This window comes from Kitasatospora sp. DSM 101779 (assembly GCF_025655475.1).
Taxonomy (GTDB): Bacteria; Actinomycetota; Actinomycetes; order Streptomycetales; family Streptomycetaceae; genus Kitasatospora.
Genome location: NZ_JAHTIK010000001.1, coordinates 6353447 through 6409254, shown reverse-complemented (window position 1 = coordinate 6409254; position 55808 = coordinate 6353447). Strand labels below are relative to the sequence as shown.

The 55808-nt window shown below is 74.4% G+C and carries 49 protein-coding genes and 1 pseudogene (1 of these 50 cut by a window edge); 32 read left to right on the top strand and 18 right to left on the bottom strand.

The window, feature by feature from the left end:
* From KSNIM_RS29145 to KSNIM_RS29135, 3 genes are all read left to right on the top strand, one after another.
* Positions 1-1194, top strand: partial view of a dihydrolipoyl dehydrogenase family protein gene (locus tag KSNIM_RS29145; protein WP_411543790.1) — the 3' portion only. Its footprint begins 213 nt before the window's first position; only the last 1194 of its 1407 coding nucleotides appear in the window; its start codon lies off the left edge, out of view; its stop codon occupies positions 1192-1194.
* Positions 1195-1317: 123 nt separating this feature from the next.
* Positions 1318-2406, top strand: a complete 1089-nt coding sequence (locus tag KSNIM_RS29140) for a WD40/YVTN/BNR-like repeat-containing protein (RefSeq protein ID WP_263106106.1) — start codon at positions 1318-1320, stop codon at positions 2404-2406.
* Between the two features lie 62 nt (positions 2407-2468).
* Positions 2469-2891, top strand: a complete 423-nt coding sequence (locus KSNIM_RS29135; protein ID WP_263106105.1) for a molybdopterin-binding protein — start codon at positions 2469-2471, stop codon at positions 2889-2891.
* A 303-nt stretch (positions 2892-3194) separates the two neighbouring features.
* Here the strand turns inward: KSNIM_RS29135 and KSNIM_RS29130 are convergent, their stop codons facing one another.
* Complete coding sequence (locus KSNIM_RS29130; protein WP_263106104.1) at positions 3195-3659, bottom strand: MarR family winged helix-turn-helix transcriptional regulator; 465 nt, start codon at positions 3657-3659, stop codon at positions 3195-3197.
* Between the two features lie 104 nt (positions 3660-3763).
* On the opposite strand from KSNIM_RS29130, the gene KSNIM_RS29125 reads away from it, so the two are divergent.
* A complete protein-coding gene (locus KSNIM_RS29125) occupies positions 3764-4546 on the top strand; it encodes a dioxygenase (RefSeq protein ID WP_263106103.1) in 783 nt (260 codons plus the stop codon).
* Between the two features lie 38 nt (positions 4547-4584).
* Here the strand turns inward: KSNIM_RS29125 and KSNIM_RS29120 are convergent, their stop codons facing one another.
* Positions 4585-5229: an NAD(P)-dependent oxidoreductase gene (locus KSNIM_RS29120; protein WP_263106102.1), complete on the bottom strand. Its 645-nt coding sequence runs from the start codon at positions 5227-5229 to the stop codon at positions 4585-4587.
* A 183-nt stretch (positions 5230-5412) separates the two neighbouring features.
* Here KSNIM_RS29120 and KSNIM_RS29115 point away from each other — a divergent pair, with 183 nt between their 5' ends.
* Entirely contained in the window at positions 5413-6945 is a 1533-nt protein-coding gene (locus KSNIM_RS29115; protein ID WP_263106101.1) for an AMP-binding protein, read from the top strand.
* Between the two features lie 21 nt (positions 6946-6966).
* Here KSNIM_RS29115 and KSNIM_RS29110 read toward each other — a convergent pair whose 3' ends face one another.
* Entirely contained in the window at positions 6967-7701 is a 735-nt protein-coding gene (locus KSNIM_RS29110) for a helix-turn-helix transcriptional regulator (RefSeq protein WP_263106100.1), read from the bottom strand.
* Positions 7702-7797: 96 nt separating this feature from the next.
* Here KSNIM_RS29110 and KSNIM_RS29105 point away from each other — a divergent pair, with 96 nt between their 5' ends.
* Both KSNIM_RS29105 and KSNIM_RS29100 read left to right on the top strand, forming a co-directional pair.
* Positions 7798-8583, top strand: a complete 786-nt coding sequence (locus KSNIM_RS29105; RefSeq protein ID WP_263106099.1) for a TIGR03084 family metal-binding protein — start codon at positions 7798-7800, stop codon at positions 8581-8583.
* Positions 8584-8766: 183 nt separating this feature from the next.
* A complete protein-coding gene (locus tag KSNIM_RS29100) occupies positions 8767-10464 on the top strand; it encodes a purine-cytosine permease family protein (RefSeq protein WP_263106098.1) in 1698 nt (565 codons plus the stop codon).
* 4 nt (positions 10465-10468) lie between these two features.
* Here KSNIM_RS29100 and KSNIM_RS29095 read toward each other — a convergent pair whose 3' ends face one another.
* A complete protein-coding gene (locus KSNIM_RS29095; RefSeq protein WP_263106097.1) occupies positions 10469-11050 on the bottom strand; it encodes a GNAT family N-acetyltransferase in 582 nt (193 codons plus the stop codon).
* 70 nt (positions 11051-11120) lie between these two features.
* On the opposite strand from KSNIM_RS29095, the gene KSNIM_RS29090 reads away from it, so the two are divergent.
* On the top strand, positions 11121-11918 hold the full coding sequence (locus KSNIM_RS29090; protein WP_263106096.1) for a YwqG family protein: 798 nt from the start codon (positions 11121-11123) through the stop codon (positions 11916-11918).
* A gap of 43 nt (positions 11919-11961) precedes the next feature.
* On the top strand, positions 11962-12651 hold the full coding sequence (locus KSNIM_RS29085) for an aspartate/glutamate racemase family protein (protein WP_263106095.1): 690 nt from the start codon (positions 11962-11964) through the stop codon (positions 12649-12651).
* 18 nt (positions 12652-12669) lie between these two features.
* Here the strand turns inward: KSNIM_RS29085 and KSNIM_RS29080 are convergent, their stop codons facing one another.
* The 3 genes from KSNIM_RS29080 to KSNIM_RS29070 form a co-directional block, all read right to left on the bottom strand.
* Positions 12670-15888 (bottom strand): error-prone DNA polymerase, encoded by a 3219-nt coding sequence (locus KSNIM_RS29080; protein ID WP_263106094.1) that lies wholly within the window; start codon positions 15886-15888, stop codon positions 12670-12672.
* Between the two features lie 157 nt (positions 15889-16045).
* Positions 16046-17857, bottom strand: coding sequence for a hypothetical protein (locus tag KSNIM_RS29075; protein WP_263106093.1), 1812 nt, complete (start codon positions 17855-17857; stop codon positions 16046-16048).
* A gap of 1 nt (position 17858) precedes the next feature.
* The gene (locus KSNIM_RS29070; protein ID WP_263106092.1) at positions 17859-18683 is read right to left on the bottom strand and encodes a hypothetical protein; all 825 of its coding nucleotides are present in this window, start codon (positions 18681-18683) and stop codon (positions 17859-17861) included.
* 205 nt (positions 18684-18888) lie between these two features.
* Between KSNIM_RS29070 and KSNIM_RS29065 the strand changes: the two genes are divergently transcribed.
* Positions 18889-19293 carry a VOC family protein gene (locus tag KSNIM_RS29065; RefSeq protein ID WP_263106091.1) on the top strand — a complete coding sequence of 135 codons (405 nt, stop codon included), beginning with the start codon at positions 18889-18891 and terminating at the stop codon, positions 19291-19293.
* A 77-nt stretch (positions 19294-19370) separates the two neighbouring features.
* Here KSNIM_RS29065 and KSNIM_RS29060 read toward each other — a convergent pair whose 3' ends face one another.
* The gene (locus KSNIM_RS29060; RefSeq protein WP_263106090.1) at positions 19371-20474 is read right to left on the bottom strand and encodes a PP2C family protein-serine/threonine phosphatase; all 1104 of its coding nucleotides are present in this window, start codon (positions 20472-20474) and stop codon (positions 19371-19373) included.
* Positions 20475-20717: 243 nt separating this feature from the next.
* On the opposite strand from KSNIM_RS29060, the gene KSNIM_RS29055 reads away from it, so the two are divergent.
* Positions 20718-21638: an oxygenase MpaB family protein gene (locus KSNIM_RS29055; protein WP_263108154.1), complete on the top strand. Its 921-nt coding sequence runs from the start codon at positions 20718-20720 to the stop codon at positions 21636-21638.
* Between the two features lie 47 nt (positions 21639-21685).
* Positions 21686-22282 carry a DinB family protein gene (locus KSNIM_RS29050; RefSeq protein WP_263106089.1) on the top strand — a complete coding sequence of 199 codons (597 nt, stop codon included), beginning with the start codon at positions 21686-21688 and terminating at the stop codon, positions 22280-22282.
* On the opposite strand, the gene KSNIM_RS29045 is transcribed toward KSNIM_RS29050, so the two are convergent.
* A complete protein-coding gene (locus tag KSNIM_RS29045; RefSeq protein ID WP_263106088.1) occupies positions 22276-24564 on the bottom strand; it encodes a transglycosylase domain-containing protein in 2289 nt (762 codons plus the stop codon). The genes KSNIM_RS29050 and KSNIM_RS29045 overlap by 7 nt on opposite strands.
* Before the next feature lie 218 nt (positions 24565-24782).
* On the opposite strand from KSNIM_RS29045, the gene KSNIM_RS29040 reads away from it, so the two are divergent.
* The 5 genes from KSNIM_RS29040 (at position 24783) to KSNIM_RS29020 (ending at position 30563) form a co-directional block, all read left to right on the top strand.
* On the top strand, positions 24783-26378 hold the full coding sequence (locus tag KSNIM_RS29040; protein WP_263106087.1) for an AMP-binding protein: 1596 nt from the start codon (positions 24783-24785) through the stop codon (positions 26376-26378).
* Positions 26379-26664: 286 nt separating this feature from the next.
* The gene (locus tag KSNIM_RS29035) at positions 26665-27735 is read left to right on the top strand and encodes an isopenicillin N synthase family dioxygenase (RefSeq protein WP_263106085.1); all 1071 of its coding nucleotides are present in this window, start codon (positions 26665-26667) and stop codon (positions 27733-27735) included.
* A gap of 176 nt (positions 27736-27911) precedes the next feature.
* On the top strand, positions 27912-28916 hold the full coding sequence (locus KSNIM_RS29030; protein ID WP_263106084.1) for a hypothetical protein: 1005 nt from the start codon (positions 27912-27914) through the stop codon (positions 28914-28916).
* The gene (locus tag KSNIM_RS29025) at positions 28901-29260 is read left to right on the top strand and encodes a GntR family transcriptional regulator (protein WP_263106083.1); all 360 of its coding nucleotides are present in this window, start codon (positions 28901-28903) and stop codon (positions 29258-29260) included. The genes KSNIM_RS29030 and KSNIM_RS29025 overlap by 16 nt, the downstream gene beginning before the upstream one ends.
* Positions 29261-29393: 133 nt before the next feature.
* Positions 29394-30563: an ALF repeat-containing protein gene (locus tag KSNIM_RS29020; protein ID WP_263106082.1), complete on the top strand. Its 1170-nt coding sequence runs from the start codon at positions 29394-29396 to the stop codon at positions 30561-30563.
* 92 nt (positions 30564-30655) lie between these two features.
* Here KSNIM_RS29020 and KSNIM_RS29015 read toward each other — a convergent pair whose 3' ends face one another.
* Entirely contained in the window at positions 30656-31126 is a 471-nt protein-coding gene (locus tag KSNIM_RS29015) for a PPOX class F420-dependent oxidoreductase (RefSeq protein ID WP_263106081.1), read from the bottom strand.
* Positions 31127-31393: 267 nt separating this feature from the next.
* Between KSNIM_RS29015 and KSNIM_RS29010 the strand changes: the two genes are divergently transcribed.
* Together KSNIM_RS29010 and KSNIM_RS29005 are read left to right on the top strand one after the other, a co-directional pair.
* Positions 31394-32110, top strand: coding sequence for a MerR family transcriptional regulator (locus tag KSNIM_RS29010; protein WP_263106080.1), 717 nt, complete (start codon positions 31394-31396; stop codon positions 32108-32110).
* A gap of 56 nt (positions 32111-32166) precedes the next feature.
* Entirely contained in the window at positions 32167-32715 is a 549-nt protein-coding gene (locus tag KSNIM_RS29005) for a GNAT family N-acetyltransferase (RefSeq protein ID WP_263106079.1), read from the top strand.
* Positions 32716-32772: 57 nt separating this feature from the next.
* Here the strand turns inward: KSNIM_RS29005 and KSNIM_RS29000 are convergent, their stop codons facing one another.
* From KSNIM_RS29000 to KSNIM_RS28975, 6 genes are all read right to left on the bottom strand, one after another.
* Positions 32773-33912, bottom strand: coding sequence for an ADP-ribosylglycohydrolase family protein (locus KSNIM_RS29000; RefSeq protein ID WP_263106078.1), 1140 nt, complete (start codon positions 33910-33912; stop codon positions 32773-32775).
* A 95-nt stretch (positions 33913-34007) separates the two neighbouring features.
* Positions 34008-34469, bottom strand: a complete 462-nt coding sequence (locus KSNIM_RS28995) for a GNAT family N-acetyltransferase (RefSeq protein ID WP_263108153.1) — start codon at positions 34467-34469, stop codon at positions 34008-34010.
* Positions 34470-34599: 130 nt separating this feature from the next.
* Positions 34600-36765, bottom strand: coding sequence for a 3-hydroxyacyl-CoA dehydrogenase NAD-binding domain-containing protein (locus tag KSNIM_RS28990; protein WP_263106077.1), 2166 nt, complete (start codon positions 36763-36765; stop codon positions 34600-34602).
* Between the two features lie 28 nt (positions 36766-36793).
* Entirely contained in the window at positions 36794-38008 is a 1215-nt protein-coding gene (locus KSNIM_RS28985; protein ID WP_263106076.1) for an acetyl-CoA C-acetyltransferase, read from the bottom strand.
* Between the two features lie 34 nt (positions 38009-38042).
* The gene (locus KSNIM_RS28980; protein WP_263106075.1) at positions 38043-39185 is read right to left on the bottom strand and encodes an acyl-CoA dehydrogenase family protein; all 1143 of its coding nucleotides are present in this window, start codon (positions 39183-39185) and stop codon (positions 38043-38045) included.
* Positions 39186-39196: 11 nt separating this feature from the next.
* Positions 39197-40387, bottom strand: a complete 1191-nt coding sequence (locus KSNIM_RS28975) for a CaiB/BaiF CoA transferase family protein (RefSeq protein WP_263106074.1) — start codon at positions 40385-40387, stop codon at positions 39197-39199.
* 174 nt (positions 40388-40561) lie between these two features.
* On the opposite strand from KSNIM_RS28975, the gene KSNIM_RS28970 reads away from it, so the two are divergent.
* The 4 genes and pseudogenes from KSNIM_RS28970 to KSNIM_RS28960 all read left to right on the top strand — a co-directional run bounded on the left by KSNIM_RS28970 (position 40562) and on the right by KSNIM_RS28960 (position 43102).
* Entirely contained in the window at positions 40562-40825 is a 264-nt protein-coding gene (locus KSNIM_RS28970; protein ID WP_263106073.1) for a DUF1876 domain-containing protein, read from the top strand.
* 78 nt (positions 40826-40903) lie between these two features.
* Positions 40904-41398 (top strand): annotated as a pseudogene (locus KSNIM_RS39180) (endo-1,4-beta-xylanase); the annotation flags it as partial.
* A 67-nt stretch (positions 41399-41465) separates the two neighbouring features.
* Positions 41466-42185 carry a cellulose binding domain-containing protein gene (locus KSNIM_RS39175; RefSeq protein WP_317634068.1) on the top strand — a complete coding sequence of 240 codons (720 nt, stop codon included), beginning with the start codon at positions 41466-41468 and terminating at the stop codon, positions 42183-42185.
* A gap of 191 nt (positions 42186-42376) precedes the next feature.
* Positions 42377-43102: a Pr6Pr family membrane protein gene (locus KSNIM_RS28960; RefSeq protein WP_263106072.1), complete on the top strand. Its 726-nt coding sequence runs from the start codon at positions 42377-42379 to the stop codon at positions 43100-43102.
* A 109-nt stretch (positions 43103-43211) separates the two neighbouring features.
* Here KSNIM_RS28960 and KSNIM_RS28955 read toward each other — a convergent pair whose 3' ends face one another.
* Complete coding sequence (locus tag KSNIM_RS28955) at positions 43212-44849, bottom strand: ABC-F family ATP-binding cassette domain-containing protein (RefSeq protein WP_263106071.1); 1638 nt, start codon at positions 44847-44849, stop codon at positions 43212-43214.
* 418 nt (positions 44850-45267) lie between these two features.
* On the opposite strand from KSNIM_RS28955, the gene KSNIM_RS28950 reads away from it, so the two are divergent.
* The 4 genes from KSNIM_RS28950 (at position 45268) to KSNIM_RS28935 (ending at position 48904) form a co-directional block, all read left to right on the top strand.
* The gene (locus KSNIM_RS28950; protein WP_263106070.1) at positions 45268-45765 is read left to right on the top strand and encodes a DUF4232 domain-containing protein; all 498 of its coding nucleotides are present in this window, start codon (positions 45268-45270) and stop codon (positions 45763-45765) included.
* A 67-nt stretch (positions 45766-45832) separates the two neighbouring features.
* Entirely contained in the window at positions 45833-47470 is a 1638-nt protein-coding gene (locus tag KSNIM_RS28945; protein ID WP_263106069.1) for an ABC-F family ATP-binding cassette domain-containing protein, read from the top strand.
* A gap of 56 nt (positions 47471-47526) precedes the next feature.
* Positions 47527-48204 carry a nitroreductase family protein gene (locus tag KSNIM_RS28940; RefSeq protein ID WP_263106068.1) on the top strand — a complete coding sequence of 226 codons (678 nt, stop codon included), beginning with the start codon at positions 47527-47529 and terminating at the stop codon, positions 48202-48204.
* 100 nt (positions 48205-48304) lie between these two features.
* Positions 48305-48904 (top strand): GNAT family N-acetyltransferase, encoded by a 600-nt coding sequence (locus tag KSNIM_RS28935; RefSeq protein WP_263106067.1) that lies wholly within the window; start codon positions 48305-48307, stop codon positions 48902-48904.
* A 61-nt stretch (positions 48905-48965) separates the two neighbouring features.
* On the opposite strand, the gene KSNIM_RS28930 is transcribed toward KSNIM_RS28935, so the two are convergent.
* Positions 48966-49922, bottom strand: a complete 957-nt coding sequence (locus KSNIM_RS28930) for an aldo/keto reductase (RefSeq protein ID WP_263106066.1) — start codon at positions 49920-49922, stop codon at positions 48966-48968.
* 286 nt (positions 49923-50208) lie between these two features.
* On the opposite strand from KSNIM_RS28930, the gene KSNIM_RS28925 reads away from it, so the two are divergent.
* From KSNIM_RS28925 to KSNIM_RS28905, 5 genes are all read left to right on the top strand, one after another.
* Positions 50209-51732: a carbohydrate binding domain-containing protein gene (locus KSNIM_RS28925; RefSeq protein ID WP_263106064.1), complete on the top strand. Its 1524-nt coding sequence runs from the start codon at positions 50209-50211 to the stop codon at positions 51730-51732.
* Between the two features lie 175 nt (positions 51733-51907).
* Entirely contained in the window at positions 51908-52786 is an 879-nt protein-coding gene (locus KSNIM_RS28920) for an SCO6745 family protein (RefSeq protein ID WP_263106063.1), read from the top strand.
* Between the two features lie 202 nt (positions 52787-52988).
* Positions 52989-54377 (top strand): SDR family oxidoreductase, encoded by a 1389-nt coding sequence (locus tag KSNIM_RS28915; protein ID WP_263108152.1) that lies wholly within the window; start codon positions 52989-52991, stop codon positions 54375-54377.
* Between the two features lie 101 nt (positions 54378-54478).
* The gene (locus KSNIM_RS28910) at positions 54479-54973 is read left to right on the top strand and encodes a peptidylprolyl isomerase (RefSeq protein ID WP_263106062.1); all 495 of its coding nucleotides are present in this window, start codon (positions 54479-54481) and stop codon (positions 54971-54973) included.
* Between the two features lie 164 nt (positions 54974-55137).
* Entirely contained in the window at positions 55138-55707 is a 570-nt protein-coding gene (locus tag KSNIM_RS28905) for an NUDIX hydrolase (RefSeq protein ID WP_263106061.1), read from the top strand.
* Positions 55708-55808: the final 101 nt, after the last annotated feature.

Below are 55808 nucleotides of genomic sequence, written 5' to 3'. Positions count from 1 at the left end.
TCCGTCGGCGGGGGGCTGGACGCCGCCGCGGTGCTGGCCCGCCGGGACGCCTTCACCGAGCACTGGAAGGACGACGGCCAGGTGGCGTGGCTGGAGGGGGTCGGCATCGAACTGGTCCGCGGCCACGGCCGGCTGGTCGGCGAGCGGACCGTGCAGGTCGACGGCGGGCGGGTGCTGACGGCACGCCACGCGGTGGTGCTGTCCACCGGCAGCCTGCCCGCACTGCCGGACCTGCCGGGGCTGGCCGAGGTGCGGCCGTGGACCAGCCGGGAGGCCACCTCGGCCCAGGAGGTGCCGGCGCGGCTCGCGGTGGTCGGCGGCGGCGTGGTCGCGGTCGAGATGGCCGCCGCCTGGCGGTCGCTGGGCAGCGAGGTCGTGCTGCTGGCCCGCGGGCCGCTGCTCGGCCGGATGGAGCCGTTCGCCGGGGAGCTGGTCGCGGACGGGCTGTCCGCAGCGGGCGTCGAGGTCCGGCAGGCGAAGGTCACCGGGGTGCACCGGGACGACGAGGTGCGGATCGAGCTCGCGGACGGCTCCACCGTGGTGGCGGACGAGGTGCTGTTCGCCACCGGCCGCCGGCCCAACACCGCCGAACTGGGCCTGGAGAGCGTCGGGCTGACGCCCGGCTCCTGGCCCGAGGTCGACGACAGCTGCGCGGTGACCGGGGTGGCCGGCGGCTGGCTCTACGCGGCGGGCGACCTCAACCACCGGGCGCTGCTGACCCACCAGGGCAAGTACCAGGCGCGGATCGCCGGGGCGGCGATCGCGGCCCGGGCCCGCGGGGAACGGATCGACGGCGGCCGCTGGGGTGCGCACAGCGCCACCGCGGACACCGCCGGGGCGCCCCAGGTGGTCTTCACCGAACCGGAGGCCGCGTCCGTCGGGCTGACCCTGGCCGCGGCCGAGCAGGCCGGGCTGCGGGTCCGGGCCGTCGACCACGACCTCGGCGCGGTGGCCGGGGCCAGGCTGTACGCCGACGGGTACACCGGCCGGGCCCGCATCGTGGTCGACCTCGACCGGGAGGTGCTGGTCGGCGCGACCTTCGTCGGGCCGGGTGTCGCCGAACTGCTGCACGCGGCGACGGTCGCGGTGGTCGGCGAGGTGCCGATCGCCCGGCTCTGGCACGCGGTGCCGGCGTATCCGACGGTCAGCGAGGTCTGGCTGCGACTACTGGAGGCCTGGCGCGACGGGAGGTGACCGGGGCGGCCGTCCGGGCGCCGGGTGCGGCCCCGGACCGCGGCACCGGCGCGGTGACGTGCACGGGTGCCGGGCGCGGAGGAGACTGGCGCGGGGGCCGCGACCGTACACCGGGTGGTGCACATGACCGAGGTGCTGTTGGCCGTCGGAACGCAGAAGGGCCTGTTCCTGGGCCGCAGTTCCGACCGCGAGAAGTGGGAGTTCACCGGGCCCCACTTCGCGATGAACGCCGTCTACTCGGTCGCCGTCGACCGGCGCGGCGGCCGGGTGCGGCTGCTGGCGGGTGCGGACTCCAGCCACTGGGGCCCGTCCGTCTGGTGGTCCGACGACCTCGGCGCGACCTGGCAGGAGCCGACCAGGCCCGCGGTGCGCTTCCCCGAGGACACCGGCACCTCGCTGGAGCGGGTCTGGCAGCTGCAGCCGGCCGGCGAGGAGGCGCCCGACGTGGTGTACGCGGGGACGCAGCCCGCCGCGCTGTTCCGCTCCACCGACCGCGGCGAGACCTTCGAGCTCGTCCGCGCCCTGTGGGACCACCCGCAGCGCACCGAGTGGAACGCCGGGTTCGGCGGCCAGGGCATGCACACCGTCCTCACCGACCCGCGGGACGCCCAGGCCGTGACCGTCGCCGTCTCCACCGGCGGCGTCTACCGGACGAAGGACGGCGGGGCGAGCTGGTCCCCGTCCAACACCGGCATCCGCGCCGAGTTCCTGCCCGACCACTACCCGGAGTTCGGGCAGTGCGTGCACAAGGTCGCCCGGGACGCCGGCGAGCCGGACCGGCTCTACCTGCAGAACCACGGCGGCGTCTACCGCAGCGAGGACAACGGCGGCAACTGGACGGACATCGGCGGCGACCTGCCCGCGGTCTTCGGCTTCGGCCTGGCCACCCACCCGCGCACCGCCGGCACCGCCTACCTCTTCCCGCTCAACGCGGACTACTCCCGGCTGCCCGTCGACAACCGGTGCCGGGTCTTCCGCACCCGCGACGCCGGCGGGACCTGGCAGCCACTCTCGGCCGGGCTCCCGGACGAACCCCACTACGGCGTGGTGCTGCGCGACGCCCTGTGCACCGACGACGCCGACCCCGCCGGGGTGTACTTCGGCAACCGCAACGGCGAGGTCTACGGCAGCGCGGACGAGGGCGACCGCTGGTCGCTGCTCGCCTCGCACCTGCCGGACGTCCTCTGCGTCCGTGCCGCAGCCCTCGGCTGAAACCCCTCCCGTCCCCTGCCGCCCCTCCCCGTCAACGACGCCCCCGGCCAGGAAGCCCATCCATGAGTCTGAGCATCCGCAACCGCATCCCCGGCACCGTCGCCGGCATCACCACCGGCGCGGTGATGGCCACCGTCCGGATCGACATCTCCGGGGGCCGCGAGCTCACCGCGGCCGTCACCGCCGAGGCCGTCCGCGATCTCGGTCTGGAGACCGGCAGCCCGGTCCACGCCCTGGTGAAGGCCACCGAGGTGGCGCTGGCCACCGGCCCGATCAGCGGCCTGAGCATCCGCAACCGGCTGCCCGGCACGGTATCCGAGGTCACGGCGGGACCGGCCATGGCGGGCGTGCGGATCGCGGTCGAGGGCGGCGTGGAGCTGACCGCCGCCATCACCGCGGACGCCGCCGACGAACTGCGGCTGACCGCCGGTACGCCCGTGATCGCACTGATCAAGTCGACCGAGGTCTCGCTCGACGCGGCCTGACCCGGCCCGCGCCGCCCGCCATGGGGTGCCCCCACGCGCCCCTGGTTGCTTGCCCGTCCCCCCTTGTCGGATGCAGGGCCCCGGGGGATGGGCTCGCCGGGTCGAGGAGCTCACCGCCCGCAGCCTCACCGACCTGCAGGACCGGCTCGACCTCCGCGCCGCCGTGCTCTGCGCTCCCTCCCCCTCCCGCGATCCAGGTCCCGATCCGGGTCCCGCCCCGGGCCGGGCCCCGCGCTCGCGGGCCGCCGCCGGCGCGAGGGGCCGCCGATCCGGGGCCCGGGCGGTCAGCCGGTGCGGTGGCGGTCAGTCGGTGCGGGGGCGCAGCCGGGCGGCGACGGTGCCGAGGCTGTCGGCGAGGGCGGCGAGCTGGGCGGGGGTGAGGACGTCGATGAGCGCCTCGCGCACGGCGGCGACGTGGCCGGGGGCGGCGGCGCGCAGCGCCTCCCAGCCCTGGTCGGTGATCTCGGCGAAGACGCCGCGGACGTCGCTGGGGCAGGAGCGCCGGGAGACCAGGCCGCCGCGTTCGAGCTGGCCGACCTGGTAGGTGAGGCCGCTCTTGGAGGTGAGGAGGCGGTCGGCGAGGTCGGTCATCCGCAGCGAGCCGTCGGGGGCGGCGGAGAGCTGGACGAGGATCTCGTACTGGGTGTGGGAGAGGCCGGCGTCCTCCTTGAGCTGGCGCTCGAGGTGGCGGGCGACGAGGTTGCTGGCGGCGACGAAGCCCCGCCAGGCGGCCATCTCGTTCTCGTTCAGCCAACGGGGTTCGTCCATGGGTCAATCGTACCGTGGTTGTTCAAATTTGAATGAGGGTGTACGGTCGACACCAGGTGATTAAAATTTGAACCACTGGTGACAGGCCACGGAGGACGACCACCATGAGCACCGCAGCCCCCGAGCGCATGCCCACCCTCTACCTCTCGCACGGCGCACCGCCGCTCGCCGACGACCCGGTCTGGCCCGGTCAGCTCGCCGCGTGGTCCGCCGACCTGCCCCGGCCCACCGCGATCCTCATGGTCTCCGCGCACTGGGAGGAGGCCCCGCTCGCACTGGGCGCCACCACCGCCGTCCCGCTGGTCTACGACTTCTGGGGCTTCCCCGAGCACTACTACCGGGTGCGGTACGCCGCTCCCGGGGCACCCGCCCTCGCCGACAGCGTGCGCAAGCTGCTGCGCACCGCCGGCATGCCGGTGCAGGACATCCCGGACCGCGGCCTGGACCACGGCGCGTACGTGCCCCTGGTCGAGATGTACCCGGACGCGGACGTCCCGGTGCTGCAGGTGTCGCTGCCCACCCTGGACCCGCAGCGGCTGATGGAGATCGGCCGCAGGCTCGCCCCGCTGCGGGACGAGGGCGTGCTGATCGTCGGCAGCGGCTTCTTCACCCACAACCTGCGGGCGCTCAGCACCGACGGCCGGGTCTCCTCGGTGATGGCCGAGTTCGACGACTGGGGCCGCCGCGCCCTGGAGGCGAAGGACGTCGACGCGCTGCTCGACTTCGAGCACAAGGCGCCGGCCGGCCGCTTCGCCCACCCGCGCACCGAGCACTTCGCCCCGCTGTTCGTGACCCTGGGCGCGGGCGAGGCGGAGCTCGGCACCCAGCGCAGCGTGATCGACGGCTTCTGGATGGGCCTGGCCAAGCGCTCGGTACAGATCGGCTGAACCGCGGCGGGCCCCACGGGGGCTCTGGGACGGGGCTCTCAGTGGGCGCAGGTGAAGCGCTCGCCGAGGTGCCGGGGCTGCTCGATCTCGTCGACCAGCGCGACCGCGAAGTCGGGGATGCTGATGGCGCTGCGGCCCTCGGCATCGATCACCAGGCGGTCGGTGTCGGTGCGGTAGTGCCCGGTGCGTTCGCCCGGGAGGAGGTCGGCCGCCGGGCTGAGCACCGTCCACTGCAGGTCGGCGACGGTGCGCAGGTAGGTGAGCGCCTCGCCGTGCGCGTGCATCATCTCCCGCACGTCGGCGGCCAGCCCGGGGGTGTCCCAGACGCAGATGCCGGGGGCGGTCTCCAGGCTCCCGGCGCCGCCGACGACGATCAGCCGCGGGGCGGCCGAGCCCAGCGCCCGCAGACCGCCGACCAGGGCGCGGGCGGCCGGTTCGATCAGCCGCCGGGCACCCGGCCCGTCGCCGCCGCCGACCGCGCTGACCAGCACGTCCTGGCCCTCGGCGACCCGGGCGACGTCCTCGGCGGAGAGCACGTCGCCGCGGGCGACCTCCGGGGTCAGCCCCTGGTAGCGGGCGGGGTCGCGGACGGCCGCGGTGACCCGGTGCCCCCGCGCGAGCGCCTCGGTGACGACGCACCGGCCGATCGACCCGTTGGCGCCGAAGACCGCGATCCTCGCCATGGTGTGCCCGCCTCTCCGTCCGGCAGCGTGTCACTCCCAGCATGGGTCCGGTCCGTCCGCCGCGGCGGTGCGACGCGCGGCGGTGCGGCCGCCCGGGGCGCCCCGTCGGCGGGGGTACGCCGTTGTGCGTAACACCCCCGATCGGGGGTGTCCGGGCGCCGGGGCCACAGGCACAGTGGCCCCATGCAGACTCCACTCTCCGTGATGGACTTCCTCGACCGGGCCGAGCAGGTGTACGGCGACCGAGTCGGGATCGTCGACGAACCGGTGCAGCCCGCCGAGTCCTGGGGCGAGGTGACCTACCGCAGGATGGCCGAACTGGCCCGCGCCCAGGCCGCCGGCCTGGACCGGCTCGGGGTCGGGCCCGGCGCGCGGGTGGCCGTCGTCTCGCAGAACTCCGCCCGCCTGATGACCTCCTTCTTCGGGGTGAGCGGCTTCGGCCGGGTGCTGGTGCCGGTGAACTTCCGGCTGAAGGCCGAGGAGGTCGCCTACATCGTCGAACAGAGCGGCGCCTCGGTGCTGCTGATGGACCCCGAGGTGGCGGACGCACTGGCCGGGGTACCGGCCGAGCACCGCTTCGTCCTCGGCGCGGAGAGCGACCGGGAGCTGTACGCCTTCGACCGCGAGCCGGTGCGGCACCCGGTCGCCGAGTCGGACACCGCGACGATCAACTACACCAGCGGAACGACCGCCCGCCCCAAGGGAGTCCGGCTCACCCACCGCAACCTGTGGCTGAACGCGACGCTCATGGGCCTGCACTTCGGGGCGGGCGACCGGGACGTCTACCTGCACACCCTGCCGATGTTCCACGCCAACGGCTGGGGCCTGCCGTACGTGATCACCGGCGTCGGCGGCCGGCACGTGGTGCTGCGCAAGGTGGACGGCACCGAGATCCTGCGCCGGGTCGAGCAGCACGGGGTGACCTTCCTGTGCGGCGCCCCCGCCGTGGTCGCCTCCGTGCTGGCCGCCGCCGAGACCTGGGACGGGCCGGTGCCCGGCCGGGACCGGGTGCGGATGGTGGTGGCCGGCGCGCCCCCGCCGACCTCCGTGGTCCAGCGCGTCGAGGCCGAGCTGGGCTGGGAGTTCATGCAGCTGTACGGGCTGACCGAGACCTCGCCCGCGGTCACCGTGAACCGCACCCGGGCCGAGTGGGACGTCCTGCCGCCCGCCGAGCGCGCCGAGAAACTGGTCCAGGCCGGGGCGCCCGCACTCGGCACCACCGTGCGGGTGGACGGCCAGGGCGAGGTGCTCGTCCGCTCCAACACCGTGCTGGACGGCTACTGGGAGCGCCCCGACGAGACGGCGGCCGCACTGCAGGACGGCTGGTTCCACACCGGGGACGGCGGCACCCTCACCGACGGCTACCTCACCATCTCCGACCGCAAGAAGGACGTCATCATCACCGGCGGCGAGAACGTCTCCTCGATCGAGGTCGAGGACTGCCTGTACGGCCACCCTGCGGTCGAGGAGGTCGCGGTGATCGGCGTGCCCGACGAGAAGTGGGGCGAGACGATCAAGGCGCTGGTGGTGCTCCGCGAGGGCGCGAAGGCCGACGAGGCCGAGCTGATCGCGCACTGCAAGCAGCGGCTGGCCGGCTACAAGTCGCCCACCTCGGTGGAGTTCCGCACCGCGCTGGCCCGTACGGCCACCGGCAAGCTCCAGAAGTTCCGGCTGCGCGAGCCGTACTGGTCCGGCCGGGAGCGCGGCGTCAGCTGACGGCCCGCCGGATCCGGCGGGTCAGCCGAGGATGCCCCACTCGCGGGCCGCGACGGCCAGTTCGACCCGGTTGCGGGCGCCGAGCTTGTGCATCGCGCTCTTCAGGTAACCCGTCACGGTGTGGCTGCTGAGGCCGAGGCGGGCGGCGATCTCCGGGTTGGTCCGGCCGGTCGCCGCCCAGCGCAGCACCTCGTGCTCGCGCGGGGTGAGCCCCGCCTCGGCCGAGCGGACGGCCGCCCGGCCGCCCCAGGCCGCAGCCCCCGCCAGCGCCCGGGTGGCCGTCCGGGCGAGCTCGGCGACCGCGCCGATCCGCACGTCGCCGAACGGCACCACGGTGCGCAGCGCCGCGTACACCACGCCGTGCACGGCGCCGTCGTGGACGAGCGGCACGCCGAGCATCGCGTGCAGGTCGTCGGCGCCGACCGCGGCGTCGTAGTGGTGCGAGATGGTGGTCGCGGCCCGGTAGTCGGGCACCCAGGCGGGCGCGCGTTCGGCGAGGGCCCGGCCGCCGAGGCCGGTGCCGGAGGGCACCCGGAGGTTGTGCAGCAGGTCGGCGCGGGTGCCGGCCCAGTGGCGGAGCACCATGGCGTCCCGGGCCTCCTGGGCGTCCCGGGCCCCTTGGGCCTCGGGCACGCCGACCAGACCGACGTCCGCGCCACAGTCGGCGACCACCCGGCGGGCCAGGTCGGCGAGCACCGCGGAGCGGACCAGCTCGGCGGCGCGGGTGTCCGGGGGCTCGGGGGCTGCGCTCCTCACCGGGCGATTCTCACACGGGCCCCCTGGTTCGGGGAGATGTGCGGCAGCAGGATGGGCCTGCCCGCACCACGGGACATGGACGAGAAGGGGAGACGGATGGCCGACATCACCGCGCTGCTCGCGGACCTCGCGGCGGAGAGCGACGGACTGGACGCCCTGGTGGCGGACCTGGACGCCGCGGGGCTGGCGAGGGCCACCCCGGCCGAGGGGTGGACGATCGCCCACCAGCTGGCTCACCTGGCCTGGACGGACCAGTGGTCGCTGCTCGCGGCGAGCGACCCGGAGCGCTTCACGACCGAGGCGCAGCAGGCCTTCGAGGCGGGGTTCGACGTGGTCGAGCACGGTGCGGCCGAGGGGGTCGGCGAGCCGCCGGAGGTGCTGCTCGGGCGCTGGCGGGCGGGCCGGGCCGAGCTCGCGGCGGCACTGGCGGCGGTGGCGCCGGACACCCGGCTGCCGTGGTTCGGGCCGCCGATGAAGGCGCCGTCGATGGCCACCGCGCGGCTGATGGAGACCTGGGCGCACGGGCAGGACGTCGCCGACGCGCTGGGGGCCGTGCGGCCGCCGACCGCCCGGCTGCGGCACATCGCGCACCTGGGGGTGCGGACCATGGGGTTCGCGTTCTCGGTGAACGGCCTGCCCGCGCCACAGGTGCCGGTGCGGGTCGAACTCATCGGCCCGGCGGGCGAGTCGTGGGCGTGGGGCGTCGAGGACGCGGCCGACCGGATCACCGGGCCGGCGTTGGACTTCTGCCTGCTCGCCACCCGGCGGCGGCACCCGGACGACCTCTCGCTGACCGCGGTCGGCGACACCGCGCGGGCTTGGCTGCCGATCGTGCAGGCCTTCGCCGGTCCGCCCGGCAAGGACCGCGAGCCGCTGCGCTGACCGCCGCGGGCCTGCCGGATCGTCGGCCGGCAGGCCCCGCCCGCACGGGTCCGTCGGCGCGTCCGGTTGACGGTGCGTCACCGACCGGATGCGGTTACGGCGGTGAAACCGCGGCGCGCCGGTGCGCTTAACCCCTCGTCCCTACCCTCGCCGCACAACCCGAGGACAGACGGGAGCGGTGACATGACCGACACGACCAGCCCGCACGCCCCGACCCGGCCCGACGACGGCGGACGGCCGGAGACCGGGCCGCGCCGCTCGTACCGCGGCAGCGCGGCGGACGAGTCCCTGGAGGACTACTCGCTGCGGTACGCCCCCCACTCCTTCCGCCGCTGGTCGCCGACGGCGGTGGCGTCGACCGCGCTCGGCGGGATCGCCTACCTCGCGGACTACGCGATCGGCGCGGGCATCGTGATGTCGTACGGCTTCACCAATGCGCTGGCGGCGATCCTGGCGGCCGCCGTGGTGATCTTCCTGACCGGCATCCCGATCGCCCGGGCGTGCGCCGCGAACGGGGTCGACATGGATCTGCTGACCCGCGGTTCGGGCTTCGGCTACCTCGGCTCGACACTGACCTCGCTGGTGTACGCGAGCTTCACCTTCATCTTCTTCGCCCTCGAGGGCTCGATCATGGCGCAGGCCTTCCACGAGGTGCTGCACATCCCGCTGCCGGTCGGCTACCTGCTGACCACGCTGATCGTGATCCCGATCGTGTTCAAGGGGATGAGCTGGATCGCCCGGATGCAGGCGTGGACGCAGCCGGTGTGGATCATCGGGCTGGTCGCGCCGTTCGTGGTGCTGGCGTTCCACTCCCCCGGCGTCTTCGGCGCGTTCACGCACTTCGGCGGCACCGGCGGGGTCGGCTCCGGATTCACCCTGCTCGGCTTCGGGCTCGGCACGGGCGTGGCGCTGTCGCTGATCGCGCAGATCGGCGAGCAGGCGGACTACCTGCGGTTCATGCCGAGGCGGACGCCGGAGAACGCACGCCGCTGGGACCTCGCGGTGCTGGCCGCCGGTCCGGGCTGGGTGGTGATCGGTGCGCTGAAGCAACTGGGCGGCGCGCTGCTGGCGTTCGCCGCGCTGGACGCGGTCGGCGAGACCAGGGCGCTGGAGCCGATCGCGCCCTACGTGGAGTCGCTGCGGCCCTGGCTGGGCGCGGCGGCACTGCCGCTGGCCGGCCTGTTCGTGGTCGTCTCGCAGATCAAGATCAACTCGACCAACGCCTACTCCGGCTCGCTCTCCTGGTCGAACTTCTTCTCCCGGCTGACGCACCGCCACCCCGGCCGGGTCTGGTACATCTTCCTCAACTGCGGCATCGCGCTGCTGCTGATGGAGATGAACATGTTCAGCGCGCTGGGCAGCCTGCTGGGCTTCTACTCCAACGTGGCGATCGCCTGGATCGGCGCCGTCACCGCCGACCTGGTGGTCAACAAGCCGCTGGGGCTGAGCCCGAAGCACATCGAGTTCAAGCGGGCGCACCTGTACGCCGTCAACCCGGCGGGGTTCGGGGCGATGTGCGTGGCCGCCGCGGTCTCCATCGCCGCGTTCTTCGGCTGGTTCGGCACGTACGCGAAGGCCTTCAGCCCGTTCGTCGCGCTGGTCCTGGCCATGGCGCTGAGCCCGCTGATCGCATGGGCCACCAAGGGCCGCTACTACCTGGCCCGGCCCAACCCGGACGCCGGCAACGCCGATGCCACCGACACCCGGGTGTGCACGGTCTGCGAGACCGCGTACGAGGTGCCGGACACCGCGCACTGCCCGTTCCACCAGGGCACCATCTGCTCGCTCTGCTGCAGCCTGGACGCCGACTGCCACGACTCCTGCACCCGCGGCGCGGCGGGCGGGCCCGTCCTGATCGGCATGCCGACCGCCCGGGAGTGAGCCCTCAGCGGCCCGCGCCGAACGGCACCGGCTCCGGGTCGCCGGCCAGGCGGGCGTGCAGGTGCTCGTCGTGGTGGCGGCCGTCGCCGTAGCGGTGCGAGGCCCGCAGGATGCCCTCCAGCGGGAAGCCGCAGCGTTCGGCGACCCGGCAGGAGGCGGTGTTGCCGACGGCGTGGCACAGCTCGATCCGGCGGGCGCCCGCGGTGGTGAACGCCCAGCGGGTGGCGGCCGCGGTCGCCCGGGTCGCCACCCCGCGGCCGCGGGCCTCCGGCAGCAGCCGGTAGCCGATGGCGGCCTGCCCGTCGGCGCGGTTCGGCCAGTACAGGCCGACCGTGCCGAGCAGCGCCGCGGTGGCCGCGTCCAGCACGGCGAAGCCCGCGATGTCCCCGCTGCCTCCGTCCGCGTGGCCGAGGATCCACGCCTCGGGGTCGGTCTCGTGGATCGGGTTCCACAGCGCGACCTCCTCGTCCGCGACGATCCGGGCGACGCCCGGGGCGTAGCGCAGCAGCCCGGCGCCCCAGGGCAGCAGAAGGACGTCCCCGAGGTCGAGCGGGGCGGGGGCGAAGCCGGGTCCGGTGAGGGTCATGGCCACCAGTCGTACCCGCCGCGGCGGCCCGCTGCCAACCGGTTTCCCGGGCGCTGCGATGATCGCGGGCATGGAGTTCGACGACCCCGCCGCCCTGCACCGGATCTGCGCCGAACGGCTCGGCGAGGAGGCCGGCGGGCAGTTCGCCGCGCTGGCCCGCCGCGGCTTCCGGCTGGAGCGCACGGCGGTCGGCGCCCCGGCCACCGGACACTGCCGGCTCGGCGGCCCCGCCCTGCTGGAGCCCGACACCCCCTGGCCCGTCCACGACGGCATGCCGCTCTCGCTGCTCGCCGTCCTCGACACCGACGCGCTCGCGCCCTGGCTCGGCGACCACCTGCCCGTCCGGCCCGGCCTGCTGAACTTCTTCCAGCTCGACCCGGACGTCCCGTACGAGGAGTACGCGAAGCTCGACACCTCCTCCCCCGCGATGTACCGGGTGCTCCCGGCCCACCCGGCGCGGGCCGTGGAGACGGACGCGCCCGAGCCCGCGCACCGGTGGCCGGCCGTCCCGCTGCACGCCGCCGGGGTGGTGATGCTGCCGGACGGCTGGGACGTCGAGGACGAGGACCTCGCCTTCGACCGGGACGCGCACTGGGGCGCCCCCTCGCTGATCCTCGACGCCATGGACGGCCTGAACGGGAACACCGCCGACCGCCACCGCGCCTTCGGCTGGCCGGACACCTCCTACAGCTCCCCGGTGACCGCCCGCGACGCCGACGGGCCCGCCGTCCACCTGCTGCAGCTCGCCGGCGACGCCGCACTGAACTGGGGCTGGGGCGACGCCGGGTCGCTCTACTTCACGATCCCGGCCGGGGCCCTCGCGGCCGGCGACTTCACCCGGGCCGGGGCCGAGGTGCGGTGTTGCTGAGCCTCCGGGGCGGGCCGACGCGGCGGTGTGCGAGAGTGGCGCGATGAGGACGATCGGACTGATCGGCGGGATGAGCTGGGAGTCGACCGCCGAGTACTACCGGCTGCTGAACGAGCTCACCAGGGAGCGGCTCGGCGGGCTGCACTCGGCGAGGTGCGTGCTGTACTCGGTGGACTTCGCCGAGATCGAGCGGCTGCAGACCGCCGGCCGCTGGGACGAGGCGGGCGAGGTGCTGGCAGGTGCCGCAAAGGCCTTGGCCGCGGCCGGCGCCGAGCTGCTGCTGATCTGCACCAACACCATGCACAAGGTGGCCGACCGGGTCGCGGCGGCGGTGGACGTGCCGCTGCTGCACCTCGCGGACACCACGGCCGGGGCCGTCCGGGCCGCGGGGCTGCGCCGGATCGGTCTGCTGGGCACCGCCTTCACCATGGAGCAGGACTTCTACCGCGGCCGCCTCGCCGGCCACGGCCTGGAGGTGCTGGTGCCGGACGGTCCGGGCCGGGCCGAGGTGCACCGGGTGATCTACGAGGAGCTGTGCCTCGGCGTGGTCCGCGAGGAGTCCCGGGCCGCCTACCGCGAGGTGATCGCCGATCTGGTGGCCCGCGGTGCCGAGGGCGTGGTGCTGGGCTGCACCGAGATCGAACTGCTGGTCGGGGCGGCGGACAGCCCGGTGCCGGTCTTCCCGACGACCAGGCTGCACGCCGAGGCGGCCGTGGCGGCGGCCCTGGCCTGACGCCCCTCCGGAGGCGGTTCACAGGCCGATCCGCAGCGGGTCGAGGCGGGTGGCGACCAGGTTGGTGGCGCCGTGGTGGCGCTCCACGTGGCCGCGGACGAGCAGGCCGGCCCGGTCGAGGGCGGTGCGGCGGCGGGACTCCCAGACCGGACGGCTGCAGATGACGTTGATCAGGCCGGTCTCGTCCTCCAGGCTGATGAAGAGCACCCCGCCGGCCGTCGGCGGCCGCTGGCGGTGCGTCACCAGTCCGCCGACCACCACCGGCGTACCGGGCGGGACGGCGCCCAACTGGGCGGCGGTGAGCGCGCCGCCGCGGTTGAGCGCGTCCCGCAGGTGCTGCACCGGATGGCTGGTGGCGGAGGCGCCGACCGCCCACAGGTCGGCGATGGTCTCCTCGACCGGGGTCATCGCGGGCAGCGGCGGGGCGGTCGCGCCCGGGGCGGTGCCCGGGATGGTGTCGGGGCCCGAGGCCGCGTACACCCCGGCCGACCACAGTGCCTGACGCCGGGTCAGGCCGAAGCAGCCGAAGGCGCCGGCGGTGGCCAGGGCCTCCAGCACGGGGGCGGGCAGCGCGGTGCGGCGGGCGAAGTCCTCCAGGTCGGTGTACGGCTGTCCGGCGGCGACGAGTTCGGCCTGCGCGTCGCCGAGGCCGCGGACGGCGGACAGCCCGAGCCGGATCGCCGGCTGCGGCTTGCCGGCGGTGAGCGGCGGCGGGGCGGAGGGCTCGTCCTCCGGCTCCAGGACGGGCCCGGCCGCGGAGGCGTTGACGTCCACCCCGCGGACCCGCACCCCGTGCCGCCGGACGTCGGTGATCAGGCTGAGCGGCGAGTAGAAGCCCATCGGCTGGTTGGCCAGCAGGGCGCAGGTGAAGGCCGCCGGGTGGTGGTACTTGAGCCAGGCGCTGGCGTACACGAGGTAGGCGAAGCTGATCGCGTGGCTCTCCGGGAAGCCGTAGTTGGAGAAGGCCTCGATCTTGGTGTAGACGTCCTCGGCGGTCTCGGCGGGGATGCCGCGTTCGGCCATGCCCTGCAGCAGGCGTTCGCGGAGTTCGGCGACCCGCTGGTGGGAGCGCTTGGCGCCCATCGCCTGGCGCAGCCGGTCGGCCTCGGCGGGGCTGAACCCGGCGCAGTCGATGGCGAGTTGCATCATCTGCTCCTGGAACAGCGGTACGCCGAGGGTCTTTCCGAGGGCGCGTTCCATCAACGGGTGCGGGCAGTGGGCGGGTTCGGTGCCGGCCCGGCGGCGCAGGTACGGGTGGACGGATCCGCCCTGGATCGGGCCCGGGCGGATCAGCGCGACCTCGACCACCAGGTCGTAGAAGTGCCGGGGGCGCAGCCGGGGGAGGGTGGCCATCTGGGCGCGGGACTCGACCTGGAAGAGGCCCACCGTGTCGGCGCGGCAGAGCATCTCGTACACGGCCGGGTCGTCGTCGGGGATGTCGGCGAGGGTGTACCGGTCGCCGGAGTGGGCGGCGATCAGGTCGCAGGTGTCGTGCAGGGCGGAGAGCATGCCGAGGCCGAGCAGGTCGATCTTGACGAGTCCGGCGCCCGCGGTGGAGTCCTTGTCCCACTGCAGGACGGAACGGCCGGGCATCCGGGCCCACTCGGTGGGGCAGATCTCGCCGACCGGCTCCCGGGTGAGCACCATGCCGCCGGAGTGGATGCCCAGGTGCCGCGGCAGGCCGAGGAGTTGCTCGCCGAGGCCGAGCACGTCGGCGGGGATCAGGGCGTCCGCGGCGGGGGCGGAACGGAAGTCGACCTGCTTGGTGAAGGCCTCGATCTGGCCGCTCGGGTAGCCGAGCGCCCGGGCGGCGTCGCGCAGCGCCAGCCGGGGCCGGTAGGTGATGACGTTGGCGACCTGGGCGGCGTGCTCGCGGCCGTAGCGGCGGTAGACGTACTGGATGACCTCCTCGCGGCGGCGGTTCTCGATGTCGAGGTCGATGTCGGGCGGGCCGTCGCGCTCCACGCTGAGGAAGCGCTCGAAGAGCAGGCCGTAGTGCAGCGGGTCGACGGCGGTGATGCCGAGGGCGTAGCAGACCGCGGAGTTGGCGGCCGAGCCGCGGCCCTGGCACCAGATGTCCTGGCGGCGACAGAACGCGACGATGTCGTGGACGATGAGGAAGTAGCCGGCCAGGTCGAGCTGGTCGATGACGTCGAGTTCGCGGGCGAGTTGGCGCAGTGCGGGTTCGTTGTCGGGGCCGAAGCGGGCCGGGCCGGCCTCGACGACCATGGCGCGCAGGTGGCTGATCTCGGTGTGCCCCTCCGGCACGGGGAAGCCGGGCAGCCGGGGTTCGAGGCCGCCGAAGTCGAAGGCGCAGGCCCGGGCGAGGTCGACGGTGGCCTCCCGGACGCCGGGGAAGCGGGCCAGCCGGGCGGCCATCTCGCGGCCGGAGCGCAGGTGCGCGGTGCCGGCGGCCATCGTCCAGCCGGCCGCGTCGCGCAGGGTGCGGCGGTCGTGCAGGGCGGCGAGGGCCTGGGCGAGCCGGCCCTGGGCGGGGGCGGCGTGGTGCGCGTTGTTGGAGGCGACGGCGGTCAGCCCGGACCGGGCGGCGAGGGCGGCCAGCCGGTCGTTGCGCAGGTCGTCGCCGGGCAGCCGCTGGTCGATCAGTTCGACGAAGACGTTCTCCCGGCCGAACGCCTCGGCGAGGGCGCGGAGTTCGCGCAGTGCGGCTTCCTCGCCGACGGTGGCCAGGGCGGCCGGGACACGGCCCTTGCGACAGCCGGTGAGCACCGCCCACTCGCCGCGGTGGGCGGCGGCGAGCTCGGCGAAGTCGTACGCGGGGCGGTTCTTGGCGCCGCCGCGCAGCTGGGCGGCGCTGATCGCGGCGGACAGCCTGCGGTAGCCCTCCGGGGAGCGGGCGAGCACCAGCAGGTGGTCGTCCGGGGTGAGCGAGAGTTCGGCGCCGAAGACGGTGCGCACCCCGGACTCCTTGGCGGTCTCGGCGAACCGGACGGCGCCGTACAGGCCGTCGTGGTCGGTGAGCGCGATCGCCTCCACGCCGAGCCGGGCGGCCTCGGCGGTCAGCACCTCGGGGTCGCTGGCGCCGTCCAGGAAGCTGAAGGCCGAGTGCACGTGCAGTTCGGCCCAGGCCGGGATACCGGGTGCGGGCGGCGGGGGCGGTTCCTGCGGCTGGCGGCGGCGCAGCGGCACCACGGTGCCGCCGGACGGCGCGGGCCGGCCGGACATCCGGCGGTGGAGTTCGCTCCAGGGGAGCGAGGGGTGGCTGGTGAATCCCATCGGGGGTGGTGCTCCGTAGGTCGTCCGTCCGGCTCCCCCTGCCGGTCGGTCGTGGGGTGGTGGGCCCGGTGGTCCGGGTCCGGCGTGTGCCGTGTCGGCGCGTCGTGTGCCTGCGGGTGCCGTGCCTGCGGGTGCCGTGCCTGCGGGCGCTGTGCCGTCAGTCGTAGGCGCCCTCCACGTACCAGTGGCCGCCCTCGACGGTGAGCAGCAGTGCCCGGCCGTCGGCGACGGCGACCTGGAAGCGCGCCCGGCGGCGGGCCCGGGCCGGGTCCCACCAGTGCTCGACCGCGGGCCAGGGGCCCGTCCAGCCGGTGACCTCCAGGACGCGGCCCTCCAGGGCGATCCGGGCCGGCGGGGCGGAGACCTCGGCGCGGCCGTCCACGCCGACCGGCTGCCCGGCCGCGTCCAGCACGGTGACCGGCACCGGGGCGCGGGGCACCACCGACGGCGCCGGATCCTGCACCCGGCCGGGCCAGGGGGCGGTGGCCGCGGCGGTGTGCCGCTCCCCGGAGTCCTCCGTCCAGGTGGTGCGGGCCGCCCACTCGCCGGGGCCGCGGCCGCCGGCCGGCTCGACCCGGCGCAGCCCCGCGTACCCGAGCAGCGCCTGGACGCGGGCGACCGCGCGCTCCACCCGGTCCTCGACGACGGCCTGTCCCCAGAGCGCCAACTGCCGTCCGCGGTCCGGGACGAGGCCGTCCGGGACGAGCCGCAGCGCGGTGAACCCGCCGGCCTCCTCCGGGAAGCGCCCTGCGCCCTGCCAGGCCTGCAGTTGCCAGCGGACCCGTTCCGCCAGCGCCGGGGAGCCCAGCCTGCCCTCGTGCCGCCACAGCCGGGATGCCGTGCTGCCGTCGGCGCAGGTCACCTCGACGGCGACGCGCTGGCAGGCGAGTCCGGCCTCGCCGAGCCGGGCGTGCAACCGCTCGGCGAGTGCCCGGCCGACGAAGACCAGCGGCTCGGAGGACTCCTCCGGCGGGTCGAAGCGCTGCTCGACGGTCAGGTCGGGGCCGGATCTGCGGGGTGTCAGCGGACGGGCCTGCAGGCCGCGGGCCAGCCGGTGCGCGGCCGTGCCCGCGGGGCCGAACCGGTCGGCGACGGCCTCGCCGGAGAGCACCGCGAACGCACCGACCGTGTGGATGCCGAGGCGGCCCAGCAGATCGGCGAGGTCCTCGTCGCCGAGCGCCGCCACCGGGTAGGGGGCCAGGAACTCGGCCGTGCGCCCCACCGGCACCAGCACCCCCGCCCGGGCCGCGAGCACCGCCGCGAACAGCCCGTCCGCCACCCCCACCAGCCCGGACGGCGGCCCGGGGGCGGCCTCCGGCGCAGCACTCCCCACCGCAGGGGCGCCCTGCGGGTGGGCGGCGGGGTCGGCCTCGGGGGCGGCGTTCGGCCGGCCGGCCGGGTCGGCACCGGGGACGGCGTGCAGAGGGGTCTGCGGCCGGGCGTCGGGGGCGGCGTACGGGTGGCCGGGCCCGTCCTGTCCGTCCGCACGCGGCGCCGGGGCTCCGCCGGGGTCGGGCTCGTTCTCGTAGGGGGTGCGGGCGCCTGCGGTTTCGTCCGGGGCGGCGAGGGCGACGGCGACCGCCGCGCGGATCCTGCCGGCCAGGGCCTCTTCGCCGCCGAAGTAGCGGGCGGGACCCTTGACCGGGATCGCGCAGAGGCCGGGCCGGAGCACCTCGACCCGGGGGGTGAAGGCCTCGACCGCGGCGGCGACCGGTTCGAAGCGCCGGGCCTCGGCCTCCGGGTCGCGTTCGCGCAGGCGCAGTTCGGGGCAGAGCCGCTGGGCGAGCCGGAGCTTCTGGCCGCGTCGGACCCCGGAGCTGCGGGCCTCGTCCGAGCAGGCCAGGACGTGGCCGGAGACCACCACGGCGACCGGTCCGCGGTCCCCCCCGGCGGGTGCGGTGGCGACGACGGGCCAGTCCGGGCACCACACCACGAGGACGCGGGGCACCTGGGGCTGCGGTTCGGCCATGTCAGACCACCGCCACGGCGGCCGCGGCCGGCCCGGGGGCGGGCCGGTGCAGCGGGGCCGGGGCCGACCGGCTTCCCGGCAGGCCGAGCGGGGCGGCCGGCGGGTCCTCGGACGCGCTCTCGGACGAAGCGCCCGGCGCGGCCCCGAACGGCGCCCCGAACCGTGCGTCGAGCGGCGGCGCGAACGGCACGTCGAGCGGGGCGTCGAGCGGCCGGGAGCCCGACTCGACCGGGCGGGCGGTGCCGTGTTCGTCGGGCAGCCAGAGCCGGGCGGTCCGGAGGCGGGTGGCGGTGCCGCGGCCCTCTGCGGCGATCTCGACCTGGCGGCCGCGGAGTTGCCCGTACCCGTGGCCGAGGCCGAACCAGCGGCCGGAGCGGACGCTGAGCCGCAGTCCCGCACCGGGCCAGGGGCCGGCGACCAGCAGGGCGCAGCCGCCGCGCCTCAGGACGGCGGTGAGGCGGGCGGCGAGCTGGGGGGCGACGGGGCCGGTGGGGCGGAGCAGGATCACGCCGACGGCGCCGGCGAGGGCGGAGACCACCTCGGGCCAGTGCGGGCCGGGGTCGTCGGCGAGCAGCAGCCGGTGCAGGTCGAGGCCGTAGCCGGCGGCGGCGGCGAGCCCCAGGTCGGGCAGGCCGATCGCGGCGGCCCAGTCGCCGGCGGCCACGCTGCCGGCGGCGAGCGCCAGCAGGAGTGCGGTGTCGCCGGCGACGGAGACCGCGGTGCCGCGGCGCAGGGCACCGCCGGGGAGCAGCGGGGCCAGGGCCGGGAGGACCGGCAGCAGTGCGTCCTCGCCGGTCGGCGGGGCCGCCGCCGACCGTACGAACACATTTTCGATAATGGGCACACTCCCAGGATCGAACATCCGTTCGCCATTCTTCAAGTCCGAATCGCCTGACCGAGCCGCAGGTACACACGGCCTGCGACCCTGCGTGTCGGCCGGGACGCCGAGTGGCCCGTCCAGCACAGTGGGTGGGGTCAGGCGGGCGGCCGGGCCGCAGCCGGCGGGAACGACGGGCGGAGGCGGGAAGATCGTGGACTGGAAGCTCGAAGTGGTGGTGGTCCCGGTCTCCGACGTGGACCGGGCCAAGCACTTCTACGCCGACCGGGTCGGCTTCGTGGTCGACACCGACAGCCGGATCGGCGAGGAGGCCCGGATCGTCCAGCTGACCCCGCCGGGCTCGGCCTGTTCGATCATCGTCGGCACCGGGGTCAGCGACTCGCAGCCCGGTTCGATGCAGGGCCTGCAGCTGGTGGTGGACGACATCGAGGCGGCCCGGGCGGCCCTGGTCGAGGGCGGTGTCGAGGTCAGCCCGGTGCAGCACTTCGAGGACGGGGTGAAGGCCGAGGGCAAGGGCGGGGACTGGAACTCCTTCGTCTTCTTCGCCGACCCGGACGGCAACGGCTGGGCCGTCCAGGAGCGCCCGGCCGGCGCCTGAGCCCACGGCGCCCGAGCCCCTGTGGCGCCCGGGATCCCCCGACGCCCGAACCCCGGCCTCCGTCGGACGGCGCCCGCTCAGGCCCGTTCGATGGCCACCGCCGCGGCGTCGTCCTTCAGCCGCCCGCCGACGTGCGCCAGCAGGTCGCGGCGGAGCCGGTCGACCAGCGCGGACGGGGCGGTGCCGCCCCAGTCGGCGGCGCGTTCGGCGAGCGGGTAGAAGGCCCGTCCGCCGTCGCGGGCCTCGGTGACGCCGTCGGTGTAGAGCAGCAGGGTCTCGCCGGAGTGCACCTCGTAGGCGTCCTGCCGGTAGTGCGCGCCGGGCAGGGTGCCGAGCCCGATCGGCGGGGCGGAGTCGACCGCCTCCAGGGTGCGGACGGGCTTCCCCTCGGCCAGCAGCAGCGGCGGCGGGTGCCCGCAGTTGGCCATCCGCACCGGCTCCACCGGGTCGTCGGGCAGATCGGCGAGAAGCACGGTGACGAAGCGCTCGACGGCGTCGTCCTCGCCCGCCGCCGCGTCCGCACTCCCGGCGTCCCCGCCCGCGCCCCCGGCGGCCCCGGCGCTCCCCGCGGTCTCGGCCAGGTGCCGGGCGAAGCCGGCGTCGAGGGCGGCGGCGAGACCGGGCAGTCCGGTGTGGTGGTGGGCGAGTTCACGGAAGGCGCCGAGCACCTGGGCGGCGTCCTCGATGGCGGTCAGACCCTTGCCGCGGACGTCGCCGATCAGCACCCGGGTGGCGCCGGGCACCCGGGTCGCGGCGTACAGGTCCCCGCCGAGCAGCGCCTCGTTCTCGGCGGGCAGGTAGAGGGCGGCGAGCCGGAGCGGCCCCAGCCGGTCGGGCAGCGGCCTCAGCAGCACCCGCTGCACCGTCTCGGAGACCGAGCGCACCCGGGTGAGTTCGCGCCCGCGTCTCTCCCGGACGCGGCAGTACAGCACGATCAGCGTGGAGACCAGCACCAGCGCGATGATCTGCGTCTCGTGGTTGGCGGTGAACAGGCCGCCGTGGAAGATCCCGATGACCACCTGCGCGGCCGCCGCCAGGGCGCCGATCAGGCCGGTGAGCCAGGCGCCGGCGAAGGAGGCGGTGATCGCGGGCGCGACCACCAGCAGCGGGCCGAGGTGCACGTCGCTCGGGGAGGCCAGGTCGACCACCGATATCAGCACGATGAATCCCAGCGGGATCATCACCAGCGCATGGGCTCGCTGCCACGCCCCGCGCAGGGCAGCCGGGCGCCGCCGTCCGTGCACCGTCACCCCTCCACCCTGCACCCGCGGCGGTCCGCACACCTCCGCGACACGGCGCGCGGCCCAGCGGGCACCACGGGACGCGGCAGGGCGGGCGGTACGCCGGACGGCGCCGTTGACCGTGATCTTGGACAGCCCCTACAGTCGGGACCGCTCCCGCCCCGGCCCGTCGGAAGGTTCATGATGAAGCGTCACGACCGGCTGGACCGCATCCGGCAGCTCGACCCGGAGACCGACTACGCGGAGATCTACCGGATCAGCAGCTGGTACGAGTTCCCCTGGGACACCAACCAGTCGCTGGGCTTCGCGCTCTACCGCACCTACGCGGTGCCCTCCATCGGCCGGCTGCTGGCCCGGACGGGCGAGTTCACCGGCCGCGCGCAGAAGCGGTACGACGACACCGTGCTGATCCTGGAGGCCGTGCTGGAACACGGCTTCGACTCGGCGCAGGGCCGCGAGGCGATCCGGCGGATGAACGGGATGCACCGGCGGTACGAGATCTCCAACGAGGACTTCGTCTACGTCCTCGCCACCTTCGTGGTGGTGCCCAAGCGCTGGCTGGACGACTACGGCTGGCGCCCGTACTCCGCACACGAGATCCGCGCCGCCGTCAACTACTACCGCGAGCTCGGCCGGCACATGGGCCTGCGGGACGTCCCGGGGACGTACGAGGAGTTCGAGGAGCTGCTGGACGCCTACGAGAAGGCGAACTTCGCCTTCGACGAGGGCGGCCGGGCGGTCTCCGACGCCACCCTGGACCTCACCGCGAGCTGGTACCCGCGCCCGCTCGGCGCCCAGATGCGGCGCGCCTCGATCTGCCTGCTGGACGACCCGCTGCGGGAGGCGTTCGGCTACGCCAGGCCGCCGGCCCTGCTCACCGCGCTGGTCCGCGGCGGGATGCGGCTGCGCGGCCGGCTGGTCCGGCTGCTGCCGCCGCGCCGCAAGCCCCATCTGGCCCGGGACGGCCGGCAGGTCCGCGGCTACCCCCACGGCTACCGCATCTCCGAGCTCGGGACGTTCGAGGCACCGGCCGCAGGGTCCGTCGACGGGCCCGCCGAGGGGAAGGCCGGCGGGGGCTGCCCCTTCGGCGCCGGGGCGTCCTGACACGCCGCTCCGGAAGTGCTGTCGGTGGCCCGTGCCAGGCTGGCGGCATGACCGAGAACCCCGAGAAGCCCGACAGCCCTGCGACGGAGAACCCCGTGCCGGAGATCCCGCCGCAGAACTACGCCCAGGGGTGGGACGACGGCGGCGCCCGGCCCGCCCTCCCGCTGGTCGGCGACGAGCGGGAGATCCTCACCGCCTACCTCGACCACCACCGCGAGACGCTCGCCCTCAAGTGCGCCGGGCTGACGCCCGCGCAGCTGTCCGAGCACGCCGTACCGCCGTCCCGGCTGACCCTGCACGGGCTGCTGCGGCACCTCGCCGGGGTCGAGCGCTGGTGGCTGCACCTGCAGTTCGCCGGGCTGGCGACGGAGATGCTCTACTACTCCGACGACGACCCCGACCAGGACTTCGAGAGCCTCGACGGCGACCCGGCCCAGGCGCTGGCCGTCTGGCGGGCCGAGTGCGAACGCTCCCGGGAGATCGTCGCCGCCGCCCCCTCCCTGGACGTCACCGGCGTGCACCGGGCCACCGGGCAGCCGGTGTCACTGCGCCGCATCCTGGTCCACATGATCGCCGAGTACGCCCGCCACGACGGCCACGCCGACCTGCTGCGCGAGCGTCTCGACGGCGCGACCGGTTACTGACCGCCGGCCCGGCTCGGCTGCCCCGCGCCCGGGGTCGGCTCCACGGTGGTGCCGTGGGTCGGGCGCCCGGGGCCCGGGCTCGGCCGGCCCGTCGCGGGGGCCGTCTGGTCGCCGCCCCGGGTGGGCCGTCCGCCCTGGGTCGGCCCTCCGGTGGACGGCTGTCCTCCGCCCGGGGTCGGCCGGCCGGTCTCCGTGGCCTGCTGCTCGGGGCCGGACGGATCCGCGGTGGCGGCCGGCAGCCGCACCGCGGTGAACTCCCCGGCGGGGACGCCGTCCAGGGCGTCCTCGACGGCCTGCCGCCAGATCGGGCCGGCGACCGTACCGCCGAAGGCCGCGTAGATCCGCTCGCCGCCCATCCGCTGGCCCTCCAGCGGGGCCGGGTCCGTGGTGTCGCTGACGACCGTCGCGGCGGCCATCTCCGGGGTGTATCCGACGAACCAGACCTGCCGGCCCTCGTTGGTGGTACCGGTCTTGCCGGCCGTCTCCCGGTCGGACAGGCCGGCGGTGCTGCCGGTGCCGCCGTCCTCGACCACACCGCGGAGCATCGCGGTGAGGGTGTCCGCGGTGGTCCGCGACATCGCCTCGGTGCAGGCGGACTTCGGCACGCCCAGGGCCTTGCCGTCCGGGCCGGTCACCGAGGTGATCGCGGTCGGCGTGCAGTAGGTGCCGTGGGCGGCGAACGCCGCGTACACGCTCGCCATCTCCAGCGGGGTCAGGTCGTTGCTGCCGAGGGTCATCGACGGCACCACGCTGAGCTTCTCGCCGCCGGCCTGCTGGGTGATGCCCAGCTTGGCCGCCGTCTTCGCCACCTCGCACAGGCCGGTCTCGGCCTCCAGGTTGGCGAAGTAGGTGTTGACCGACTGCTTCATCGCGGCCGGCATGGCGAAGCTGCCGGTCAGGCTGCGGGCGTCGTTGTGCACCTCGCCGCCCTCCGGGAAGCGGCCGCCCGAGCAGTCCTGCATCGCCGGCCACGGCATGCTGTAGCCCGAGGTGTAGCTGCGGCTCACCGGGATGCCGTTCTCCAGCGCCGCCGCGGCCACGATCGGCTTGAAGGTGGAGCCGGTCGGGAAGCCGAGGCCGCCGCCCATCCGCTTCGGCACGTTCAGGTTGATCGTGGTCTGGTCCTTGCCGAGCCCGTACGGGCGGCTCTGCGCCATCGCCAGCACCTTGCCGGTGCCCGGCTGGACGACCGACATCACCGCGGCCGGCCGGTCGGAGGGTGCGGCGTGCGCGGTGACGGCCTGCTGCACCGCCTTCTGCGCCTTGGGGTCGAGGGTGGTGCGGATCTGCAGCCCGCCGCGCTTCCACAGCGCCTTCCGCTCCTCCGGAGTCCTGCCGAAGGCCGGGTCGGACAGCACCACCCGCTGCACGTAGTCGCAGAAGAAGCCCTCGCCCGTCCCCGCGGTGATGCAGCCCTGGTGCGCCCGGGTCACCTTCAGCTCCACCGGGGAGGCGATCGCCTCGGCCGCCTGCGCCGCGGTGATGTGCCCCAGCTCGGCCATCCGGCGCAGCACGGTGTCGCGGCGGGCCTTCGCCGCGACCGGGTTGACGATCGGGTCGTAGGCGGACGGCGACTGCACCAGGCCTGCCAGCAGGGCGGCCTGGGGAAGCGTCAGATCCTTGGCGTGCACGCTGAAGTACCGCTGGGCGGCCGTCTCTATGCCGTACGCCTTCTCACCGAAGAAGGTGATGTTGAGGTAGTTGGCGAGGATCTGGTCCTTGCTCAGGGTCTCCTCGACCTTGATGGCGTACTTGAGTTCGCGGACCTTGCGGTCCAGGGTCTGCCGCTGCGCCTCCTGGACCTTCTGCACGTCGTCGCCCGCCTGGTCGACGAAGACGTTCTTGACGTACTGCTGGGTGAGGGTGGACGCGCCCTGCGCGGTGGTGCCGGAGGCCGCGTTGGAGTTGAGGGCGCGCAGCACGCCCTTCAGGTCGACGGCGCCGTGCTGGTAGTAGCGGCTGTCCTCGATGTCCACCAGGGCGGTCTTGACCAGCGGCGACATCGCGTCGGAGGAGACGACCGTGCGGTCCCGGCTGTAGATGGTGGCGATCGTCCCGCCGGCCGCGTCGTAGACGGTGGACGCCTGGGAGAGCGGCGGTGTCCTGAAGTCGTCCGGCAGGCTGTCGAAGTCCTCCACCGCCGACTGCGCACCGAGCCCGGCGGCCCCCACGGCGGGGAGGGCGATGCCCGCGACGAGGACGCCACCCAGGGCGCTCGCGCCGACCAGACGGGCTGCCAGAACGACCTTCTTGCGGTAACCGATGGAGTTGTGACGCGCCATGGGATCGACCCTAGGCGAACCATCGCCCGCCACGAACCGGTTTTCTTCCCGCTTTCGTCACAACTCCGTGACAGCGCCCGCCCCGTCCGTCCCCGGACCCTCCCCGGGACGGCCCGGCGGCGCGCCGGGCCGGTGTGCTCTTGACGCGGGGGCACCGGGTGGCAAGCCTTGGTCCCGGCTGATCCCCCCCAGCCCGCTCCCGGCCCAGGAGGTCAACGGTGACCGCACAGGCGTCCCACACGCACGGCCGCACCGACGTGCCGCTGCTGGACGAGACGATCGGGCAGTGCCTGGACCGGGCGGTCGCCGCCCACCCGGACCGCGAGGCGCTGGTGGACGTGCCGAGCGGCCGCCGCTGGACGTACGCCGAACTCGGCCGGGACGTCGACCGGGTGGCCCGCGGCCTGCGGGCGCGCGGGGTCGGCCGCGGCGACCGGGTCGGCATCTGGGCGCTCAACTGCCCGGAGTGGGTGCTGGTGCAGTACGCCACCGCCCGGCTCGGCGCGATCCTGGTGAACATCAACCCGGCCTACCGGACGCACGAGTTGGCGTACGCGCTGAACCAGTCCGGGGTGGGCCTGCTGGTCGCCCAGCCCGCGTACCGCACCAGCGACTACCGGGCGATGGTGGCCGAGATCCGCGAGGAGTGCCCGGGCCTGCGGGAGACGCTGTGGATCGGCGACCCGGAGTTCCGGGAGCTCGACGGGGACGGGGGGTTCCCCGCCGACCTGGCGCCGGACGACCCGATCAACATCCAGTACACCTCGGGCACCACCGGCTTCCCGAAGGGCGCCACCCTCTCGCACCGCAACATCCTCAACAACGGCTTCTGGGTGGGCGAACTGGTCGGGTACACCGAGCAGGACCGGATCTGCCTGCCGGTGCCCTTCTACCACTGCTTCGGCATGGTGATGGGCAACCTCGCGGCGCTCAGCCACGGCGCCTGCGTGGTGATCCCCGGCCAGGGCTTCGACCCGGCCGCCACCCTGCACGCGGTCCAGGCCGAGCGGGCCACCTCGCTGTACGGCGTGCCGACGATGTTCATCGCCGAACTGGGCCTCGCGGACTTCGCGACCTACGACCTCACCTCGCTGCGCACCGGCATCATGGCCGGCTCGCCCTGCCCGGTGGAGGTGATGAAGCGCGTCCAGACCGAGATGCACATGGCCGAGGTGGCCATCGCGTACGGGATGACCGAGACCTCGCCGGTCTCCACCCAGACCCGCCTGGGCGACGGCCTGGAGCACCGCACCGGCACGGTCGGCCGGGTGCTGCCGCACCTGGAGGTGAAGGTCGTCGAGCCGGAGACCGGGCGGACGGTCGGCCGCGGTGTGCCCGGCGAGCTGTGCACCCGCGGTTACTCGGTGATGATCGGCTACTGGAACGAGCCGGAGCGCACCGCCGAGGCGATCGACGGCGAGGGCTGGATGCACACCGGCGACCTCGCGGTGATGCACGAGGACGGCTACCTGGCGATCGTCGGACGGATCAAGGACATGATCATCCGCGGCGGGGAGAACGTGTACCCGCGCGAGATCGAGGAGTTCCTGCACACCCACCCGGCGATCGCCGACGTCCAGGTGGTCGGCGTGCCGGACGAGCACTACGGCGAGGAGATCTGCGCCTTCGTGGTGCTGCGCGACCCGGCCGGCACCCTCGGGGCCGAGGAGGTCGCCGAGTTCTGCCGCGGCCGGCTCGCGCACTACAAGACGCCCCGCCACGTGCACGTGGTCGAGGGCTTCCCGATGACGGTCAGCGGCAAGGTGAGAAAGAACGAGCTGAGGGAACGGGCGGCCCGCGCACTGCGCGGGTGAGCCCCCGCCCCGGGCGGCGGGCGTGCGGGGCGAGGGCCCGGCCGCCGCCGCGTCGCGGTCCGTTACGCTGGTGGCGTGATCCTTCTCGTCAGCCGTCGCCACGTGGACCTGCTCCGCGTCACGAGCATGTCCTGTCGACGCTCCGGCTGATCCCGCTCGTCCTCCGCCCTTCGGGCACACACCCTCCCCCGGCCCCGCTGCACCGCCCACACCCGGCGCGGCAGCGGCAGCGTCCCCGGCGACCGCCGGGCCCGCCGGGGCATTCGACACCCAGGTGATGTCACCCATGACCCAGCAGTCCCGCCCCACCGCTTCCACCGGCACCGTCGACGACCGCACCGACGACCGTGCCGAGAACCTCCCGGTCATCGACCTCTCGCTCGCCGACGGCAGCGCCGAGGAGCGCGCACGGCTCCACGCGGCGCTCCGTTCCGCCGCCACCGACGTCGGCTTCTTCCAGCTCGTCGGCCACGGCGTGACCCCGGCCGAGACCGCCGCGCTCACCGAGGCGATGCACGCCTTCTTCGCCCTCCCCGAGGCCGACCGGCTGGCCGTGAGCAACCTCAACTCCCCGCACTTCCGCGGTTACACCCGCACCGGCGACGAGCGCACCGGCGGCAACCAGGACTGGCGCGACCAGCTCGACATCGGTGCCGAGCTGCCCCCGCACGTGCCCGGCTCCGGCGAGCCGCCGTACTGGTGGCTGGAGGGCCCGAACCAGTGGCCCGACGCGCTGCCCGAGCTGCGCGAGGCCTCACTGCACTGGATCGACCGGCTCGGCGCCGTCGCCCGCAGGCTGCTGCACGAGCTGCTCACCTCGATCGGCGCCCGGCCCGACTTCTACGACGACGCCTTCGCCGGCCACCCGCACCTGCGGCTGAAGCTGGTGCGCTACCCCGGCACCGCCCCGGACGGCGCCGGGCAGGGCGTCGGCTCGCACAAGGACTACGGCTTCATCACCCTGCTGCTGCAGGACACCGTCGGCGGCCTGCAGGTCGAGCGGGCGGACGGCTCCTTCCTGGAGGTGCCGCCGATGGAGGGCGCCTTCGTGGTCAACCTCGGCGAGCTGCTGGAGGTCGCCACCGACGGCTACCTCAAGGCCACCAGCCACCGGGTGGTCAGCCCGCCCGGCGCCCGCGAGCGGTTCTCGGTGCCGTTCTTCTACAACCCGCGGCTGGACGCGCACATCGAGCCGCTCGAGTTCCCGCAGGCCCACCACGCGCCCGGCGCCACCCAGGACCCGGCGAACCCGCTGTTCGCCGAGTTCGGCCGCAACGAGCTGAAGGGCTACCTGCGGGCGCACCCCGAGGTCACCCGCCGCCACCACGCCGACCTGCTGCCGCTCACCGCCGCCTGACGGCGGGGCCGGGCCGCCCCGGGGCCGTTCCCCGAGCCCCGGGCCCCCGAGCCGTTCCCGGGCGGAGGCACCCGGAGGGTCACAGCGACGATCGCAGATCGTTCCGCCACTGTTCTGGTGTTGTTCTAGAATGGTGCGAACAATCTGCGATCGTTCGCATCCCTGGAGGGATCTCCGTGTCCACCCTGCCGTTACCCCGACCGTCCCGGCCGTCCCGCACCGCGGTCGCCGTCACCGTCCTGCCTCCAGCCGCCGCCGCCGCGGCGGTCCTGCTGGGGTACGCGCGGCTGCGGCCGCAGCTGCCCGAACCGCTCGCCGTGCACTTCTCGGCCGGCGGCGCCGACGGCACCCTGCCCGCCTGGCGCTTCCTCGCCGCCGCCCTCGGGATGATCGCGCTCACCGGCGACTCCCTCGCCCGCCTGGCGCTCGCCGACGGCATGCCGTCCCGCGCCCGGCGCGCCCTGACCGCAGGAGACTGGGCGGCCGCGGCCCTGCTCGGCTCACTGTGCTGCCTGGTGCCGGTCGCCAACGCCCATGCCGCCCGCGCGGCAGACGCCCACCTGTCGGGGCTCGCCGTGGCCGCCTGCGGCGGCGGCGCGGCCCTCGCGGCAGCGGTCGGCCTGCTGCTGAGCGGCGCGGTCCTGCCTCCGGCACCGTCCGGGCCGACCGCTCCCCCGGCACCCGTCCCGATCGAGCTCGCCGCCGGGGAGGTCGTCTCCTGGTCCCGCACGGTCGGCTCGCCGCTGCTGCGGACCCTCGGCCCCGCCCTGCTGGGGCTCGCCGCCGTCCTGCTGGTCTCCGGGGCCGGCGCCGGTGCGCTGCCGGCCGCCCTGATCGGCGCGATCAGCACGGCCACCGGCCGGGTCCGGGTCACCGTCGACCGGCACGGCCTGACCGTACGCCTCCCGCTGGTGCGCCGGCCGTGGATGCGGGTGCCGCTGGAGCGGATCGCCGCCGCCGACCGCCGCGAGGTCCGGTGGACCGGGGTCTTCGGCGACGAGGGGTACCGCTCCGGTCCCGGGCGCAGCGGCCTGGTGCTGCGGCCCGGCGGGGCCGTCGCCGTCCTGCTCACCGACGGACGGGAGTTCCTCGTCTCCGTCCCCGACGCCGCCACCGCCGCCGGGCTGCTCACCGCGCTCGTCCGGTGCCCGCGGGAGGACCGCCCGTGCTCTTCCGCGTGAACCCCGCCTCCCCGCAGCCGCTGGCCGAGCAGATCGCCGCCTGCGTCCGCCGCGCCGTCGCCGACGGCACCGCGCGGCCCGGCGACCGGCTGCCGCCCGCCCGCAGCCTCGCCGACTCGCTCGACGTCAACATGCACACCGTGCTGCGCGGTTACCAGATCCTCCGCGAGGAGGGGCTGGTCGATCTCCGCCGCGGCCGCGGGGCGCAGCTCACCGACGCCGCGTCACCCGGCCGGGCCCGCCTGGGCGCAGCGGCCGGGGCACTGGTCGCGGAGGCCCGCACCCTGGGCCTGACGGACGAGGAGGTCATCGATCTCGTCCGGGACGCCCTCGCTCCGCCCTGACGGCCCGTGCGCGGAGCGCCGGAGGATCAGGTTCGTCAGCATCCGAAATGATTGATGTACGATCACATCCGCCGTTCCGTGTGAAGATCCGCGGCGACGGCGTGGCGCCTGATCATCGTTCCGGGGGGAATTCGTGAACATCCGTCGTTCGCTGGCCGCTGCCGCGCTCGTGGCAGCGGTCTCCGCACCTGTCGCCTTCGCCGCCGCACCCGCGTCGGCCGAGGAACTGCCGACCGGCCGGTCCCAGCCGGACACTGCCCCGGCCACCGACCCGGCCGACGACGACGCGGCCAAGCGGGACGCCGCCGACCGCGCCGAGATCCAGCGGATCCTGGCCGAGCCGACGACCGGTCGCGGTGTCCGCGAGGCCGCCACCAAGGCGCTCGCCGGTACCCCGCAGGACCGCCGGCACTTCCTCACCGTCGACCTGCCCAAGCTGCGGGCGGAGGACAACCGGGTCCGGGTCGCCCAGATCTACTCCGATCCGACCAACGGACGCGGCGTGCACGAGGGCGCCCGGAAGGTGATGGGCGGTACCGACGCCGAGGTCGAGCACTTCCTCACCGTCGAGCTGCCCGAGCTGCGGGCTCAGGACAACCGGGTCCGGCTGTCCCGGCTGATGGCCGATCCGAACAGCAGCCGGTACCTGCGCGAGGCCGCCGAGAAGGCGATGGACGGCACCGACGCCGAGGTCGAGCACTTCCTCACCGTCGAGCTGCCGAAGATCGTCGCCGACGACAACCGGATCAAGGTGGTGCGGATCCTCGGCGAGCCGGGCATCGGCCGGATCCTGCACGAGGCCGCCGAGAAGGCGGTCGACGGCACCGACGCCGACGTGCTGAAGTTCCTCGCGGACCTGCCTTCGCTCCGGGCCTCCGACGACCGGCTGAGGATCTCCCAGCTGGTCGAGACCGGCGGACCCGAGGTGAAGAAGGCGGGCCTCGCCGCCCTGGCGACCAACACCCCCGAGGCGCTCAGGGCCTTCCTGACCACCGGCCTCGCCCGGGCGCAGGCCAAGGACAAGGCCGCGGCCGGCCAGGGCGGCACCGGCACCGGCACCCAGGCCGGCACGGGCCAGGGCACCGGTGCGCAGGGCGGCAGCGGCAGCACCGTCACCCCGGTCTCCGCGACCACCGCAACGACCGCGGTCACCACCCGCACCACCGACACGACCACCGGCACCGACCGGCTGGCGTCGACCGGCACCGACGCACCGCTCGGCGGCATCGCCGCGGCCGGCGGTACGGCCGTCGCCCTCGGCGCCGTCGCGCTGATCGCGGCCCGCCGCCGCTCGCGGGCATGACCACGGGGTACGTCCGCTGACCCGAACGGGCCGGCGCCGGGGGCGTCTCCCGGCGCCGGCCCGTCGGTCCCACGGCGCCCGGCGGGCAGGTCCTAGCGGTCCTGCACCAGACGGGCGGGAAAGCCGCCGGTGGCGATCGGGCCCCAACGGCGCGGGGTGATCCGGATCAGCGACTTGCCCTGCCGGCGCATCGCCTCGCGGTACTCGTCCCAGTCCGGGTGCTCACCGGCGATGTTCCGGTAGTACTCCACCAGCGGTTCCAGGGCCTCCGGCATGTCCAGCACCTCGGCCTCGCCGTCCACCTGCACCCAGGGGCCGTTCCACTCGTCGGAGAGCACCACCACGCTGACCGCGGAGTCGCGCCGGGCGTTGCGGCTCTTCGCCCGTTCCGGGTAGGTGGAGATCACGATCCGGCCGCTGTCGTCCACCCCGCAGGTCAGCGGGGAGGCCTGCGGGGTGCCGTCGGCGCGGCGGGTGAGCAGCAGCGCCCGGTGGCGCGGACGGACGAAGTCCAGCAACTCGGCCAGCTCCACCCGGGTGTTGGTGGCGATCGAAGGGCTCATGGCCGCCAGCCTAGGCCGTGTCGTCCGATGCGGCCGGGTGCCGCAGCGGGGCGGGCGGGTGACCGCGGCTCGGGAGCGTTCCCGGAGTGAGCGCTCCTCGCGGTGGTCGGGGCCGACGAACGCGAATCCCGGGCCACGCCGCCGACGGTCTGCGCCACCGGCCGCGCGGGCGCGGTGGACCGGCAGGTCGCGGCGCTGTCACACTGGTGCTGTCACAGCAGGACTGCCGCACCCGGCGGGGCGAACGGGCGGAAGAGGTTGCACCGGATGTCAGCAGGCACACCGCAGCTCACCGTCGACGAACTGGCGGCCCGGGCCGGAGTGACCGTCCGCACGCTGCGCTTCTACGCCGCGAAGGGCCTGCTGCCGCCGCCCGAACTCGGCCCGCGCCGGGTCGGCCTGTACGGGCCGGAGCACCTCGGCCGTCTGGAACTCATCGAGGAACTCCAGCGGCAGGGCCTCACCCTGGCCGCGATCGAACGCTACCTCGCCCAACTCCCCGAGGACATCGGCTCGCTGGACCTCGCCATCCACCGGGCACTGGTCGCCTCCTGGACGCCCGAGGCCGCCGAGGAGACCGACCGCGGGCAGCTCGCCCGGCGGATCGGCCGCGACCCCTCCGACGCCGACCTGGACCGGCTCGCCGCCATGGGCGCCCTGCACCGCACCGAGGACCCCGACGTCTTCAAGACCGACCCCGGCCTGCTGCCGCTCGGCGTGCGGATCCTGGACGTGCCGATCCCGCTGGAGACCCTGCTGGCGGCCCGCGCCGTCGTCCGGCTGCACAGCCAGGCCACCGCGCACGACCTGCACCGGCTCTTCCGCGACACGGTGTGGAAGCCCTACCGGGAGAGCGGGCCGGCCCCGGCCGACCTGGACCGGATGAAGAGCCTCACCGACCGCATCCAGCCGCTGGTGGTGCAGGCGATCGTCACCGCCTTCCAGCGCTCGCTGGCCGAGGAACTGACCGGCAGCCCCGAGTAGCGCCCGGCCGGGGGAAATCGGTCGACACGGCGGGCCGCCCGGGGTTGGCTCGGGCCATGACCGAACTGCACACCGCACGCCTCATCCTGCGCCCCTGGCAGGACTCCGACCTGGCCCCCTGGGCGGCGATGAACGCCGACCCGGCGGTGCGCGAGCACCTCGGGGAGGTGCTCACCCGGGAGCAGTGCGATGCCGGGGTGGCCGCCTTCCGCGCCGACCTGGAGCGGCGCGGCTACGGCTGGTGGGCACTGGAGTCCACCGCCACCGGCGAGTTCCTCGGCTTCGCCGGACTCGACGACGTGGACGAGGACATGCCCTTCACCGGGATCGAGGTCGGCTGGCGGCTCGCCCGCGGCGCCTGGGGCCACGGCTACGCCACCGAGGCCGGCCGGGCCTGCCTCGACTTCGCCTTCGCCACCCTCGGCCTGCCCGAGGTCCTCGCCGTCACCACCGCCGCCAACCATCGCTCGCAGGCGGTGATGCAGCGCCTCGGCATGGTCCGCGACCCGGCCGAGGACTTCGAGGACCCGTACGCCCCCGAAGGCAGCCCGCTCCGCCCGAGCGTCGTCTACCGCATCAGCCGGCCCGCCGAGGGTCAGCGCTGACGCGTGGCGTCGAAGGACATCCGGCACCTGGCAGGGGGCGCTGCATCCGTACGCCCGTCAGGCCGAGTACGCCCAGGGGCGCTTCTCGCCCGGGTGGACGACCGCGGCGAAGTCGTCGGCGACGACGGCGATCGCCGCGCGGCCCTCGATCTGGCCGAGCCAGTCCGGCGGCAGCATGGCGTCGCCGTGGTGGGCGCCGAGCAGGTTGCCGCAGATCGAGCCGGTGGAGTCGCTGTCGCCGGAGTGGTTGACCGACAGCAGCAGGGCCGATTCGATCGGGGTGCGGTGCTTCCAGAACTCGGTGTGGGCGAGGGCGGCGTACACGCCGATGGCGAGCGCCTCCTCGGCCGTCCAGCCGCCGCCGAGGCTCTCCACCGCGCGCGGGGTGGCCGGACCGGCCTCGGCGAGGGCGACGGCCCGCTGCAGTGCGGCGTGCGTCTCCTGGTGCCCGGGGTAGCGGGTGAGCAGTTCCATGGCGTTGCGGACGGCGTCCGGCAGCGCATCGCCGTCGACCAGCCTGCTGATCATGGCGGCGAAGGCGCCGGAGGCGAGCTGGGCGGTCGGGTGGCCGTGGGTGATCCGGGAGCAGCGGGCGGCGAGTTCGAAGGCGTGCAGGTCGCCCCTGCCGGTGATGCCGCGGCCGGTGAAGCCGAAGGGGGCGGAGCGCATCACGGAGCCGCAGCCCTTGGAGTCCGGGTTCACCGGGCCCGGGCTGCCGTCGACCGGGGCGTGCGCGTCGGGGGTGTGGTCCTCCTGGAGGCCGAACTCGCAGGCGCGGCCGGGGGCGCGGCGGGCGTACAGCCACTGCTGCTCGCGCAGGTCGCCGATGCGGTGCCGGAGGCCGTCGTGGGGCAGCGGGGCGGGGTGCCGCTGGGTCTCCAGCCAGCGCAGATAGGCGTCCTTGACGAGGGCGGTCTCGGCGCCGCCGATGCCCTTGGTCTGGATGCGGCGGTAGCCGTACATCCAGCCCTCGGCGGAGAAGAGGGTCATCTGGGTGTCGTCGGTGATCCGGCCGATCACGCCCTCGCGGTCCGGGACGAGTCCGGTGATGCCGGTCGGTCCGTGCTCGGCTTCGACGGTGACCATGGACTTCATCTCGATCGGGTTGCCGAGGGCGTCGCCGATCGCGCCGCCGAGCAGGCAGCCACGGAGCCTCGCCCGGTACGCCGTCGTCTCCTGCCAGGTCAGCCGGCCCATCCTGTCCCCCTCCTCCGGATGATCACTACGGACCAGGCTATCGGTGCCCACCGACGCCCGGGCTGCCGGGCTCCCGCGGGCGCAGGGGCGATCGGTCAGCCGAGCCGGCGGGCCAGGACCTGCCCGGGCCAGCTGCCGTCCAGGAAGCGGTCGGTGCGGGTGAAGCCGTTGCGCTCGTAGAAGGCGACCAGCGCACCGCCGCCGCCCGCCCAGCAGTCGACCCGCAGCAGCGCGGCGCCGGCCCGCCGGGTCTCCTCGGCGGCGTGGGCGAGCAGCGCCGCGCCGATGCCGAGACCGGCGTGCCGGCGGTCGGAGACCAACAGCCGGACGTAGCGCTCGGGTTCGCCGGCCGGGGCGATCGGCAGCTGCGGGCTGGGCCCGGAGTCGAGCACCAGGGCGCCGACCGGTGTGCCGTCGTACTCGGCGATGTGGGGCTCGTTCTCGGTGGTGTACCGCTCGACGCGGTCCGGCCCGCCGGGCCGCTGCGAGTACGGGACGGTGCCCCACTGCTCGGTGTTGCCGCGCTCGTTCATCCAGCGCACGGCCGCGTCCAGCATCCCGAGGACGGCCGCCGCGTCGCCCGGACCACCGGGTCTGATCCGCAGGCCGGCTACGAAGTCGTTCACGGAGGAAGCCTACGCACGCCCCCGCCCGGGGTGGGCGGGGGCGGCGCGGGTGTCGCGGGTGTCAGTCCCGGAAGGTGCGGCCGTCGGCGGCCATCTCGTCCAGGAGGGCGGGCGGGGTGAAGCGGTCGCCGTAGGCGGCGGCCAACTCGCGGGCGCGGGCGGCGAATCCGGCGAGGCCGCCGGGGTAGCCGTTGATGTACTGGAGGACGCCTCCCGTCCAGGCGGGGAAGCCGATGCCGAGGATGGAGCCGATGTTGGCGTCGGCGACCGAGGTGAGGACGGACTCCTCCAGGCAGCGCACGGAGTCCAGGGCCTCGGCGAAGAGCATCCGCTCCTTCATGTCCTCGAACGGGATCTCCTTGCCGGGCTGCGTGAAGTGCTCGCGCAGGCCGGGCCAGAGCCGGGCGCGCTGCCCGTCCTCGTACTCGTAGAAGCCGGCGCCGCCGCTGCGGCCGGGGCGGCCGAACTCGTCGACCATGCGGTCGATGACGGTGTCGGCGGGGTGCGGCTGCCAGCTGCCGCCGGCCTCCTCGACGGCCCGACGGGACTCGTTGCGGATCTTCCGGGGCAGGGTGAGGGTGAGCTCGTCCATCAGCGAGAGGACCTTGGCCGGGTAGCCGGCCTGGGCGGCGGCCTGCTCGACGGAGACGGGGTCGAGGCCCTCGCCGACCATCGCCACGCCCTCGTTGATGAACTGTCCGATCACCCGGGAGGTGAAGAAGCCGCGGGAGTCGTTGACCACGATCGGCGTCTTGCGGATCTGCCGGACGAGGTCGAAGGCGCGGGCGAGCGCCTCGTCGCCGGTCTGCGGGCCGCGGATGATCTCGACCAGCGGCATCTTGTCGACCGGCGAGAAGAAGTGCAGGCCGATGAAGTCGGCGGTGCGGTCGACGCCTTCGGCGAGCAGGCCGATCGGCAGGGTGGAGGTATTGGAGCAGAGCAGGGCGTCCGGGGCGACGACGTCCTGGACCTCCTGGAAGACCTTGTGCTTGAGCTCCGGGTTCTCGAAGACGGCCTCGATGACGGCGTCGCAGCCGGCCAGGTCGGCGGCCTCGGCGGTGGGGGTGATCCGGGCGAGGAACTCGGCCCGCTCGGCCTCGGTGCTGCGGCCGCGGGCGACCGCCTTGTCGAGCAGCGCGGCGGAGTAGGCCTTGCCTCGCTCGGCGGCCTCGACGGTGACGTCCTTGAGCAGCACCTCGATGCCGGCCTTGGCGCAGGAGTACGCGATGCCGGCGCCCATCATGCCGGCACCGAGCACGGCGACCTTCTCGACCTTCCGGGCGGGGACGCCCTTGGGACGGCCGGCACCGGAGTTGACGGCCTGCATGTCGAAGAAGAAGGCCTGGATCATGTTCTTGGCGGTCTGCCCGGTGACCAGCTCGGTGAAGTACCGGGCCTCGATCGCCATCGCGGTGTCGACGTCGACCTGGGTGCTCTCCACCGCCGCGGCGAGGATGTTGCGCGGCGCCGGGTAGGGGGCGCCGGCCAGCTGCTTGCGCAGGTTGGCCGGGAAGGCCGGCAGGTTGGCGGCCAGCGCCGGGCTGGCCGGGGTGCCGCCGGGGATCCGGTAGCCCTTGACGTCGAAGCGCTGCACGGACTCCGGGTGGGCGTCGACGAAGGCACGTGCCTTGGCGAGCAGTTCCTCCGGGGTGGCGGCGAGTTCGTCGACGAGGCCGTGCTGCAGGGCCTGTGCCGGGCGGTACTGCTGCCCCTGCAGCAGGACCTTGAGCAGGGCGTCGGTGATGCCGAGCAGCCGCACGGTGCGGACGACTCCGCCGCCGCCGGGCAGCAGGCCGAGGGTGACCTCGGGCAGGCCGATCTTGGTGGCCGGGGTGTCCAGGGCGATGCGGTGGTGGCAGGCGAGGGCGATCTCCAGGCCGCCGCCGAGGGCGGCGCCGTTGATCGCGGCGACCACCGGCTTGCCGAGGGTCTCCAGGGCGCGCAGGGCGCGCTTGATCCGCATGCCGTGCTCGAAGGTCTCCTCGGCCTGGTCGGGGCCGACGGAGGAGAGCAGGTAGAGGTCGCCGCCGGCGAAGAAGGTCTTCTTGGCGGAGGTGACGATGACGCCGCGCACGTCGTCGGCGGCCTTCAGCCGGGCGACGGTCTCGTCGAGTGCCTCGGTGAAGGCCTCGTTCATGGTGTTGACGGACTGGGCGGGGTCGTCGAGGACGAGGGTGACCACGCCGTCCTGGTCCTGCTCCCAGCGGATGGCGGATGCTGCAGTCATGGGGAAGTCTCTCCAGGGAGTGGGGTGGTCAGATGCGCTCGATCACGGTGGCGACGCCCATGCCGCCGCCCACGCAGAGGGTGGCCAGGCCGTAGCGGAGGTCGCGGCGCTCCAGTTCGTCCACGAGGGTGCCGATGAGCATGGCGCCGGTGGCGCCGAGCGGGTGGCCGAGGGCGATGGCGCCGCCGTTGACGTTGACCTTCTCGTGGCCGAAGCCGAGTTCGCGCATGAAGCGCAGGGCGACGGCGGCGAACGCCTCGTTGATCTCGACGAGGTCGATGTCCTCGGGGGTGAGTCCGGCCTTGGCGAGGGCCTTGCGGGTGGCGGGGGCGGGGCCGGTGAGCATGATGGTGGGCTCGGATCCGGAGACCGCGGCGGAGACGATCCGGGCGCGCGGGGTGAGCCCGTACCGCTCGCCGACCTCGCGGGAGCCGATGGCGACCAGGGCGGCGCCGTCGACGATGCCGGAGGAGTTGCCGGCGTGGTGGACGTGGTCGATCTTCTCCACCCAGTGGTACTTCTGCAGCGCGACGGCGTCGAAGCCACCGGCCTCGCCGATCCCCGCGAAGGAGGGCTTGAGGGCGGCCAGCGTCTCGACGGTGGTGCCGGGGCGGATGAACTCGTCGCGGTCGAGCACGACCAGGCCGTTGCGGTCGCGGACGGGCACCACCGAGCGGTCGAAGTGGCCGTCGGCCTGGGCCTTGGCGGCGCGGGCCTGCGACTCGGCGGCGAAGGCGTCCACGTCGGTGCGGCTGAGGCCCTCGACGGTGGCGATCAGGTCGGCGCCGATGCCCTGCGGGACGAAACTCGTCTCGTACGCGGTCATCGGGTCCATCGCCCAGGCGCCCCCGTCGGAGCCCATCTTGACCCGGGACATCGACTCGACGCCGCCGGCCAGGATGAGGTCCTCCCAGCCCGAACGGACCTTCGCGGCGGCCAGGTTGACGGCCTCCAGGCCGGAGGCGCAGAAGCGGTTCTCCTGGACGCCGGCCACGGTGTCGGGCAGGCCGGCCGCGATGGCGGCGATCCGGGCGATGTCGGAGCCCTGGTCGCCGATCGGGCTGACGACGCCCAGCACGATGTCGTCGATCGCGGCCGGGTCCAGGGTCGGGAAGCGGGCCTGGAGCTCGTGGATCAGGCCGACCACCAGGTCGATCGGCTTGGTGCCGTGCAGGGAGCCGTTGGCCTTGCCGCGCCCGCGCGGGGTGCGGATCGCATCGTAGACGAACGCTTCAGTGGTCACGGTGATTGCCTTTCGGGGGTAGGTGACCGGGCGGTCAGCCGAGGAGGGAGCGGCCGATGATCTCTTTCATGATCTCGGTGGTGCCGCCGTAGATCGTCTGGATCCGGCCGTCGGTGAACGCCTTCGCAACCGGGTACTCCGTCATGTAGCCGTAGCCGCCGTGCAGTTGCAGGCAGCGGTCGGCGGTGCGCTTCTGCAGTTCGGTGGCCCACCACTTCGCCATCGAGGCGTCGACCGGGGTGAGGGTGCCGCGGTTGTGCTCGGTGATGCAGCGGTCGACGAACGTCCGGGTGACGGCGCACTCGGTGGCGAGCTCGGCGATCTCGAAGCGGACGTGCTGCAGCTTGGCGAGCGGCTTGCCGAAGGCGGTGCGCTGCTGGACGTACCGGGTGGTGAGCTCCAGCAGGTGCTCGGCGCCCGCGATCGCGGAGACCGCGATGGTGAGGCGCTCCTGCGCGAGGTTCTGCATCAGGTAGACGAAGCCCCGGTTCTCCTCGCCGAGCAGGTTGGCCTTCGGCACCCGGACGTCGTCGAAGAACAGCTCGGCGGTGTCCTGGGACTTCTGGCCGATCTTGTCGAGGTTGCGGCCGCGCTGGAAGCCCGGCATGCCGCGCTCGACGACCAGCAGGCTCAGCCCGTGCGCACCGCCCTCGGGGGTGGTGCGGGCCACCACGACCACCAGGTCGGAGATGATCCCGTTGGAGATGAACGTCTTGCTGCCGTTGAGGACGTAGTGGTCGCCCTCGTCGGCGGCGGTGGTGCGGATGCCCTGCAGGTCGGAGCCGGCACCGGGTTCGGTCATCGCGATCGCGGTGACGATCTCGCCGCTGCAGAAGCCGGGCAGCCAGCGGCCCTTCTGCTCCGCGGTGGCCAGCGAGGCCAGGTACGGGCCGATGATGTCGTTGTGCAGGCCCAGTGCCAGCCCGCTCACCCCGGCCCGGGTGAACTCCTCGGCGAGGACGGCCGGGAAGCGGAAGTCGGGGGTGCCGCCGCCGCCGTACTCCTCGGGGACGGCGAGGCCGAGCAGGCCGTGGCGGCCGGCGGCGAGCCAGGCCTCCCGGTCGACGATGCCGGCCTGCTCCCAGCGCTCCTGGTGCGGCAGCACCTCCTTGGCGAGGAACGCCCGGACGGTCTCCCGGAAGGCCTCGTGCTCCTCGGTGTAGATCTCGCGCTGCACCTTGCTGCTCCTCAGTGGTGTGGACGGTCGGTGCGGACCTGCGGCGCCTGCTGCGGCTGCGCGCTCGGGCGGCCGGCGAGGGCCGGGACGCCCCAGTCCCGGGCGACCTCCGCGGTGTGCGCGCCGGGCAGGGCGGGCGGCCGGCGCAGCGCGCCGGGGGTGGCGGAGAACCGCGGCGCCGGAGCCGGCTGGACGAGGCCGTCCTGCTCGGTGTAGCTGCCGCGCGCCTTGAGCTGGGGATGGTCGGCGGCCTCGTCGAGGGTGAGGACGGGAGCGGTGCAGGCGTCGGTCCCCTCGAAGACGGCCGTCCAGTCGGCCCGGGTGCGGGTGGCGAAGCGGTCGGCGATCAGGGTGCGCAGTTCGGGCCAGCGGGCGAGGTCGTGCTGACAGGGGGCGTCCGCGCCGAGGCCGAGCAGCCGGGCGAACTCGGCGTAGAACTGCGGCTCCAGTGCGCCGACGGCCATGTGTCCGCCGTCGGCGGTGCGGTAGAGCGCGTAGTAGGGGGCGCCGCCGTCGAGCAGGTTGGCGCCGCGGGTGTCGTGCCAGTGGCCGGCCGCCTTGAGGCCCCAGAGCATGCTGGTGAGGTGGGCGGAGCCGTCGACGATGGCGGCGTCCACGACCTGGCCGGCGCCGGTGGCGCGGGCGTGGTGCAGGGCGGCGAGCAGGCCGACGGCGAGGTAGAGCGAGCCGCCGGCGTAGTCGCCGAGCAGGTTGGCGGGGACGCCGGGCGGCCCGCCGGGTTCGCCGGCGACCAGGCCGAGCACGCCGGCGGTGGCGAGGTAGCCGATGTCGTGCCCGGCCCGGTCGGCAAGCGGGCCGTCCTGTCCCCAGCCGGTCATCCGGCCGTAGACCAGGGCGGGGTTGCGGGCGAGGCAGTCGGCGGGGCCGATGCCGAGGCGTTCGGCGACGCCGGGACGGTAGCCCTCGATCAGCAGGTCGGCGCGGGCGACGAGGTCGAGGACGGCGGCGGGGCCGTCCGGTGCCTTCAGGTCGACCAGGACGGAGCGCTTGTTGCGGTTGGTGAGGTCGAGGGCGGGCGCGGGGCCGAGCGGCGGCGGGCCGGGGCGGTCGACGCGCACCACGTCGGCGCCGAGGTCGGCGAGCAGCATGGCGGCGAACGGGCCGGGCCCGAGGCCGGCCAGCTCGACCACGCGCACGCCGGCCAGCGGGCCGTGGGCGGCGGGGACGGCGGGTTCGGTCACGGCCGCTCTCCCTTGTTTGACAGTTCAGCTGTCACAGTCGCGATGATAGACATGTGACCCGCCGGTAACAAGGGTCCACCCGCACCCGCCCGGCTGCGCCGCCGCCACGCTTGCACGGCTCGCCCGGCGGGCGGATTCTGGGGCTGACGACTGCCGTCCGAGAAGGTGATCCGCATGCACAACCACTGGATCGTCGACCTGAACTTCGAGGAGGACGAGAGCCGGACGAGCTGCACCGCCTCGCTCAGCGGGTTCAGCGCGCCCGGCGTGCGCGGCATCGGCATCGCCCGCCGCAACCCCGACGACTCCCCCGACTCCACGATCGGCGAGGAACTCGCCGCGGCGCGGGCCTGCTCCAACCTCGCGCACCAGCTCATCGACAAGGCCGCCGCCGGCATCGAGACCCGCACCCACGAGTCCACCCGGCTGACCTTCTGACCCGCCGGCCCGGGAGTCAGGCCCCGGGCCCCGGCAGCCACCCCACGGGTCCGGCGCAACCGCACCGGACCCGCGGACGTGCCCGCGCCCCAGCCGTGGCGTCGGCACCGGCCCTCGGAGGCACCACCGACCCCTCCGGGACGCTGCGTGCCGCAGTACCCCGGGTACACACTTCACGCAGAAGGGACGCCCCCTGCGGCCTCCACTCCGCGCCGCAGCAGCCTGGTCGCGATCCTGGCCGCCCTGCCCACCGCCGTGCTCCTCCCGTTGTCCTCGCTCAGCACCCACGGCGCCGACACCCCGCTGCGCACCCTCGCGTCGGCGGACGGCCGCCAGATCGGCGTCGCCGTCGCGGACCACCGCCTCACCGGCTCCACCGCCTACCACTCGCTCGTCTCGGGGCAGTTCAACTCCGTCACGGCCGAGAACGCGATGAAGTGGGACGCCGTCGAACCGAGTCACATCAACGACTACGGCGTCGAGGGCGTCGACGCGAAGACCACCGCGCTCTACAACCTCGTCAAGTCACTGAAGCAGCAGGGCTTTTCCATCGACGGCGTGGGCTTCCAGGCGCACCTGGTGCTCGGCCAGGTGCCCTCCGGCCTCAAGGCCAACCTGCAGCGGCTTCGCCGACCTGGGCGTGGACGTCGCGATCACCGAGCTGGACGTCCGGATGCAGACGCCGTCCGACGCCACCACCCTGGCCACCCAGGCCGAGGACTGCCGCAAGGTGGTCGCCGCCTGCCGGGCCGTCACCCGCTGCGTCGGCGTGACCGTCTGGGGCCCGGGCGACGCCGACTCCTGGGTGCCCGGCGTCTTCTCCGGCTACGGCGCGGCCACCCTGTACGACGAGAACCCGCAGGCCAAGCCGGCGTACTCCGCGGTGGCGGCCGCGTTCGGCGGGTCGACCGCCGGCCCGAGCACCTCCACCTCACCGAGCACCTCCACCTCGCCGTCCGCCTCGCCGTCCGCCTCGCCGTCCGCCTCGCCCTCCGGCTCCGCCTCGCCGAGCACGCCGCCCAGTCCCTCGCCCGTTCCGGGCGGCTGCGCCGTGGCGTACCGGATCGCCAACCAGTGGACGGGCGGCTTCACCGCCAACGTCACCGTGACCAGCACGGGCATCTCGGCGATCGGCCCGTGGCAGGTCGGCTGGCAGTTCGGGGCCGGCCAGCAGGTGACCCAGGGGCGGAGCGCCGTGTTCGCGCAGTCCGGCGCCGCCGTGACCGCGGCCAACCCGTCCTGGGCCACCGTCCTCGCCCCGGGCGCTTCCTACGGCTTCGGCTTCAGCGGCAGTTGGAGCACGAGCAACCCGGCACCCGCCTCGTTCACCCTCAACGGGACGGTCTGCACCGCCGCCTGATCCGCAACCGAACGACGGGCCCGCTCCCCCCGGGGGAGCCCGCTCGCTGCGCTTCCGTGCCGGCCAGGGGCACCGGCAGGCGGCTTCCACAGCTTCCCTACCGGCGGGTAGAGTGCGGCGACCGGTCCGCCTTTCGACCCATCCGTCCCACGGCGGGCCGCGTCCGCACTCCGACGAGAACTGGTGAACCCATGACAGTCCGGACCAAGCCCGCCCTCTGGTGGCGGCTGGCCATCGTGCTCTCGGCCGGCTCGGGGCTGGTCCTCAGCAACAGCTCGCTGGTGTACTTCACCCTCGAGAGCAACGTCATCGTGCTCGGCTACTTCATCTCCGCCGTGTACTGGATGACCAAGCGCAACACGGTCGACGCGCCCGCCCCCCGGCTGCGCGGCGCCGCCACCCTGTACATCGTGATCACCGGCCTGGTCTCACACATCCTGCTCCAGCACGGCGAGAGCCCGCTGCCCGGCCTGGTCTCCGGCCCCGACCGGCTGCAGCACTGGTCCAGCTTCTTCCTGCACTACACGACGCCGCTGATGGTCGTCGCCGACTGGCTGCTCCTGAAGCCCCGCAACGCCTCCCGCTGGAAGGACGTCCCGCTCTGGCTGGCCTTCCCGCTCGGCTACGCGCTGGTCACCGAGGCACGGGCGATCCTCTTCCCGTCCTTCCCGCTGAAGTACCCCTACTTCTTCCTCGACCCCACCACCGACGGCTACGGCTGGGTGGCCGGCCAGATCGGCCAGCTGACCGTCGAGTTCGTCGTGCTGGCGGTCGTCGTGGTCGGCCTCGACCGGCTCGGCACCAAGCTCGTCGGCGGCGGCCGGTCCGCCACCGCGACGGACGGGTCCGCCACCGCGACGGACCGGGCGGCGGCCCCGACGACCGAGGCCGTGCCCGGGGCGGCCGCCGAGGGCTGACCGCCGCGGAGGCCGGCCGGCGACACCGCCGGCCGCCCCGAGAGCCCGCCGGGGAGGGACGACCGCAGGGGGTCGGCCCTCCCCGGCGCCGTGTCCGGGCCGGGACGGCCTACAGCGGATCGACCGTGCGCAGGCTGCCGCCGTCCAGCTCCAGCCAGCGGGTGATGCCGATCGACCGCAGGAACGGCAGGTCGTGGCTGACCACCACCAGCGCGCCCCGGTAGCCGGCCAGCGCCTGGGTGAGCTGGCGGACGCTCGCCAGGTCCAGGTTGTTGGTCGGCTCGTCCAGCAACAGCAGCTGCGGCGGCGGCTCGGAGAGCAGCAGCGCGGCCAGCGTCGCCCGGAACCGCTCCCCGCCGGAGAGCGTGGCGGCGGGCCGGTCGGCCCGCTCACCGCGGAACAGGAACCGGGCCAACCGCGCCCGGACCGCGTTGTTCCCCGCCGAGGGGGCGAACCGCCGCACGTTCTCGACCACGCTCAGCCCGCCGTCCAGCAGGTCGAGCCGCTGCGGGAGGTACCGCATCGGCACCGGCGTGCCCACCTCCCCCACCGCCGGGGCGAGTTCGCCCGCGACGGTGCGCAGCAGCGTGGTCTTGCCCGAGCCGTTGCGGCCGACCAGGGCCACCCGCTCCGGGCCGCGCAGCTCCAGGTCGATCGGCGCGGCAGCGACCGGCCCGTGGGCCGGGCGCACCCGGTCGAGGACGAGCACCGTCCGTCCGGCCGGGACGGCGGTGTGCGGCAGGTCGATCCGGATCTCGGCGTCGTCACGGACGGCCTCCTCCGCCGCCGTCAGCCGCTCCTTCGCATCGGCGAGCCGCTCGGCGTGCATGCCGCGCACCCGCCCGGAGGTCGCCTCGGCCTTGTTCTTGAACGCCCCGGCGAGGATCTTCGGGTCGTTGCGCTGGACGGACTTCGCCTTCCCGTACGCGGCGCTGCGCTCCAGCCGGGCGCGGGCCTCGATCAGGTCGCGCTTCTGCCGCTGCACGTCGGCCGCGGCATTGCGCACCAGCCGCTCGGCGGTCTCCTGCTCGGCGGCCAGCGTCCGCTCGTAGTCCGCGAAGTTGCCTCCGTACCAGGTCACCGAGCCGTCCCTGAGGTCGGCGATCTGGTCGACGTGCTGCAGCAGTTCGCGGTCGTGGCTGACGATCACCATCACGCCGCGCCAGGCGGCCACCGCCTCGTACAGCCGCGCGCGGGCGGACCGGTCGAGGTTGTTGGTGGGCTCGTCCAGCAGCAGGACGTCCGGACGGCGCAGCAGCAGCGCCGCGAGGTGCAGCAGCACGCCCTCGCCGCCGGAGAGTTCGCCGGTGGTGCGGTCCAGGTCGAGCCGGCCGAGGCCGAGCCGGCCGAGGCCGAGCCGGCCCAGGGTCTCCCGGGCCCGCTCCTCGACGTCCCAGTCGTCGCCGACCGCGGCGAAGTGCCGCTCGTCGGTGTCACCGGACTCGATGGCGTGCAGGGCCTCTCGGGCCGCCCGGATGCCGAGCGCCTCGTCGACCCGCTCGTCCTGCCGCAGGGTGAGGCCCTGCGGCAGGTAGCCGAGCTCGCCGCCGACCCGGACGGTGCCCGCGGTCGGCGTCAGCTCCCCGGCGATCAGCCGGAGCAGGGTGGACTTGCCGGCGCCGTTGAGACCGATCAGACCGGTACGGCCGGGACCGACGGCGAGGTGGAACCCGTCCAGGACGGTGGCGCCGTCGGGCCACTCGAAGGAGAGGTCGGAGCAGAGGACGGAGGTGGTGGGTTGAGCCATGGATGGCCTCCTGCGGTTGCTTCGGACGTGAGAGGGAGCAACACGGGAGACACCGCGGGAGCGGCAGGACGGCACAGGGAGGCGGCACGGTCACCACGAAGGGGCCGGCTCTCGTCCGAGGTCGCACGCTCGCACGCGCTCCACCGCCGACACGTGGTCGGGCGGGAGCATCGAGCGGTGTCTCGTGACCTCAGAAGAGCAAGGGCCTACTCCAGACATGCGGGCTGTCGTGCGAACGCCCACCACGGTACGGACGGCCCCACGGCGGGGCAACGGATTTACGAGGGGCGAGCAAACCGGAGGGAGCATCCCCCAGGGGCGCGTGGGGTGGGCCAGAACCGTCCGGTCCTCCATCGCGTCTTCTGGGGTGTGGGCAGGTCCGCAGGTAGTGCCTGCCCGGTCCCGGACGGGGGACGTCATGATTCGATTCGGCAAGCGCACCCTGGCCCTCGGTTCCGCCGCCGCCCTGCTCGTCGCGGGCGGGGCGGTCGCCGCCGCGCAGAGCGTCCAGGCCGCACCCGCGACCCCGACCTGCCAGGCCGGCGACCTGTACCTGGCCGTCGGCAGCCCGCAGGGCGCCGCGGGTTCCTTCCTCTACCCGGTGGAGTTCACCAACACCTCCACCCACTCCTGTGCGCTGCGCGGCTACCCCGGTGTCAGCGTGCTCACGACCGGCCACGCCATGATCGGTGCGCCGGCCTCCCGCAACGGTGTTCCGGTGAGCACGGTGGTGCTCGCGCCGGCCGGCACCGCGGCGGCGACGATCCGTACCAACGATCCGGGTGTCGTCCCGAGCTGCCGGACGACCTCGACCTACCTCGGGGTGTACCCGCCGGCCAGCACCCAGCAGGTGCTCGTCCCGTTCCACCTGCGGGTGTGCGGGGTCTTCGAGATCAGCCCGGTGCAGAGCTCCTGACCCCGGCGGGCCCCGGCTCCGGCGGCGGGCCGGGGCCGGGGCCCGTTCGGCCTAGAATCGGCGCATCATGAGCGCCACTCTCGTAGTCAAGGACCTCGCTGCCGGCCACGGCGAGCGCACCCTCTTCGCCGGGCTCGACCTGGTCGTCGCGCCCGGCGACGTGATCGGCCTGGTCGGGGTGAACGGGGCCGGCAAGTCGACGCTGCTGCGCCTGCTGGCCGGTCTGGACACCCCGGAGGGCGGTGCGCTGCGGTTGAGCCCGCCGACCGCGAACGTCGGGCACCTGCCGCAGGAGCCGGAGCGCCGCCCCGGCGAGTCGGTCCGGGACTTCCTGGCCCGGCGGACGGGTGTCGCGGCCGCGCAGGCGGCGCTGGACGAGGCCACCGAGGGCCTGGTGGAGAGCCGTCCCGGCGCGGACGACGAGTACGCGGTGGCCCTGGACCGCTGGCTGGACCTGGGCGGCGCGGACCTGGAGGAGCGCGCCGAGGAGGTCGCCGACCAGCTCGGTCTGAAGGTCTCGCTGGACCTGCCGATGACGGCGCTCTCCGGCGGCCAGGCGGCCCGGGCGGGCCTCGCCTCGCTGCTGCTCTCCCGCTACGACGTCTTCCTGCTGGACGAGCCGACCAACGACCTCGACCTGGACGGCCTGGAGCGGCTGGAGTCCTTCGTCAAGGGGCTCCGTGCGGGCACCGTGCTGATCAGCCACGACCGCGAGTTCCTAGCCCGGACGGTGACCCGGGTCCTGGAGCTGGACCTGCACCAGCAGCAGGTCAACGTGTACGGCGGCGGCTACGAGGCGTACCTGGAGGAGCGGGCGGTGGCCCGCCGGCACGCCCGTGAGCAGTACGAGGACTACGCGGACACCAAGGCCTCGCTGGAGGCCCGTGCGCAGATGCAGCGCAACTGGATGGAGCACGGCGTCCGCAACGCCCGCCGCAAGGGCGGCGACAACGACAAGAAGGCGCGGGCGACCCGCGCGGAGTCGACGGAGAAGCAGGCGTCGAAGGCCCGGCAGACGCAGCGCATGATCGAGCGGCTGGACGTGGTGGAGGAGCCGCGCAAGGAGTGGGAGCTGCGGATGGAGATCGCCACCGCGCCGCGCTCCGGCGCCGTGGTGGCCACCCTGCGCGGGGCGACCGCGCGGCGCGGGGACTTCTCCTTCGGGCCGGTCGACCTGCAGATCGACTGGGCGGACCGGGTGGCGATCACCGGGGCGAACGGCGCGGGCAAGTCCACGCTGCTGGCCGCCCTGCTGGGCCGGCTCGACCTGGACGGCGGCAGTGCGGTGCTGGGTTCGGGCGTGGTGGTCGGCGAGGTCGACCAGGCGCGCGGGCTGTTCCTCGGCGAGGAGCCGCTGTCGGCCGCGTTCGCGGCGGCGGTGCCGGAGTTCACCGACGAGGAGGTGCGCACGCTGCTGGCCAAGTTCGGGCTGAAGGCGGTGCACGTGCTGCGCCCGGCGGGCACGCTGTCGCCCGGAGAGCGGACCAGGGCGGCGCTGGCGCTGCTGCAGGCCCGCGGGGTGAACCTGCTGGTGCTGGACGAGCCGACCAACCACCTGGACCTGCCGGCGATCGAGCAGTTGGAGTCGGCGCTGGCCTCGTACACGGGGACGCTGCTGCTGGTGACGCACGACCGGCGGATGCTGGAGGCGGTCACGGTGAACCGGCGGTTGGTGGTCGAGGGCGGCCGGGTCCGCGAGCTCTGACAGCGGCCGCACGGGAGGTCTGGACCACCGGCCCGCCGTGTGCTGTGCTGGCGGGCATGGTTGACGATGCATCAGCACCGGAGGCGGTCCACCCGACCGTTCCGCTGGTCCCGATGGCGGTGCCGGCCCACCAGGCCGAGGCCCGCTGCAGGTCGTTCCACGACGTGATGGCGCAGCGGCGCACCGTCCGGGACTTCGCCGCCCGGCCGCTGCCGGACGGGGTGGTGGAGTGGGCGGTGCGCACCGCGTCGACGGCGCCGAGCGGTGCGCACGTGCAGCCGTGGCGCTTCGTGGTGGTCACCGATCCGGCGCGCAAGCGGCGGCTGCGGGAGGCCGCGGAGGCGGAGGAACGGGAGTTCTACGCCCGCCGGGCCTCGCCGGAGTGGCTGGCGGCGCTGGCCCCGCTGGGCACCGACTGGTGCAAGCCGTTCCTGGAGGACGCGCCGGCGGTGATCGTGGTCTTCGAGGTGCACAAGGGCCCGGACACGCCGCGGCCGTACTACACCAAGGAGTCGGTGGGGATCGCCGTCGGGCTGCTCCTGGCGGCGCTGCACCAGGCCGGGCTGGCGACGCTGACGCACACGCCGAGCCCGATGCGCTTCCTGAACGAGGTGTGCGAGCGGCCGGCCGAGGAACGGGCGGCGTACGTGATCCCGGTCGGCTATCCGGCGGACGGTGCGCGGGTGCCGGACCTGCGACGCAAGGGGCTGGAGGAGGTCATGGTGCGGATGTGACGCCCGTGGCGGGCGTCGGCCGGGAACCGGCGCCCACCCGGACCCGGCGCGCCGGGAAAGGCGTTGAAGGCGTTGCTGGCCTGCACCGATAATCCCTGTCATGAACCACACTGCCGACGTTCCTGACACCGGCCCGCGTCCGGTGTCCGACGCCCGCCCGCCGGAGCTGCTGCCGCTCCCGGTCGGCGCCACGCTCCGGCGCCGCCGGGTGGCGGACGCGGCCGCGCTCAACGAGGCCGTCCGCGCGAATCTGGACCACCTGCGCCCGTGGATGCCGTGGGCGAAGACCGCGCCGAGCATGGAGCACAGCATCGAGATGTCCCGGGCCGGCGAGGAGGTCTGGGACGCCGGCACCGACTTCATGTACGTGCTCGCGCCGGACGCCGAACCGGGCGAGGTGATCGGCGCGTTCGGCCTGCACGGTCGGATCGGGCCGGGCGCGCTGGAGATCGGCTACTGGGTCTCCGAGCAGCACGTCGGCCGCGGCCTGGCCACGGCGGGCGCGCGGGCGCTCGCCGAGGCCGCGCTGGCGCTGCCGGGCGTCGAGCGGGTGGAGATCCACTGCGACGAGGCGAACACCGCCAGCGCGGCCGTGCCGCGCAAGCTCGGCTTCCGGCTGGACCGGGTGGACGCGGCGCTGGTCACCGCCCCCTCCGAGACCGGCCGCAAGCTGATCTGGGTGATGGACAGCACGACCTGAAGGGCACACCACAGGGGGCGCCGGGGCCCCCAGCGCCCCTGAGGTGCCTCGGGCCGGGTTCTCAGTAGCGGTCGCCGACCGGGGCGGGCAGTGCGTCCAGTTCGGCGAGGTCGTCGGAGGAGAGCCGGACGTCGGCCGAAGCCGCGTTGTCCGCCAGGTACTTCGGCGTCTTGGTGCCGGGGATCGGGATCACCAGCCGGCCCTGGGCGAGCACCCAGGCGAGCGCCACCTGGGCGGCCGTGGCGCCGATCCGCCCGGCGATCTCGCGGACCTTCGTGACCAGCGCCAGGTTGGCCTCCAGGGCCTCCGCCTGGAAGCGCGGCAGGGTGGCCCGCCAGTCGTCGGCCGGCAGGTCGCCCGCGGAGGAGAACCGGCCGGCCAGGAAGCCTCGGCCGAGCGGCGAGAACGGCAGGAAGGCGATGCCGTTGGCCTCGGTGTAGGGCAGCACCTCGGCGAGGGCGTCGCGGGTCCAGAGCGAGAGTTCGGACTGCACGGAGGCCACCGGGTGGACGGCCTGCGCCCGCCGGATCTGCTCGACCGTCACCTCGGACAGGCCGATCCGCCGCGCCTTGCCGGCGGCGACGGCCTCGGCGAGGGCGCCCCAGGTCTCCTCGATCGGCACCTGCGGGTCGACCCGGTGCAGCTGGTAGAGGTCGACGTGGTCGGTGCCGAGCCGGCGCAGGCTGTCGTCGATGGACTTCCGCACGTGCTCGGGGCGTCCGTCGTTGCCGACCCGCGCCCCGCCGGTACCGGGCACCAGCCCGACCTTGGTGGCCAGCACGGCGCGCTCCCGGTACGGGCCGGCCAGCGCCCGGCCGACCAGTTCCTCGTTGTCGTACGGGCCGTAGATGTCGGCGGTGTCGATCAGGGTGACGCCGAGGTCCAGCGCGCCGCGGACGACCTCGACGGAGGTCTCGTCGTCCCGGCCGCTGGGGTCGTACGCCCAGGTCATGCCCATGCAGCCCAGGCCGACCACGCCGACCTCGGGGCCGCCGGTGCCGAGCACGGTGGTACGCATCTGTTCCTCCTGCGGTGGTGGTTCGGTGGTGATCCGGTCGCGGGAGCAAGCCTGCCGGTTGAAGTGCACTCAAGGTCAAGCCGGCACCCGACGGACCGTCAGCCGCAGTGGCTTCGGCGGACCTTAAGTGCACCGTAAGCCTTGCCCCGGGGCCGCCGGGAGGGTTGACGCACCCAGATGGTCTAGTCCATTTTGTGAGCGGCGCCGCCCCTCGACCCCCGGCCCCCGCCCCGCGCTCCCCCACGATCCGCGCGGGCGGCGGGCCACGTCCCGAAAGGCACTCCCCATGCCACGCGCGCTCCACCGCCGTGCCGCCCGCCGCAAGGGCCGCATCGCCGCCGCCGTCTGCGCGGCCGCCCTCGCCGCGGGCGGTCTCTCCGTCCTCGCCTCCGGCGCCGACGCGGCCGCCGCCAACCTGCTCGCCAACCCCGGCCTGGAGAGCGGCTCGGCGAGCCCCTGGACCTGCTCCGCCGGCACCGGCTCGGTGGTCAGCACCGGTGCCCACAGCGGCACCTACGCGCTGCGCGGGGCCGCCTCCAACAGCGACACCGCCCAGTGCTCCCAGACGGTCTCCGTCCAGCCCAACACCACCTACAGCCTCTCCGCCTGGGTGCAGGGCCAGTACGTGTACCTCGGCGCCACCGGCAACGGCGTCACCGACCCGGCCACCTGGACGCCCGGCGGCAGCAGCTGGCAGCAGCTGAGCACCAGCTTCAAGACCGGCCCCGCCACCACCAGCGTCACCGTCTACCTGCACGGCTGGTACGGCCTGGGGGCCTACCTCGCCGACGACATCGTCCTCTCCGGCCCCGGCGGCACCCCGACCCCGACCCCGACCGGCACCACCACGCCGACGCCCACCCCCACGCCCACCGCCACGCCGACATCCACCCCGACCTCGACGCCGACCTCGACCCCGACCGGCCCCGCCGTGGCCGTCCCGGTCGCGCCGTACGTCGACATGGGCGCCTGGCCGACCCCGTCGCTCACCGCGATGGCGAGCGCCGGCAACCTGAAGTCCTTCACCCTCGCCTTCGTGACCTCGGTCGGCTGCAAGGCCAGCTGGTTCAACGCCTACGACCCGCGCACCGGCTGGGGCAAGGACCAGATCGACGCGGTCCGCGCGGCCGGCGGCGACGTCAAGGTCTCCTTCGGCGGCGCCTCCGGCACCGAGCTCGCCCAAGCCTGCTCGACCGTGGACTCGCTGTTCGCCGAGTACGACGCCGTGGTCAAGGCCTACGGCCTGACGTACGTCGACTTCGACATCGAGGGCGCGGCCGTGCCCGACACCGCCGCCAACGCCCGCCGCGGCGCCGCCCTCGCCAAGCTGCAGCAGGCGCACCCCGGCCTGAAGGTCTCCTTCACCCTGCCGGTGCTGCCCGAGGGCCTGACCGCCGAGGGCCTCTCCGTGGTCCGCGCGGCCCGCGACGCGGGAGTGGCCGTCGACCTGGTGAACGTCATGGCGATGGACTACAACCGGCCCGCCACCGACTACGGCACCGATGCCGTGCAGGCCGCCCAGTCCACCCGCGACCAACTCGCCGGCCTGTACCCCGGGAAGTCCGACGCCCAGCTGTGGGCGATGACCGGCGTCACCCCGATGCTCGGCGAGAACGACGACCACGGCATCTACAACCAGGACGACGCGCGGCAGTTGGTGGCCTTCGCCCAGCAGCACCACCTCGGCGTGCTGTCCTTCTGGGAGATGGGCCGCGACGCCAACGCCTGCACCGGCGCGCTCTACAAGTGCACCAACATCAGCCAGAGCCCCTACGAGTTCTCCAAGATCTTCGCGCAGTACCGCGGCTGAGCCGCACCACCCCACCCCCTCCCGGGCCCGGCGGCCCCGGCGGAGCCTCCACGGCCCGCCGGGGCCGCCGGGGTTTCCACGCGGTCGAACATCTGACGCACCCTCATGTTCCTGATGCATCATGGACCGCGTTTTCGATCACCGGCCGCACCACGACCCAGGGAGACCCTCGCGCATGCCCCTCGACCGCGCCCTGCCGCGCCGTGCCTGGCACCACCTCGAACCGCTGCACGCCGTCCTCTACTACGCCCCCGAGGCGTTCGCCGAGGCCGAGGCCCTCGGGTACGACACCGCCACCCGCTGGCCCAGCTACTTCGCCTGGCGCACCGCCCCGTTCGGTGCCGCGAGCGCCGAACTCGCCACCGCGGTCTGCTACAGCTTCAGCCCCGCCGTGGTGGCCGAGCACCTGCCTGCCGCCTGGTCGGTGGCCGCACCGGAGAAGGTGCTGTCGGCCCGGCTGCGCGGGGTGGACGCCTTCTACCGCGGCCTGCTCGCGGGCGCCGGCCTGCCCGACCTCGACGAGGCCGCCGAACTCGCCCGCGCCGCCGCCGAGTCGGCCGTCACCGCGGGCCGCCCACTGGCCGCCGCGAACGCCGCGCTCCCCTGGCCCGAGGAGCCGCACCTGGCGATCTGGCAGGCCGCCACGGTGCTCCGCGAGCACCGCGGCGACGGCCACCTCACCGCGCTGCAGGCGGTCGGCCTGGACCCGTGCGAGTCGCTGGTCTCGCTCGCCGCCACCGGGGCGGTCGCCGTGCCGGACTTCGCCGGCCGCGGCTGGACGGGCGAGGAGTGGGCGGCCGCAGCCGAACGGCTGGCCGCCCGTGGCTGGGTGGACGCCGAGGGCCGCGCCACCGACACCGGCCGGGCCGGCCGCAACGAGGTGGAACGGCTCACCGACGAACTCGCCGCCGCCCCCTGGGAGGCCCTCGGCGCCGAGCGCACCGAGCGGCTGCTCGGCCTGCTCGGCCCGCTGTTCCTCACCGTCGTCCGGGCCGGGCTCTTCCCGCCCGGCGGCACCCTCGGCATCATGACGGTCCCCGCGCCCACCTGGTGACGGGGCGAAGGACGCAGGGCCCGAACCGCCGTGCGCGGCCCGTCGCCGTCGGTTAATCGACTCCGGGCTGACAGAGGTGCTCGCTAGGCTCCGAGCACCGCCGGGGCGGCCGGAGCGCCGGCGGCCCGGGCGGTGTTCCAGCGAGCCCCGCGACCACCGCCGGGCCGCCCGACCGAGCCCGAACGGAGGGGCCGTGCCCACGCTGACCGCCGAGCTTTCCGAGGATGATCTCGCCGCCTGGGAGCACACCGTGGCACGGCTGCGCCGGCTCCCCGCGGACCATCCCGTCCGGGTGCGGGCCGAGAAGGCCGCCAGCGAGATGATCCGTGAGGGCCGCCGCCGGCGCCGCCAGCACGCCCTGGACGCCGCCCGGCTCGCCGACAGCGCCTTGGTCGCCCGCACCGCCACCGGTGCCCCCGACCGCCGCGAGGACGCCCCGCTGGCCCTGCCGGAGCGCACCGGGCCGATCGGCGACCTGGCCCGCTCCCACCACTGCTACGTGTGCAAGTCGTCGTATCGACAAATGGATGCGTTCTACCACCGGCTCTGCCCTGCCTGCGCCGCCGACAACACCGCCCGCCGCGCCCTGAGCACCGACCTGCGCGGGCGCCGCGTCCTGCTCACCGGCGGCCGGGTGAAGATCGGCTTCCAGCTGGCACTGATGATGCTGCGCGACGGCGCCGACCTCACCGTGACCAGCCGGTTCCCCGGCGACACCCTGCGCCGGTTCCGCGCCGCCGCCGACAGCGCCGACTGGTGGGACCGGCTCCGGGTGGTCGGCATCGACCTGCGCGACCCGCGCCAGGTCCTCGGCCTCTGCGAGCGGCTCCACGCCGAGGGCCGGCCGCTCGACATCCTGGTCAACAACGCCGCGCAGACCATACGGCGGCCGCCGGAGGCGTACGCACTGCTCAGCGCCGGCGAGCAGGCCGCACTCCCGGAGGGGGCCCGTGTGCTGCACGCCCCGGGCTTCCGGCCGATGCCGGCGCTCGCCCCGGCCTGGCCCACCGCCGAGCTGGAGTCCGCCGGCGGCCCCTCCCGCCCGGGCCCGCTCGCGTCCGTCCCGGCGCAGCGGGCCGACGAGGCCGGGCTGCTGCCGGACACCGCGGAGCACAACTCCTGGTCCGCGAAGCTCGGTTCGCTCGACCCTGCGGAGCTACTGGAGGTCCAGCTGGTCAACGCGGTGGCCCCGGCGCTGCTCTGCGACCGGCTGCTGCCGCTGCTGCTCGCCTCGCCGCACCGCAACCGCTACATCGTCAACGTCACCGCGGTGGAGGGGCGCTTCGCCGTCCGCAACAAGACGCCCGACCATCCGCACACCAACATGGCCAAGGCCGCGCTCAACATGCTGACCCGCACCAGTGCGGCGGAGCTCGCCAAGCAGGGTGTCCACCTGTGCGCCGTCGACACCGGCTGGATCACCGACGAGACGCCCGCCCCGGTCAAGGCCCGCAAGGCGGCCGCGGGATTCCGCACCCCGCTGGACATCGTCGACGGCGCGGCCCGGATCTACGACCCGATCGTCCGCGGCGAGGCCGGCACGCCGATGTCGGGCGTCTTCCTCAAGGACTACCGGGAGGCCGCCTGGTGACACGCCCGGGCACGGGCCGGAACGGGGCGCCGACCGGCGGATGCGGGCTCCGCCACCGGGTGCTGTCGGCCTCCGGCCCCGGTCCGTGCCATGATTCCCCCATGGCTTCGAACGTTTTCTTCGACATCACGATCAACGATGAGCCGGCCGGTCGCATCGTCTTCAAGCTGTACGACGATGTCGTCCCCAAGACCGCTCAGAACTTCCGCGAGCTCGCCACCGGCCAGAACGGCTTCGGCTACGAGGGCTCCGGCTTCCACCGCGTCATCCCGAACTTCATGCTGCAGGGCGGTGACTTCACCAACCACAACGGCACCGGTGGCAAGAGCATCTACGGCGAGAAGTTCGCGGACGAGAACTTCAAGCTGAAGCACGACCGCCCGGGCCTGCTCTCGATGGCGAACGCCGGCCGCAACACCAACGGCTCGCAGTTCTTCATCACCACCGTCGTCACCAGCTGGCTGGACGGCAAGCACGTCGTCTTCGGCGAGGTCGTCGAGGGCCTGGACATCGTCAAGCTCATCGAGTCCAAGGGCTCGGACAGCGGCCGCACCTCGGCCAAGATCACCATCGCCAAGTCCGGCATCGTCGAGTAAGGCCCACCGGGCCCCGCTCCGGCCCGCCGTTCGCCCCCGCCACCCGGCGCGGGCGTCCGGCGGGCCTTCGCATGCCCGGCGCCGCGGCCGCCGCGGCCGTCCCTTCCGGTCGACGCGTCACCGAACGGGCATCGGCGGGGCGGTCGGCGGACTAGTATCGATCAATGACGGACACCACGGACAGAGCAGGGGAACTCGCGGCCCTGGCGGCCCGGTTCCCGCACCTGCACGCCCCGCAGCGGTGGGCGTGGGGCGGTATCGACGCGCAGTTCTCCACCGAGCTCCCCCCGGACGAACTGATCACCAACATCCATGTGGTGGGCTTCACCGAAGGCGGGGTGGTGCTCTGCAGGGACGCCCGCGGGCACTGGTTCCTGCCGGGCGGCACCCGCGAGGCGGCCGAGTCGGTGGAGTCGTGCCTGGTGCGGGAGTTGCGCGAGGAGGCGGGGGCGCGGCTGCTCTCCCCGCCGGTCTGGATCGGCGCCCACCACGCCGTCACCGACGCCCCGGAGCCCTACCGGCCCTGGCAGCCCCACCCGGAGAAGGCCTGGCTGTGGGGCTGGGCCGAGGTGGTGGTGGACTCGCTGCCGACCAACCCGGACGACGGCGAACAGGTCGTCGAGGTAAGGGCGATGCCCGCCGAGGAGGCCCAGCGCCTGCTGATCCGCGGCCGCGACGCCTGGTGGGGTGAACTCGTGGCACTGGCCGTGGAGTCCCGCGCCGCCCGCGGCTGACGGTCCGAGACGGCGGCCGAGGGGCCGGGCGACGACGCCGGCCCCGGCCGCCGGCCACCCGGTCGGGGCGGAGGCGGCAGGGGGCCGGCGGCTGCTGCTAC

What these genes read in the sequence shown, in the direction of transcription:
- KSNIM_RS28955 (WP_263106071.1), bottom strand. Translation starts at nt 44,849, where the DNA reads ATGGCTCAACCCACCACCTCCGTCCTCTGCTCCGACCTCTCCTTCGAG.
- KSNIM_RS29055 (WP_263108154.1), top strand. Translation starts at nt 20,718, where the DNA reads ATGAAGCGTCACGACCGGCTGGACCGCATCCGGCAGCTCGACCCGGAG.
- KSNIM_RS29045 (WP_263106088.1), bottom strand. Translation starts at nt 24,564, where the DNA reads ATGGCGCGTCACAACTCCATCGGTTACCGCAAGAAGGTCGTTCTGGCA.
- KSNIM_RS28925 (WP_263106064.1), top strand. Translation starts at nt 50,209, where the DNA reads ATGCCACGCGCGCTCCACCGCCGTGCCGCCCGCCGCAAGGGCCGCATC.
- KSNIM_RS29050 (WP_263106089.1), top strand. Translation starts at nt 21,686, where the DNA reads ATGACCGAGAACCCCGAGAAGCCCGACAGCCCTGCGACGGAGAACCCC.
- KSNIM_RS28920 (WP_263106063.1), top strand. Translation starts at nt 51,908, where the DNA reads ATGCCCCTCGACCGCGCCCTGCCGCGCCGTGCCTGGCACCACCTCGAA.
- KSNIM_RS28905 (WP_263106061.1), top strand. Translation starts at nt 55,138, where the DNA reads ATGACGGACACCACGGACAGAGCAGGGGAACTCGCGGCCCTGGCGGCC.
- KSNIM_RS28945 (WP_263106069.1), top strand. Translation starts at nt 45,833, where the DNA reads ATGAGCGCCACTCTCGTAGTCAAGGACCTCGCTGCCGGCCACGGCGAG.
- KSNIM_RS29105 (WP_263106099.1), top strand. Translation starts at nt 7,798, where the DNA reads ATGGCCGACATCACCGCGCTGCTCGCGGACCTCGCGGCGGAGAGCGAC.
- KSNIM_RS28940 (WP_263106068.1), top strand. Translation starts at nt 47,527, where the DNA reads ATGGTTGACGATGCATCAGCACCGGAGGCGGTCCACCCGACCGTTCCG.
- KSNIM_RS28970 (WP_263106073.1), top strand. Translation starts at nt 40,562, where the DNA reads ATGCACAACCACTGGATCGTCGACCTGAACTTCGAGGAGGACGAGAGC.
- KSNIM_RS29060 (WP_263106090.1), bottom strand. Translation starts at nt 20,474, where the DNA reads ATGATCCCGCTGGGATTCATCGTGCTGATATCGGTGGTCGACCTGGCC.
- KSNIM_RS29075 (WP_263106093.1), bottom strand. Translation starts at nt 17,857, where the DNA reads ATGGCCGAACCGCAGCCCCAGGTGCCCCGCGTCCTCGTGGTGTGGTGC.
- KSNIM_RS28930 (WP_263106066.1), bottom strand. Translation starts at nt 49,922, where the DNA reads ATGCGTACCACCGTGCTCGGCACCGGCGGCCCCGAGGTCGGCGTGGTC.
- KSNIM_RS29125 (WP_263106103.1), top strand. Translation starts at nt 3,764, where the DNA reads ATGAGCACCGCAGCCCCCGAGCGCATGCCCACCCTCTACCTCTCGCAC.
- KSNIM_RS29095 (WP_263106097.1), bottom strand. Translation starts at nt 11,050, where the DNA reads ATGACCCTCACCGGACCCGGCTTCGCCCCCGCCCCGCTCGACCTCGGG.
- KSNIM_RS29130 (WP_263106104.1), bottom strand. Translation starts at nt 3,659, where the DNA reads ATGGACGAACCCCGTTGGCTGAACGAGAACGAGATGGCCGCCTGGCGG.
- KSNIM_RS29135 (WP_263106105.1), top strand. Translation starts at nt 2,469, where the DNA reads ATGAGTCTGAGCATCCGCAACCGCATCCCCGGCACCGTCGCCGGCATC.
- KSNIM_RS29035 (WP_263106085.1), top strand. Translation starts at nt 26,665, where the DNA reads ATGACCCAGCAGTCCCGCCCCACCGCTTCCACCGGCACCGTCGACGAC.
- KSNIM_RS29010 (WP_263106080.1), top strand. Translation starts at nt 31,394, where the DNA reads ATGTCAGCAGGCACACCGCAGCTCACCGTCGACGAACTGGCGGCCCGG.
- KSNIM_RS29080 (WP_263106094.1), bottom strand. Translation starts at nt 15,888, where the DNA reads ATGGGATTCACCAGCCACCCCTCGCTCCCCTGGAGCGAACTCCACCGC.
- KSNIM_RS29140 (WP_263106106.1), top strand. Translation starts at nt 1,318, where the DNA reads ATGACCGAGGTGCTGTTGGCCGTCGGAACGCAGAAGGGCCTGTTCCTG.
- KSNIM_RS29085 (WP_263106095.1), top strand. Translation starts at nt 11,962, where the DNA reads ATGAGGACGATCGGACTGATCGGCGGGATGAGCTGGGAGTCGACCGCC.
- KSNIM_RS29100 (WP_263106098.1), top strand. Translation starts at nt 8,767, where the DNA reads ATGACCGACACGACCAGCCCGCACGCCCCGACCCGGCCCGACGACGGC.
- KSNIM_RS28935 (WP_263106067.1), top strand. Translation starts at nt 48,305, where the DNA reads ATGAACCACACTGCCGACGTTCCTGACACCGGCCCGCGTCCGGTGTCC.
- KSNIM_RS28910 (WP_263106062.1), top strand. Translation starts at nt 54,479, where the DNA reads ATGGCTTCGAACGTTTTCTTCGACATCACGATCAACGATGAGCCGGCC.
- KSNIM_RS28960 (WP_263106072.1), top strand. Translation starts at nt 42,377, where the DNA reads ATGACAGTCCGGACCAAGCCCGCCCTCTGGTGGCGGCTGGCCATCGTG.
- KSNIM_RS29000 (WP_263106078.1), bottom strand. Translation starts at nt 33,912, where the DNA reads ATGGGCCGGCTGACCTGGCAGGAGACGACGGCGTACCGGGCGAGGCTC.
- KSNIM_RS28995 (WP_263108153.1), bottom strand. Translation starts at nt 34,469, where the DNA reads ATGCTGGACGCGGCCGTGCGCTGGATGAACGAGCGCGGCAACACCGAG.
- KSNIM_RS29090 (WP_263106096.1), top strand. Translation starts at nt 11,121, where the DNA reads ATGGAGTTCGACGACCCCGCCGCCCTGCACCGGATCTGCGCCGAACGG.
- KSNIM_RS29115 (WP_263106101.1), top strand. Translation starts at nt 5,413, where the DNA reads ATGCAGACTCCACTCTCCGTGATGGACTTCCTCGACCGGGCCGAGCAG.
- KSNIM_RS29005 (WP_263106079.1), top strand. Translation starts at nt 32,167, where the DNA reads ATGACCGAACTGCACACCGCACGCCTCATCCTGCGCCCCTGGCAGGAC.
- KSNIM_RS29015 (WP_263106081.1), bottom strand. Translation starts at nt 31,126, where the DNA reads ATGAGCCCTTCGATCGCCACCAACACCCGGGTGGAGCTGGCCGAGTTG.
- KSNIM_RS28950 (WP_263106070.1), top strand. Translation starts at nt 45,268, where the DNA reads ATGATTCGATTCGGCAAGCGCACCCTGGCCCTCGGTTCCGCCGCCGCC.
- KSNIM_RS28990 (WP_263106077.1), bottom strand. Translation starts at nt 36,765, where the DNA reads ATGACTGCAGCATCCGCCATCCGCTGGGAGCAGGACCAGGACGGCGTG.
- KSNIM_RS29120 (WP_263106102.1), bottom strand. Translation starts at nt 5,229, where the DNA reads ATGGCGAGGATCGCGGTCTTCGGCGCCAACGGGTCGATCGGCCGGTGC.